This is a genomic window from Symbiobacterium terraclitae, assembly GCF_017874315.1.
Taxonomy (GTDB): Bacteria; Bacillota; Sulfobacillia; order Symbiobacteriales; family Symbiobacteriaceae; genus Symbiobacterium; species Symbiobacterium terraclitae.
Genome location: NZ_JAGGLG010000010.1, coordinates 1 through 56,522, shown reverse-complemented (window position 1 = coordinate 56,522; position 56,522 = coordinate 1). Strand labels below are relative to the sequence as shown.

Genomic DNA, 56,522 nt, shown 5'->3' with positions numbered 1-56,522 from the left:
GCCGGGCGGAAGGTCCGGCGGCCGGACCTGACCCTCGCCACCATGGACCATAACGTGCCCACCACCGACCGGTCGCAGCCGCTGACCGACGAGATCGCGGCGCGGCAGATGGCGGCCCTGGCGCAGAACTGCGCCGAGTTCGGTGTGCGGCTCTTCGACCTGCACAACCCGTACCAGGGCATCGTGCACGTGATCGGCCCGGAACTGGGCCTCACCCAGCCGGGCATGACGATCGTCTGCGGCGACAGCCACACCGCCACCCACGGGGCCTTCGGAGCCCTCGCCTTCGGCATCGGCACCAGCGAGGTGGAGCACGTGCTCGCCACCCAGTGTCTGGTACAGCACAAGCCGAAGGTGATGGAGGTGCGGGTGAAGGGCGCCCTGCCGCCCGGGACGACCGCCAAGGACCTGATCCTCGGCATCATCGGCCAGATCGGCACCGACGGCGCCACCGGATACGTGATCGAGTACACCGGCGAGGCCATCCGCTCGCTCTCGATGGAGGGGCGGATGACCGTCTGCAACATGTCCATCGAGGCAGGCGCCCGGGCGGGGATGATCGCCCCGGATGAGACGACCTTCGCGTACCTGAAGGGCCGGCCGCACGCGCCCCGGGGCGAAGCCTGGGAGGCGGCGGTGGCCGACTGGCGGACCCTGGCCTCCGACCCCGACGCGGTCTACGACCGGGTGGTCGAGTTCGACGCCAGCCAGCTGGTGCCCACCGTGTCGTGGGGCACCAATCCCGGGCAGGTGGTGCCGGTCACCGGCCGGGTGCCCGACCCGAAGGACTTCGCCGACCCCGCCCAGCGCAAGGCGGCCGAGGCGGCCCTGGCCTACATGGGACTCACGCCCGGCACGCCCATCCAGGAGATCCGCATCGACCGGGTCTTCATCGGATCCTGCACCAACGGGCGCATCGAGGACCTGCGGGCCGCCGCCGCGGTGGCCAGGGGCCGGCGGGTGGCGCCGGGGGTCCACGCCATGGTGGTGCCCGGCTCCGGCCAGGTGAAGGCGCAGGCAGAGGCCGAGGGGCTGGACCGGATCTTCCGGGAGGCGGGCTTCGAGTGGCGGGAGGCCGGCTGCTCCATGTGCCTCGGCATGAACCCCGACATCCTCTCGCCCGGCGAGCGGTGCGCCTCCACGTCCAACCGGAACTTCGAGGGCCGGCAGGGCAAGGGCGGACGGACGCACCTGGTCAGCCCGGCCATGGCCGCGGCCGCGGCGATTGCGGGCCACTTCGTCGACGTGCGGGAGCTGGTGGCGGAAGGGAGTGTGGCGCAGTGAGGCCCTTCGTGCGTGAGACCGGGCTGGCGGTGCCCCTGGACCGGGTGAACGTGGACACCGACCAGATCATCCCCAAGCAGTTCCTGAAGCGGATCGAGCGGACGGGCTTCGGCCAGTTCCTCTTTAACGACTGGCGCTACCTGCCGGACGGGTCGCCGAACCCGGACTTCGTGCTGAACAGGCCGCAGTACGCCGGGGCGACGATCCTGATCGCCGGGCGGAACTTCGGATCGGGCTCCTCCCGGGAGCACGCCCCGTGGGCGCTGACCGACTACGGTTTCCGGGCGGTGATCGCCCCGTCGTTCGCCGACATCTTCTACAACAACTGCTTCCAGAACGGGCTGCTGCCGGTGGTGCTGCCGGAGGACGCGGTGGCCGAGCTGATGCGCCGGGCGGAGCAGCCGGGGTACAGGCTGACCGTGGACCTGGAGCGCTGCGTCGTCGAGGATGAGGCGGGGTTCTCGGCGCCCTTCGCCATCGACGAGTTCCGGCGGCACCGGATGCTGCACGGGCTGGACGAGATCGGGCTGACGCTGCAGCACGAGGCGGAGATCGCCGCCTACGAGGCGCGGCGGCCCGCATGGATGCCGAAGACGCCGGTGGTAGGGTAGGGCGGAGGTCGCGTCGAAACCTTCTGCTGATCCGGCAGGCTGAGCAGAGGCTCGCGGTGCCGGCTGCGCTGGATGCGAGTGCGGCCGCGGCACGCACCATGCCGGGCGGGGAGGTCTTCGCGGTGCGCATCACGTATCACGGAACGCCCAGGGCCTGGTACGAGCGTCTGGACCCGGCGCAGCCATACGTACCGGCGGACTTCGAACGGGAAGGCTTCATCCACTGCACGGACGGGCGTGAGGCGGTCTCGATCATCCTGACGCTCCTGTATCGAGACGATCCCGGAGAGTGGGTGGTGCTGTACATCGACAAGGAGAAGGTGCAGGCGCCCATCAAGTATGAAGACCCGGCCGGCATCTATCCCCACATCTACGGCCCGCTCAACCGGGACGCCATCGCGGCCGTCGCGCCGATCGGCCGGTCGCCGGACGGGGTGTTCCTGATGCCGCCGGAGCTCGAGAATCTCCAGGCCATGGGGTAGAACTGTCGCCACACGACGGGTGTGTCTGGGGCGGAGGCGAGCGCCTCCGCCCTTCGGCATCTCACGGGGCGTTGCAATGCTCACACGATGTGCGCGTTTGGCGACTGGCAGCGGCAGATCGCGGGAGACGGGGTGCCGCGCTCCCGACCTCGTCGCGCCGATCACACGACATGCAAGTCTGGGGTGCGAAAGTGGCAGAGCGTGTGAGGCTGGGGCGCAAGACGAGGGGGCGCGGCGCCTCGGTTGCACATGAGCCTCACACAACCTGCCAGGTTGGCGCATGGAACTGGCAAAGCGTGTGAGACTGGGCGCGAGACAGGAGGCGCGGCGCCTCGGTCACGCATGAGCCTCACACAATCTGCCAGGTTGGCGCGTGGAACTGGCAAAGCGTGTGAGACTGGGGCGCGAGACAGGGGGGTGCGTCGCCTCGATCACGCATGAGCCTCACGCGACATACCAGGTTGGCGCGTGGAACTGGCAGAGCGTGTGAGGCTGGGGCGCGAAACGGGGGGCGCGGCGCCACGGTCGCGCATGAGCCTCACACGCCATGCCAGGTTGGCGCGTGGAACTGACAAAGCGTGTGAGGCTGGCCAGGCGGAGGCGACCCGTGTGGCGGGACCAGGACGGTGGAGCACCCGGCCTCCTGCGACGCTCACACGAGATGCAAGCCTGGTCATGAAACTGGCAAGGCTTGTGAGACTGCCGGGGCACACCAGGGCCTGGAGTCATGAGAACAGGCGGTCGTGGGTCGGGGCAACAAGGAGGAGCGCGCCTGGAGTGCCCGCGCGCCTGGCACCGCAGGGGGTCAGGCCCTGAAGCACTGCGACGGGCACAGCAATGCTCACACGACATGCGAGTTTGGTGGCGGTTGGTTGCAAAGCATGTGAGATGGGGGATGCGGGGCGGGACCGGGGAGAGGGAACCTCGCCGTCGAGGGGCGGAGTGGCGCTACTGCACATGACCAGGGTTACGATGCATCGGGGGTTGTCGTGCCCGGGACAGCGGTACGAACCCTGACCCTCATACGGCATGCCCGTCCGGCCCCCGCAGTGGGCAAGGTGTGGGCACCACCTGGAAGGAGGGCCTGAGCGGTTGTGCATGGAGGCCGGAGGGGTGACGCGATGAAACAGCTTCGCGTTCCGGTCCGTCCAAGCGGGTGAAGCGCTGTTGGAGGAGGTAGTTACCATGAAACAGTTACACTCAGCTCTCCTTGCAGTGATCGTTGCACTCTCCCTGTCCGGGTGCGCGGCGACGGGTGCTCCCGCACTGAGCCCGGAAAACGGAGAGACGTCCTCCGCTGCATTGCACCAGGCTGCTGCAGACAAGGAGCAGGCGCGCGGCGCGGAGGATGCAGCTGATCAGGGGATCGGCCCCGCGCGTGCCGCTAACCGGGTGCACGAGACCGACGCGCCGGGCGCATCCGCCCATCGGCAGAAGACCGGCGACGAGGAGGCCGCTCGAGCCGTCGTCGAGGAGTTCGGCCGCAGGCTCAAGATGATCCCGTTGCTCGCCCCTCCCGAGGTGTTGGGCACGAGCATGCGGGAGGAGTACGGCGACCTGGTCTCCCCCGAGCTCCTGGAGCGGTGGCAGCAAGATCCGGCGAACGCCCCCGGGCGAACCGTATCCAGCCCGTGGCCGGACCGGATCGAGATCGTGACGGTGACCCGCAGAGCCGACGACTCCTTTGAGGTGCAGGGCGAGATCATCCTGAAGACGAGCCAGGATACGGAGCAGGGCTTCTCCGCGAAGCGGGCCATTACGCTCGTGGTGACCCGGACCGGTGACCGCTGGCTGATCACCGAGGTCACACTGGGCGACTACGTTGCCCCCGGGCCGGTGACGTACATCAACGGCGAGTACGGCTTCGTCTTCTCGCTTCCGGAGAGCTGGCAGGGCTACACAATCGTCACCGACACCTGGGAGGGCCTCCCCGTCGGCGGCAGCGAGCCCGTGGAGACCGGTCCGCTGCTGCGCATCCGGCACCCCGGGTGGCGTGCCGAGGCCCCCCGGCAGGACATCCCCATCATGGTCTTCACCCTGAGCCAATGGGAGGCCCTGCAGGCGGGGGAGTTCCACATCGGCGCCGCGCCGATCGGGCCGACCGAACTCGGGCGGAACGACGAGTACGTCTTCGCCCTGCCGGCCCGGTACAACTACGCCTTCCCCGAGGGCTACGAGGAAGTGGAGGAGATCCTGGCGGGCAGCCCGCTGCAGCCGCGGAAGCCGGTTCCCGCACCGCGGCCCTGATGAGACGGGCCCAGGGCCTGGACGCCGTCCGATGCGCCGCGACTCGGCCACAGAGGGGCGGGGCACCCGGGCGCACCACGTTCCAGCAGAGCAGAGCACAGGGTCCGCACCCACGGAGGTGCGGACCCTGCTGTGTTCCGGAAGGGCCAGGAGCTGTCCGCCGACCCGGAGCAAGGGCACTGCCACCGCACCGTGAGCCGCCTTGCTCAGGGGCGGCGCCCCCGGTACGTTAGCCGCGAATGCCCCCGGCCCAACCGGCAATCGCCAGGACCGAACGCAAAGCGGCGCGGAAATCGTCTCACTGTTAGCAGAGGCGCGAAGAGACTGCGGGAAGGAGGATGACGGATGCGTCGATGGGGGACGCACCTCACTGCGATCTGCGGCGGGTTGGCCTCGGTTTGGGCGGCGGGGCTGGTCTGGCCGCTGGTCCTCGATGAGCGGACGAACACGTTCTCCTGGGGCTACTTCGCCGTGTCCCGCGCGCTGCTGGCGCTGGCGGGGTTCCTGCTCCTCGCTCCGTTGGTCTGGCAGCGGCCGCGCGGCCATCACCGCGTCGCGCTGCACTGGGGGCTGCTGGCCGTGTATGGAGTCGTAGGGGTCATCCTGGCAGCCGCCCATCCCCTCACGATGCTCCTGGTCACGAACGGTGCCGGCGCGCTGGGCCGCCTGCTGGGCCAGCTGGCACTGGCGCCGTTCCTCAGCGCCTTCGGAGCTGTCCTCGTCGGTGCGGGGACCGCCCACGCCTTCGGCCGGCCGGAGGCGGAGTGACGCACATCTTTGTCCCCCGGCTGCAGGCATCGGTCCCACCCGTGCGGAAACCATACTACCCAGCAACGGATCGGTGCGGGGAACCCGGTAACGGGGCCGCAACGGTCCGGAAGCGAAATGGGGGATGTGCGGTGGCCAAGTTGCAGCGGGTGGTTCCGTGCCTGTGGTTCGATACCGAGGCTGAGGAAGCGGCGACGTTCTACACCTCCATCTTCGACAACGCCAGGATCGTGCGGGTGACCCGGTTCGCGGAGGCGGGGCAGGAGATCCACGGCAGGCCGGCCGGCAGCGTCATGGCCGTGGTGTTCACGCTGGACGGTCAGGAGTTCATGGCCCTGAACGGCGGTCCCCAGTTCAAGTTCACCGAGGCCGTCTCGTTTCAGGTGTTCTGCGAGACCCAGGAGGAGATCGACTACTACTGGTCCCGCCTTACCGCCGACGGCGGTCAGGAAGGGCCCTGCGGCTGGCTCAAGGACCGCTTCGGCCTCTCCTGGCAGGTCGTCCCCCGGGCGATGGAGGAGGAGTGGCTGGTCGACCCCGACCCGGCCAGGGTGCAGCGGGTGCTTGAGGTCCTGTACACGATGGAGGGCAAGCTGGAGATCGAGCCGCTGCGGCGTGCCTACTACGGAGAGTAGAAGACGCGCAGAACCCCCTGCCGTGCTCCGGGCAGGGGGTTCTGCCGCATGACGCCAACCGGCGGGTGCGCCCCGCTACTTCCACAGCATCAGGAACGTGCCGGCGACGATCAGCCCGCCCGCCAGCAGCGTCTGGGGCGTGAACTTCTCGCCGAGGATGATGTACGAGAGGATGAGCGTCAGCGCGATGCTGGACTTGTCGATGGGGGCGACCCGGGAGACGTCGCCCTCGGCGATGGCCTTGTAGTAAAAGAGCCAGGAGAGGCCGGTCGCCAGGCCCGAGAGGATGAGGAAGGTCCAGTTGTGCCGGGTGAGCGCGCGGATGCCGTGGTGGGCGCCGATGGTGAAGACGATGCCCCACGACAGGACGATGATGACCGTGGTGCGGATCGCCGTGGCCAGGTTCGAGTCGACGCCCTTGATGCCGATCTTCGCCAGGATCGCCGTGAGCGCTGCAAACAGTGCTGACAACAGTGCGTAGAGTTTCCACATCGCCCGTTCGCCTCCTGGAGTCCGTCTGGATGCACGACCGCCACGAACTGGATTGTACATCTTTTCCAGGGACACGGGCAACCCGGCCGAGGCGCCCGGGCGTGCGGCACAGGCGCTGCTGCTCCAGAACTGGATCGCCGGCCCGGCCAGCCTCGTCTCCCTGCTGCCCCTCGATCTGGTGCGGGTGCCGCAGGAGGAGCGGAAGATGCTCCGCCACTTCGGCGACGAGGACCGGCGCTACGGCGAGCGGACGGGGCGGATTTTCCCGCGGCCGCGGTAGCGGGCGGCCGCTGCGAGTACCGAAACGTGGGGGGATGTGCCCGACGGGGCACATCCCCCCACACAGTTTCTGTCCGCGAATGGGACGGAAGCGGCAGGGAACGGGACTGAGGCGGGATCCGGGCGGCATAAGGTACTCTGGGTTCCCCGCCCGGCAGGCGGGGGCAGTCCTGCGAGATGGGGGGCAGGTACATGCGCCGGCATGCGGCGGTGCTTCTTCTGTGCGGCAGCGCGTGCCTGATGGCCGGGCTGTCGCTGCAGGGCGCGGTGCGATACGCCGCGCTGACCGGGTGGACCCTGGGGCTCGCGTTCACCCTGGCGGCCGCAACTCTGGCCGTCACCAGCCACCTGAGGGGAGACTGATCCGCCCCGGGGCGGGGCCCTTCAGATCCCGTGGACCCGCCGGGTCTCCCGGATCTGCTCCACGTGGCCGGCCGCGTGGCAGGCCAGCATCCCCACCATCCGGCCGACGGGCATCCGCGCCCCGGCCTCGTTCACGGTGTACCGCTGGAGCGCCCCCGGCACGTACTCGATCAGCTGCACCAGGTGTTCGTGCACGGCCCGGAACAGGGCCACTGACGGCCCCACCGGCCGCCGGTGCGAGTGGAGCCCCTCGTCCCACGTGTCGGGGCTGTACGGGTTCGGGCGGTAGAGGCGCCCGGGCTCGGCGATGGCGTAGCGCAGGCCGGCGATGGCGCCCACGGCGGAGTCGGTCATGTGGTGGACGATCTGCCGGATCGACCACTTGCCCGGCGCCCGGGCCAGGTCCAGCTGGGCCTCGGTGAGGCCGGCCAGCGCGGCCTCGAGGCGGTCGGGCGCCGACCGGAAGAGCGCCAGGGCCTCTTCGGGCGTCAGGTCGTTCTCGGTCCAGAAGCTGACCGTGTAGCCGTTGGGGTCCGGCAGCTCGAGCTTGCGCTCCCCCCAGTCCGTCCGCACCAGGACCGCCTCGGGCAGCCGCCGGGCCGTCGCCTCGATGTCGGGCGTGAAGAAGTAGAGCACCGCCCCCGGCCTGGCCCGCGTCCCCGGCGGCGCCAGGTAGGGCGCCGGGTCGACTGCGGGCCCGGCCAGCAGCACGTGGCCGGACGGCGTCTCGAGGTGAGCGGCGTCCGGGTGGCGCGCGACCAGCCGGAAGCCCAGCCGCTCCGTGTAGAACCGCACGCTCTCTTCCAGGTCGCGCACCGGGATCGCCCGGGTGGGTCGACTGCTCACGATCTACCCCTCCCCCTGGTGGAAGTAGCCCCACGTGCAGGCCGGCACGTTCAGCCTGCCGGCGGCGTACCGGATCAGCTCGGGCGTGAAGTAGTACAGGCGCATCGCCGTGATGCGGTCTCCCGCGGTGGTGAGCCGGACAAGCTGCCCCAGGGCACGCCCGTGCTCCTCGGTCCGGAAGTAGACGAACACGACGGGCTCGCCGTCCAGCTCCCCGTACTCCGCCCACTGTGGCCGGGGATCCCGGGTCCAGTCCTCCAGCGAGTACTTGCGGATGACCTCCCGGCCGTACTCGACGCCGCACTCCACGATATCGCATTCGGCGCCCTCGGTCAGGAGAGCGGCGATGGCGTCGGGGTCCCGGCGGTTGAAGGCATCCAGGTACGCGGCGACCACGGCGCTGGGCACGGGGACGGTCGGACGGGTCGGCCGCCGTTCGCCTGGGGCAGCGGGCTGCGGGTCCCCGCTCGCTGGCAGCCGATTGCCCAGGGCATCGGACCGCAGGTCCCCGCTGGCCGGCGGTCGATCGGCCGGGGGCCTGGTCCGCAGGCCGGCACCGACCGGCGGTCCCTCGCCGGCGGCGGCCGCCCGCAATCCGGCGCGCGCCCGGTGCAGGGCGGCCTTCACCGCACCCTCGGTCGAGTGCAGCATGGCGGCCACCTCCGCAGCCGTGAAGTCGAAGACCTGGGTGAGGAGGAGGACCACCCGCTGGCGCGGCGGCAGGGCGGCGACGAGGTGCTCCATGGCCGCCCACGTCTCCACGGGGTCGGGCTCCTCGCCGGCCGGTTCCGCCGCGTCCAGCTCCACCGGGGTGACACGCCGCCGGCGTACGTCGTCGATCCAGGCGTTGGTGGCGATGCGGAACAGGTAGGGGCGGGCCTCCACCGGCTCCCACCAGGTGAGCCGGGCGAAGGCCCGCATCATCGTCTCCTGCATCAGGTCGTCGGCGTCCCAGGCCGAGCCGGTCAGGCGCAGGCAGTAGCGCCAGAGGTCGGGCCGGTGCGGCTCGATGAGCCGCATGAACGCCCTGCGGGCCTCCCCCACGGGGCGGCCCAGGCGCTGCAGGGTGCCGGGTGAGTCCATCGGCGCATCCCTCCCGGGTACTCCTTCACCCAGTGCCACGGGAAACGCGGCGGAAAGGATACGATCGCCGCTGCGGGTTCGTTTCGGCAGCTGGCTCGGGCGACCCGCACCGCACGAAGAGCCAGATTCCGGCCAGCAGCAGGACGCCTCCGGCGACCGTGGTCCACCCCGGCGCCTCGCGGAAGATGATCCACGCCAGGACGGTCGCGAACACCGGCTCGCCGAGGGTGCTCATGGAGACCGTGGCGGCGCCGACCCAGCGCAGGGCCCAGTTGAACAGCGTGTGGCCGAAGATCGTGGGGATGACCGCCAGGGCCGCGAACAGCACCCACTCCCGCGCCGGGTACGGCGACAGGGGGATCCCCTGCGGCAGCATCAGGAGCCACAGGAAGGCGGCGGAGAGGGCGTAGACGATGCAGGAGTACAGCCCGGCGGACATCTTCTGCCGGGCGAACCGCCCGGCGACGGTGTAGAACGAGATCGTCACCGCGCCCAGGAAGGCCAGCAGGTCGCCGAACAGGGCCGACCCGGACACCCGGAAGTCGCCCCAGCCGACGATGACGCCGCCCACCACGCCGATGACCATGGCGATGACGCCCGTCCGGTTCGTCCGCTCCCCGAGCAGCCAGTAGCCCAGGGCCAGGACGATGAAGGGGTTGGCCGTCACCAGCACGGTGGAGGAGGCCACCGTAGTGAAGCGGAGGCTTTCAATCCAGGTGTAGAAGTGCAGCGCCAGCGCCAGGGCGCTGCCGGTGAGCAGGAGCCAGTCACGCCGGTCCAGGCGGCGCAGGGCCTCCCGCTCCCGCAGCAGCACCGGGCCGGCCAGCAGCAGCACCGACAGGGCCAGCCGGTAGAACGCCAGCACCAGGGCCGGGGCCTCAGAGAGCCGGATGATGATCGACGAGAAACCCACCGCCAGGACGGCGACAACCAGGGCCACGATCGTGAGCAGCGGCACTGCGGCGACTCCCCCACATGAATGTTCTGTCGTGACGGAGGCTTTTGACCTGAAATGCCCATTCTCCTGCACGGCCGCCCTGCGATATCCGGGGGCCGGCCCCCCTGTGCGGGCCGGCCGTTCGCCGCGGGGGCGTGGCCTGTGCGTGCGCAGGGAGACAAGCGTTTGTGTCAAGTATAGTACAAAAGGACTATTCCGAATAGGGTCACTGCCGGAGACTGGCGGTACCCTGTGACGCGCAAGCTACGGGCGGAAGGGAAAGAGCCACAGCAAGCGACCCGACTCGACCCGCGCAGAGGCCAACCAGGAATGCGTCAGGAGGTGTCACGGACCGGTGGGGTGGCTCAGCCTCCCTTCCCGGGTGGCGGCGGCGCCCGGCATCTGGCCAGCCGCCCCCGCACGTGTAAAGCCCTCTTCCGGACTGGGCGGAAGGGGGCCTTCCTGCGCGCGGCGGGACAGCTTTCTCCGTGTTCCTCGGGCCCGCAACAACCCGGCAGGATCGAACCGCGACGACTGCTCGCCAGGGTCGTGCCTCAAGCATGAGCCCGGGTGTGGCCACCCACACCCGGGCTCGCGGATCCGGGGCCGCCTACGCCCCGAGGTAGGCCTTCTTCACGTGCTCGTTCTCCAGCAGTTGCTGCCCGGTTCCCGACAGCGTGATCCGGCCGTTCTCCATCACGTAGCCCCGGTCGGCGATGGCCAGGGACTGGGCGGTGTTCTGCTCCACCAGCAGCACCGTGATCCCCTCGTCCCGCAGCCGGCGGACGATGGCGAAGACCTCCTTCACGACGATCGGCGCCAGGCCCAGCGAGGGCTCGTCCAGCATCAGCACCTTCGGCTGCGCCATCAGCCCCCGGCCGATGGCCACCATCTGCTGCTCGCCGCCGGAAAGGGTGCCGGCCAGCTGGTGCGCCCGCTCCTTCAGCTTCGGGAAGAAGGCGTACACCCGCTCCAGGGCCTCGGCCCGCTTTTGCCGCGCGGCCGGCAGGTGGGAGCCTACCATGAGGTTCTCGAGCACGGTCATCTTGGGGAAGAGCCGGCGGCCCTCGGGCACCTGCACCACCCCGCGGGCCACCACCTGGTGGGAGGCCAGGGTGTGGATCGGCTCGCCCTCGAAGTGGATGGAACCGCCGCTCAGGGGGATGATGCGCGAGATCGCCTTCAGCGTGGTCGACTTGCCGGCGCCGTTGGCGCCGACCAGGGCGACGATCGCGCCCTTCTCCACGGTGAGGGAGGCGCCCCAGAGCGCCCGCACGTCGCCGTAGTCCACCGCCACGTCACGCAGCTCAAGCATGGTGCGCCACCTCCCCGCCCAGGTAGGCCTCGATGACGGCCGGGTTGTTGACGACCTCCTGCGGTGTCCCCGCGGCGATCAGCTCGCCGTGGTTGAGTACCACGACCCGGTCAGACAGGGTCATCACGACCTGCATCACGTGCTCCACGCCGGCCACAGAGCCGATACCCATGTCCGCCAGCCGGCGCAGCAGGGCGATCATCTCCTCCACCTCGGTGGGGTTGAGGCCGGCCGAGACCTCGTCCAGCAGGATCAGATCCGGCTTCGTCGCCAGCGCCCGGGCCACCTCCAGCCGTTTGCGGCCGGCCAGGGTGAGGGTGGAGGCCAGCAGGTGCGCCCTGCCGTGCAGGCCGACGAACTCCAGGATGCGCATGGCCTCGGCGCGGGCCTGGGCCACGGAGTTGGTTCGGGCGAAGGCGCCCACCATCACGTTCTCGAGGATCGAGAGGCCCGGGAAGGGCTTCACGATCTGGAAGGTGCGCCCCAGCCCCCTGAGGGCCCGCTGGTGCGGCTTCAACCGGTTGATGACCTCGCCCTTGAAGCGGATCTCGCCCTCGGTGGGGCTGTGGAAGCCGGAGATCAGGTTGAAGACGGTGGTCTTGCCCGCACCGTTGGGGCCGATGATCGAGAGCACCTCGCCCTTCTGCACCGCGAAGGAGACGCCGCGCACGGCGTAGAGGCCGCCGAACGCCTTGGTCAGGTTGGTGACTTCGAGCAGTGCCTCCACTTAGCTCGCCTCCTTTCGGGCGACGAAGGTGGCGCCCGTCGCTGCGAGCCGGGCCGCCCGCCGGTCCTTCAGCCGCTGCTGGATCGTGCCCAGCACGCCGCCGGGCAGGAAGAGGATCGCGGCCATGAGCAGCAGCCCGTAGATCAGCAGGTGGGCCTGCTTGAACTGCGCCCGGAAGAGCTCGCTGGCCAGGACCAGCAGGGTGGCGCCGACGGTGGGCCCCAAGACGGTGCCCCGCCCGCCGATGATGGCCACGATGGCCATCTGCAGCGAGACCGGCTCCGAGAGCACGATGTCCGGCTCGATGTAGGAGAGGAAGGAGGCGTAGAATGCGCCGGTCACCGCCGAGATCACCGCGCTGATCACCAGGGCCAGGTTCTTGTAGCCGGTGGTGTTGATGCCGATGGACTCGGCGGTCTCCTGGTCCTCGCGGATCGCCGTGAAGTAGTAGCCCACCTTGTTCCGCTCGATCCACCAGGTGAGGCCCACGGCGACGATGGCCACCGCGGCGATGAACCAGTAGAACGGGGCCCGGGAGATGCCCATGAAGAGCCGGGGCACCATGATGCCCACGGCGCCGTTGGTCACCGACCGCCAGGCCAGGGCCACCAGCCGCAGTACCTCGGCGATGGCCAGGGTGCCCAGCACGAAGTAGGGGCCGTGGAGCCGGAAGGTGATGGAGCCGATGAAGAGCGAGAGCGGAACGGCCAGCAGGATGCCCAGCGCGATGCCGAGCCACGGGTTCCAGCCGAAGCGGGTGGCGGTGATGGCCAGCGTGTAGGCGCCGAGACCGAAGAAGGCCGAGTGACCCAGGCTCAGCTGGCCGGCGTAGCCGCCGAGGATGTTCCAGGCGGTGCCCAGGGAGGTCCAGACCAGGATCAGGATCAGGACGTTCAGCCAGTACGGGTTCTTGATCACCAGGGGGACGGCCAGCACGGCGACGGCCAGCAGGACCGGCAGGATCAGCTCCTTGACCTTGCTCATGCCCGTGCCCTCCCGAACAGCCCCTCCGGCTTGAAGAGCAGGACCAGGATGAAGACGAAGAAGCCGATGGCATCCTTGAGCTCGTGGCCGACGAAGATCTGGCCCAGCGATTCGGCCAGGGCGAGGGTGACGCCGCCCAGCGCGGCGCCGACCACGCTGCCCATGCCGCCGAGCACCACCATGGTGAAGGCCTTCAGGCCGAAGTTCTCACCGACGGTGGGGTAGAGGTAGTAGACCGGGGTGAGCAGGGCGCCGGCGGCGCCGGCCAGCGCCATGCCGAGGCCGAAGGCCGTCATCTGGACGTTCTGCACGTTGACGCCCATCAGCTGGGCGGCGTGGATGTCCTGCGACGTGGCCCGGAGCGCCCGCCCGAACTCGGACTTCATGAGGTAGAGGTAGAGGCCGACGGTGATGGCCACCGCGAGGAAGAAGGAGATGATGTAGGCCAGGTTCATGGAGACGCTGCCGATGCGGATGACCGTCTCGGCGTAGCTGGTCCGGATCTGGCGGTAGTCGGCGGTGAAGAGCAGCTGCGCCGTGTTGACGAGCACCATGGAGAGGCCCACGGTGAGCAGGATCTGGTTCATGTGCGACGCGGTGGCGATGCGCTTGATCACCAGCCGCTGGATCAGCATGCCCAGGACGAACAGGATCGGGCCGCTGACCAGGATGCCCAGGTAGGGGTCGAGGCCGAGGTGGTTCACCAGCAGATAGGTGGTGTACATGCCCACCATGAGGAAGGCGCCGTGGGCCAGGTTCACGATGTCCATCACGCCGAAGACCAGGGCGAGCCCCACGCCGATCAGCGCGTACATGCCGCCCAGCAGGAGGCCGCTCACCAGGTTCTGCGGCAGCTGTGCGAGAAGTTCCACGCGTTCAACCCCTTTTCTCCACGGCGCCCGGCTGTGCGCCGGGCGCCGTCGCTCTTCCTTACTTCCGCTCGGACCAGGTCGGGGTGGGCAGGATGGGGGCGGCCGCGGCGTACTCGCTGGGCCAGACGGTGACGTAGTTGCCGTCCTGAACCTGGGTGACCAGCATCGGGTGGGCGTTCTGCCCCTTCTCGTTGAACTTCATCGGCCCGAAGATCGTGGCGTCCGGCCCCATGTCGGTCTCGGCGAGGGCCTGGCGGACCGCCTCACGGTCGAGCGAGCCGGCCCGCTCCAGGACGTCCTTCACGAGGTAGAGGGCGGCGTGGGTCTCGGCCGAGTGGTAGGCGGGCTCGACGCCGTAGCGCTTCTCGAACTCCTCGGCGAACTCCTTGGCGCCCTTCCAGGCGACATCTGTGGTCCAGAGGGTGGCGGAGAACGTATACTCGGCGTCCTTGCCGGCGCCCTCCTCACGCACGAACTCCGGGGTCGAGAAGCCGGCGCCTGCGCCGATGTAGACCTTCGGGTTGAAGTCCAGCTCGCGGGCCTGGCGCATGAGCAGCGTGGCGTCGAGCAGGTAGGAGACGTAGAGGACCACGTCGGGGTTGGCGGCCTTCACCTTGGTGATCAGCGGCTTGAAGTCCGGGGCGCCCTTGGCATAGCCCTCGTAGGCCACGACCTGGATGCCGGCCTTCTCGGCCAGCTCCCTGGCCGGCTGGGCGGTGGAGGTGCCGAAGTTGGTGTTCTCGTAGACGATGGCCATGGTCTTGGGCTTGACCTGGTCCATCAGGAAGTTGACGACTGTGGATGCGTACTCGGATGAGGGCGAGTTGATGCGGAAGACGTACCTGGAGCCGAATTCGGTGATGTTGTCGGCCGCGGCGGTCGGCACGATGAAGGGCACCTGGTAGGTGGTGGCGGTCTGCGCCGCGGGCAGCGTGGCCGCCGAGGAGTAGGAGCCGATGATCAGCGGGACCTTGGTCTGGGTGGCCAGCTTCTCAGCGGCGGAGATGGCGTTCTCGGGCTTGGAGGCGTCGTCCTCGACGATCAGCTTCAGCGGGCGGCCCAACACGCCGCCGGCGGCGTTGATCTCCTCCAGGGCGATCTGGTAGCCCCGCATGTGGGCCTCGCCGAACTTGGCCTCGGAGCCGGTGAGGGCGGTGATGATGCCGATCTCGATCTCATCGGGGAGATTGGCCTGTGAGCTGGACGGGTTGGATGCGCCGGACGAGCCGCTCGAGGTGCCGGATCCGGCAGAGCCCGATGAGCCGGAGGAACTGGATGAGCTGGACGAGCCAGGGCTCTGCGTGGCGGAGCCGCCGCAGCCCGCGAGGAGCAGAACGGCCATCAGGAGCGCAAGGGCACGAACGGGACCTCTCCTCATCACGGTTTCTCCTTTCGGTCGTTGCTTGCTCTATGGGTTACCTGGCACGGGGGAGCCGGCGCGCTTCAACTCCTCCAGTGCCAATTTGAGCTCGGCGTCGTCAACGGTGGTGAGGAACGAGTCGAAGACCGGCCGGAGCGCTTCGGCCCACTCAGCCCGCTCCTCGGGCGTCTGCTCGTGGATCTCCACGTGGCCCGACGCCCGGATCCGCTCCAGGTCCTCCGCGTTGAGCCGGCCGGCGTTCTCCCGGTTCCAGCGGGTAGCCTCCTCCAGCGCCCAGGTAAGGACCTCCCGGACCTCCTCGTCCAGGTTCCGCCACCGGTCGGCGTCCACGATCACCACGTAGCCCAGGTAGCCGTGGTTGGAGAGCGTCATGTACCGCTGGACCTCGTGGAACTTTTTGGAGTAGATGTTGGACGGGGTGTTCTCCTGCCCGTCGACCTGGCCGACCTCCAGCGCCCGGTAGGTCTCGTCGAAGCCGATGGTCAGGCCGGTGGCCCCCAGCAGGCGGAACTGCTCCACCAGCACCCGGGAGGGCTGCACCCGGAACCGCTGCCCGGCGAAGTCCTCGGGGTGGATGAGGGGCCGGACGGCGGAGGTCATCTGCTTGAAGCCGTTGTCCCACATGGTGAGGCCCATCAGCCCCCGCCGCCGGAGCACCTTGAAGAGCCGCTCCCCGATGGCGCCCTCCATCGCCTGGACCACGGCGTCGTGGTCCGCGAAGACGTAGGGGAGGTCGAAGACCTGCCACTCGGGGAAGAGCTCGGCCAGCTTGCCGGTGGAGGGGGCGATCATGTCCACCCGCCCCTCCCGCAGGGCCCTGATCTCCGCCTCGCCGTCGCCCACCAGCTGGCCGTTGGGGAAGACCTGGACCTCCACCCGGCCGCCGGTCCGCTCGTGGACCAGGTCGGCGAACTTCCGGGCCGCCAGCCCCTTTGGGGTGTGCTCGGCCACCACGTGGGAGAACGTCAGGATGATGCGCTCCTCCGGCGCCCACTGCTCGTGGTCGGCCACCCGCCGGGGCAGGCACCCGCCAATCGGGAGGGTTATGGCGAGGATAAGCAGCGGGAGCAGGTGCTGCCCGATCCGCCGGGCCGTGCTCCGCATGAGGCACCGCCTCCCTGTCTGTAGCTTATAACCAGACGTAATGATAAGCATAGATTTGGAACATAACGTAGATTTCGGTCTTATTGTGCGACCAAAACCGGTGGGCCGGCCCCTACCGGAGGAAGTACCGGTAGACGGGCCGGCCCACCGGGGCATACTGCAACTCGACGCCGAGGCGCCCTTCCTGCACCAGGTAGTCCAGGTAGCGCCGCACCGTCACCCGGGCGAGTCCGATGCCGTTGCCCACCTCCGCGGCCGACAGCGGCCGGTTGGCGTTGACGAGGTAGAGCAGCACCTGTCGCAGTGTCCACTCCGTGAGACCCTTGGGCAGGGAGCGCTCCTGCCGGGCGCCGGGCGCAGCGCCCAGTCCCGCCCGCCACCGGTCCAGCTCCGCCTGGCTGAGGTCGGCGGACTCCCGCAGCCGGGCGCGCATCCGGGCATAGGCCAGGAGCGTGGCCTGCAGGCGCTCGAACTTGAAGGGCTTGATGATGTAGTCGACAGCCCCGTTCCGCAGCACCTCCTGCACGGTCTGCACGTCGCGTGCGGCCGTGACGGCCAGCACGTCGCAGGGCAGCTCCCGCCGCCGGATCTCCCGCAGGGCGGCCAGCCCGTCCATGTCGGGCAGGTAGATGTCCAGCAGCACCAGGTCCGGGGCGAGCGCGGCCGCCAGCTCCAGGCCCTCCGCGGCCGTGCGGGCCGTGCCCACCACGGTGAAGGGGCCGGCGCCCTCCACGTAGGCGCGGTTCACCTCAGCCACCATCGGGTCGTCCTCCACAACCAGCACACGGAACGTCTCCACGCTCAGTCCCCCCCTCTGGCTCCGGGCTGGCGCCGCGGCAGCCGCACGGTGAAGCGGGTGCCCCCGGGTCCCGTCTCGAGGTCGATCTGGCCGCCTGCGCTCTCCAGCCGCCGCCGGACCAGGGCCAGCCCGACCCCCCGCCCGGACCCCGCCTTGGTGCTGAAGCCCGGCTGCCAGACCTGCTCCTGCAGTTCAGGCGGAATGCCCGGACCGGAGTCCTGCACCACCGCCGTGATCACGCCCTCGTCGTCATCGTCAACCCACACGTGCACGCGCCGCCGCTCGGGCGGGAGCCCCGCCACGGCCTCCATGGCGTTCTCCACCAGGTTCCCGAGCACTACGACCAGCGCACCGGCGTCGTGGTCGGCCAGGGGCCCCAGGTGGCACCCGGCGTCGAGCTCCAGGTGGACCCCCAGCTCGCGGGCCCGGTGCAGCTTGCCCAGCAGCAGGCCGGCGATCCGGTGGTCCGCAAAGTGGCCCGCCAGGAACCGGGCCTGCTCCTGCTGCTCCTCGCAGCTGGCGAAAATATAGTCGCTGGCCTGCTGGTAGCGGCCCAGTTGGATCAGGCCGGCGATGGTGTGCAGCCGGTTCATGTGCTCGTGGTTCTGGGCCCGCAGCGACTCCACGAATGCCCGCACGCCGGTCAGCTCCTCGGCCAGGCGGTGGACCTCGGTGCGGTCCCGGAAAGTGGCCACAGCCCCGATGATCTCGCCGTTCCGCCAGACCGGCACCCGGTTGGTCAGGACCTCGGTGCTGCCCAGCACCATCTCCTGGTTGAACTCGGGGGAGGCGGTCTCCAGGATCCGCGGCAGCCGGCTGTTGGGGATCACCTCGGAGACGGGCTTCCCCAGCGCGTCCCGGCCGGCGCCCAGCACCCGCTGCGCCACCGCGTTCAGCACCGTCACCCGCTGCTCCCGGTCGATGGCCACGACGCCCTCGCCGATCGCGTCCAGGATCGCCACCCGCTCCTGCAGCTTCCGGGCGATCTCCGCCGGCTCCAGGCCCAGGAGCTGTCGCTTGATGCGGCCGCCCAGGAGCCAGGCACCGGTGAGGCCCACCGCCGACGCCACCAGCAGGGCGAGGGTGAGCTGCGGCAGGAGGTCGTGGAGCACGGCGGCCACCGAGGGCGTGATCACCCCCACCAGAACCACGCCCACCTGCTCCCGCAGGTCCTCGGACATGATGGGCACGAAGGCCCGCACGCTGTTGCCCCGCTCGCCCCGGGCGTAGGAGACGTAGGAGTGCTCGGCGAAGGCCGGCCCGCCGTCCTCGGACTCGAAGCGGGTGCCGATGCGGGCAGTGAGCGGGTGGCTGTACCGGCGCCGGGCCTGGTCGATCACCACCACGTACTCCATGCCGTTGGCAATGCGGATGCGCTCGGCGATCGGCTGGATGACCGCCTCGCCGCCGGGCTGGCCGACATAGCGCTTCACGTCGGTGATCTCCGCCACGGTCCGGGCCACGTGCATCGCCCGCTGGCCGGCCTGCTCCTCCACCGTGCGCAGCGCGTAGAAGGCCACGACGACGGTGCCGGCGCAGACGGAGACCAGCACCAGCGCCGCCGCCAGCAGCGCGATCTGGACCTGCAGCGACAGCTGCGGCCGCCGGAGCGCGGGCCCCAGGGTTGCCACGACGTCTCACCACCGGTCTGCCTTGAGTGGCAATAGGGTAGAATGACTATTTCGTGAGCAGAACGACGATTCCTTGCGGCCATTGATGTTTGGAATGAACTGGCCCTGAGGATCGGGAGGGGCCTGAAACGCACGGGGAAGCGCCTTCGTCAATGGAGCAACGGAGGGTTCTGAAATGAAGAAGATATTGACGGCGCTTCTGCTCGTTCTCTTGGCGGCAGCTGGTTGCAGTGGCGCCGCGGATGATATCGTCATCGGCGACAGGCCGTACCACATCGACCCGTCCACCTGCGACCCCGACTCCCGCCGGGTGATCGACCAGGAGCAACTGAGCCAGATCAACCGCTGCGCCAGTGAGCGGGTGGCGATGGTGGACGGCACGCCCGCCAGCTACGTGGTGATCCGCCACGGGCCCGGCATGGACTGTCCCGCCGGCTGCATCTACGAGGAGAAGGCGGCAATCGTGCTGCCCGACCGCGTGGCCATTCTGCCCGAGCCGTTCCTGACCGACCGGGAGATCCGCGATCGCCTCAACCACGAGCTGTACCTCGCCCTGCCGGGCGATGTTCTGCGCCACGCGGAGCGCCACCTCGTGGAGCGCAACGGGCAGTGGCAGATGGTCCTGACCTTCGACAAGTACCTCGAGGGAACCGTGACCCTCAACCCAGACAGGCGCTGGGAGGAGAGCATGCAGGTCGACGCCGTACCGACCGGCATCCTGACGGCGCCCGAGGCCCAGGAAAGGGTGCTGGAAGCGTACGCGGGGCAGTGCCAGCCTCCGGGGGGCGCGTTGCTCAGCACCGAACTGACCCCGCTGGAGGAGGGCGGCTGGCTCGTCACCGTGGTGTGGGAGATGGGCGATGTGTACCACAAGGTGGCCGCACGGGTGGACAACGCGGGAGCGGTCACCTTCCCCGACGGATGCGGCAACTAGCCCAAAGGCCAGATGGGCGAGTGGCCAACAACCCCGAGCGAACTGCGAGGAGGAGACAACGTGCGAAGATTTTGGCTCTGGGCACTCCTGTTGGTGCTCCTGGCCGCCTCGCCCGCCGCGGCGGCGGGTGTCGGCATGAGCGTAGAACCCGCCTTCCAGGGCCGCGCGAAGGAGGGGGAGTGGGTCACCCTCTTCGTGGATCTGAAGAGCGAGGACCAGGCTGTCGCCGGCGAGGTGACGGTGGAGCTCGTCCCTCCCCCCGGCCTGGGCTACCTGCCTTACGCCCGGTATGCCCTGCCCTACAGCCTGCCCGCCGGCGGCGCCCAGCGGGTGGCGGTGAGCCTGCCCAACGAGCAGAGCTGGCCGCTGCGGGTGGAGCTCCGCGCCGGCGGGGAGCTTGTGGACCAGCGGACGATTGAACTCGACTGGCTGCGGCCCGAGGGGCTGCTGATCGGCGTGCTCGCAGACGGCGGCGGCCTGGCCGGGGCCCTGGGCACGCTGCAGGGGGGCGAGGGCACCGCCCGGGTGGTGCAGCTCAGACCGGACAGCCTGCCCGACAGCCCCACCCTGCTGGGCAGCCTCGACATCATCGCCCTGGCCGGGTTCGACACCGGCGCGCTCACCCCGCGCCAGCTGCAGGCGCTGGAGGCCTGGGTCGCCCGGGGCGGCACGCTCCTGCTCTTCGGCGGCCCCGACTGGCAGCGGACCCTGGGCCCGCTGCCGGAGCGCCTGTTGCCCGTGGAGATCACGGGGACCCAGGAGGTCTCCATGGCTCCGCTCGGCGACGCGGCCGGGGTGGCGCTCGACGTGACCGGCGTCGTGAGTGTCGGCCCGCTCGTCCGGGGCTCCGCCCTCCTGTGGGCGGGAGGGTCGCCTGAGCCCGGGCAGGCTGCGGCCGGCGAGGCTGCCCCTGGCGCGCCGGTGCTGGCTGCCGTCCTGCAGGTGGGCTCGGGGCGGGTGGTCTACCTGGCCTTCGACCCCACGCTGGAGCCCGTGTCCGGCTGGGATGGGCTCGCACCGCTCCTGGGCAGGGTGGTGGCACCGGCTGCCGGCAAGCCCCGGGTGATGCTGATAGACTGGCGGCTGCAGCAGGCCATCCAGCGGATCCCCGACTGGGGGCTTCCCGCCGTCTGGCTGGTGGGCGTCCTCCTGGCGGGCTACCTGGTCGTCGTGGGCCCCGTCAACTTCCTGGTGCTGCGCCGGCTGGACCGGCGGGAGTGGGCCTGGCTCACCGTGCCCGTCCTCTCCCTGGTCTTCCTGGGGGCCGTGTACAGTCTGGGCGCCGGCCGGTTCCAGGCGGGCATCAGCCACCTGATCACGACCACGGAGCTTGTGCCGGGGGCTGACGCCGGCGTGATGACCACCCATGTCGGCATCTACGCCCCAGGGCGGACAAGGCTCACGCTGCCCCTGCCCGGCGGCGCTCCCGTGCGGGTGCTGAGCACCGCCAGCGTGGTGGGCGGCGTGCAGTCGCGGATCGTCGCCGGCGGGGCCGCCGCGGTCGAGTTCACCGGACTGACCAACTACACCATGACCGGATTCTCGCTGGAGGAGCCGGTGGCGGTGTCCGGCGGGCTCGAGCTGGTGGACCTGGTCGTCAGCGGCGGCGAGGTGACCGGGCGGGTCCGCAACAGCCTGCCGGTGGTCGTGACGGGGGTGGAGGTCCTCAGCGACCGGTCCAGGGAGGGCATCGGCACGCTGGGGCCGGGCGAGACCTCGGAGCCCTTCCGGATCAGCCTCGGAGCCCGGCTGGACCCCAAGGACTGGATCCACCCCCTGGCCACGCTGGAGTACGATCCAGACGGTGACCCGCGCATCGAGGAGCTGCGCGCCTTCGTCTGGGAGGCGGGGCAGGGGAGGCTCGGCTCCTCGCTGCTGGTGCTGGGCTGGACCGACGCGCCCCTGGCGCAGCCGAGCGTCGATCCGCCCGGCAAGCGGGCCTCGGGCGTGAACCTGGTCTACTCGTTCCACCCGATCCCCGCCAGTGCGGACGGCGACCTCCCGGCCGGGGTGGTCGTCGGCCGCCCGGTGGACGCCGACCCCGTGCTCCTGGTCGGGCAGTCGGCCTACCTGGCGCGGGCGGGCAGCCACCACTTCGTCATCACCCTGCCGCCGATGGATCCGTCCCGGGTGGCCGAGGTGGCCATCGACCTGCGCGGGCCCGTGCGGGAGGCCGTGATGTCGGTCTACGTCCGCAACCAGCTGAGCGGCGAGTGGGTGCCGCTTGCCGCGCGGCGCACCGTCCTCCCCGACTGGCAGCAGTTCGTGCTGCCCGGCGGGGTGATCGAGCTGCGCTACGACCTCTCCGTCGAGGCCGAGTTCATGGCGCCCACGGTGGAAGTCAAGGGGGTGCGCTGATGCTGCGGGTGGAAGGACTGGTAAAGCGGTACGGCGACGTGGAGGCGGTGCGGGACGTCACCTTCGCCGTGGCACCCGGCTCGATCTACGGCTTCGTCGGACCGAACGGCGCGGGGAAGACGACCACCCTGAAGGTCATCGCCACGCTCCTGCGCCCTGACGCCGGCCGGGTGTTCATCGGGGATGTGGACGTGCTGCAGCACCCGGAGGAGGCCCGGACCCGGCTGGGCTATATGCCGGACTTCTTCGGGGTGTACGACAACCTGCGGGTCGACGAGTATATGCAGTTCTACGCCGACTGCTACGGGGTGCCCACCGCCGGCCGGGACCGACTGATTGGCTCGCTCCTGGAGCTGGTCGACCTGGCAGACAAGCGGGAGGCCTACGTCGACGGGCTCTCCCGGGGCATGAAGCAGCGGCTCTGCCTCGCCCGCTGCCTGGTGCACGACCCCGACCTGCTGATCCTCGACGAGCCCGCCTCCGGCCTGGACCCCCGGGCCCGGGTGGAGATGCGGGAGATCCTGCAGGAGCTGCGGCGCAGGGGCAAGACGATTCTGATCTCGTCGCACATCCTGGCCGAGCTGGCGGAGCTGTGCTCCCACATTGGCATCATCCACGCCGGGCGCATGGTGGTGTCGGGCCCGGTGGAGCAGATCCAGCGGGAGGCCGGCGCCCGGGTGATCGAGGTGCGCCTCGCGGGTGGTCTGGGGACCGGCCCGCATGGCGAGGCGGGTGCAGGGCACGCGCAGGGCGGGGCTGATCAGCCCGGTGCGCAGGGTGCAGTCCACCCGGATACCCTGGCGACCGTCATGGCGGTGCCGGGGGTCCGCAGCGTCGCCGTTGAGGACGGGGCGCTGCGGGTGGCGATGGAGGGGGAGGACGAGGCGGCGGCGGCGCTGCTGGCCCACCTGGTCCGGGCCGGGCTGCCGGTCGTCCACTTCGCCGAGGTCAAGTCGAAGCTCGAGGATGTCTTCATGGCGATCACGGGGGGTGAGGAGCAGTGACCGCATGGTGGGGATTCGTACGCAACCCGGTGTTCCTGCGGGAAGTGCGCGTGCGGATGCGCGGCTGGCGGACCCCGGGGCTGATCGTGCTCTACGTGGGCCTGCTCGGGCTCCTCGCCCTGCTGATCTTCGCCGCCTCCATGAAGGGCAACCGCCCCGCCGGCTTTGCCCCCGAGGTGGGCGGGATCATCTACGCCGCGCTGGCGATGTTCCAGCTTGTGCTTCTCGTGCTGGCGGTACCCGGGCTGGCCGCCGGGGCCATCGCCGGCGAGCGGGAGCGGCAGACGCTGGACCTGCTGCTGATCACACGCCTCTCCGCCGCACAGGTGGTGGTGGGCAAGCTCCTCGCCGCCACGGGCTTCGCCCTGCTCCTGATGTTCGCCTCGCTGCCCGTGTTCGGGCTGATCTTCCTCTTCGGCGGGTTCTCGCTCTACCGGCTGGGCCTCTCCGCCGTGGTCTACGTGGTGACGGTGCTGCTGCTCGGTGCGGTCTCGCTGTACTTCAGCGCGGTCTACCGGCGCACCCAGACGGCGGTGGTGGCGGCCTACGGCGTGGTGACGACCTGGATCCTGCTGTCCCCGCTGTTCGGGGCCCTGACGTACCACGTGTTCTTCGAGCGTGACAACCCGCCCGTCTGGGGCCTGATCTTCGCCTACACCAACCCCGCCTTCGGGCTGGCGGCCGCCGCAGGGCAGCCGCTCTCGGAGATGACCCGGCTCTACACGCCCATCCTCTCCACGGAGGCGTTGCGCGAGGCGATCTGGTGGAAGTACTGCCTGATCGCCCTGCTGATCATCGGCGTACTCCTCTGGCGAACCGTGCAGCGCATCCAGCCGCTGAAGTCCAAGGGGTAGTAAAGGAGATCGGAGCAACACGCCGCCGAGCAGTCGGCGGCGTTTTCGTATGGCGAGGGGCGGGGCTCCAGGGAGTCTGCCATCACTGCGACAGCGCACCGCCACGCGGCCGAGCATGACGGACCGGCACTGCATACCCCGGCGAGACCTTCCAAACAATAACCCAGCACAGGTAGGAGGTGCGTCCGGTCATGTCGCTGGCCGAGGTCATCCAGTACCTGCGCCGGTGGCAGGTGGCAGAGGCAGACCAGCTCGCAGACCAGATCGAGCGGTGCGGCGAGCCGCTGTCCGAGGAACTGATGCTGGCGCTGTCGGGCGCGGCCTCGTCCATGCCCATCAGCCCCTCGCTGACGGAGAACCTGGCGATGATCCGGCTCTTGCTGGGCGGATCTCCCGACCTGGTCATCCGCACGCTGTCCCTGGGCAGCGGCCACCTGCCCGGCGCCATGTGCTATCTGAACGAGATGGCGAACCGGAAACAGGTGATGCTCATCCTCGAGTCCCTGCTGGTCCGCCTGCGGAACGAGCCCATTCCCGGCCCCGGGGGGACGGTCACCCCGCAGTTCCTGGATCAGGCGAACCCCAGCGTGAAGAACGAGCTGGTCTCCACGATGCGGGACGTGCTGATCGCGGTCCTCACCGGCGACTGCGTCCTGCTGGTGGAAGGGATGGACGTCTGCATCCGGATGCTGACGGACAGCCCACCGACCCGGCCCCCCGGGGAGCCCGGCGGCGAGCCGGTCGTGCGCGGGCCCAAGGACGGCTTCACCGAGGTCGCCGCCATCAACCTGGCGCTGATCCGGCGCCGGATCCGGGACGAGCGCCTGCGGGTCGAGTCGTTCACGCTCGGGAAGCGCAGCCGGACCCGCATGTTCCTGCTCTACATGCTCGGGACCTCCCTGCCGGAGCTGGTGGCGGAGGTGCGCAGCCGCCTCCAGCGGATCGACATCGACGCCGTGCTGGAGAGCGGCTACGTGGAGGAGCTGATCGAGGACCAGACTTTCACCCTGTTCCCGCAGGTGAAGGCGACGGAGCGTCCCGACGTGGCGGTCTCCGGCCTCCTGGAGGGAAAGGTGCTCCTGATCACCGACGGCACCCCGCACGTGCTGCTGATGCCGGCCACCTTCGCCGCCGAGATGCAGTCGCCGGAGGACTACTACCACCGCTGGCCGGTTGCCTCGTTCTACCGGTTCCTGCGCTACGTCTACCTGTTCGTCGCCTTCCTGGGCCCGGCGCTGTACATCGCCGTCACCACGTATCACCACGAGCTCATCCCCACGAACCTGCTGCTCAGCCTGGTGGCCGCCCGGGAAGGCGTTCCCTATCCGGCCCTGCTGGAGGCGCTCTTCATGGAGCTGACGCTGGAGGCGCTGCGCGAGGCCGGTGTGCGGCTGCCCAAGACGATCGGCCAGACGATCTCCATCGTGGGGGCGCTGGTGATCGGCGAGTCGGCGGTGCGGGCCAGCCTGGTCTCGCCGGTGATGGTGATTGTCGTCGCCCTCACCGCCATCTCCTCGTTCATCATCCCGCTCTACACCATGTCGCTGGCGATCCGGCTCCTCCGCTTCTCCATGATGATCCTGGCGGGCACTTTCGGGTTCTTCGGCATCGTGGTCGGGATGCTGTGCCTGCTCATCCACCTGGCCAGCCTGCGCTCCTTCGGGGTGCCCTACCTCTCACCCGTGATGCCGATGAACGCCAGCGACCTGAGGGACGTGGTCATCCGCGTTCCCTGGTGGGCGATGCGCAACCGGCCGCAGTTTATGCCGATGGGTGATCACAGCCGAGTCGGTGCGACCAGCCAGCCCAAGCCCCCGCGGGGCGGAAAGTGAGGTGACCCGGTGTGCAGATTCGGATCAGCGGCGGGCTCTATGCCTCCATCCTGCTGATCATGGGTGCCGTCATGCAGGTGATGCTGCTGTCTGCGCCGCTGCTCGACGTGGCCGGACAGGAGGGGTGGCTCTCCGCCCTGCTGGGTGGGGTCTACTGGCTGATCATCACGCTGAGCGTGGTCTGGATCGCCAGCCGCTTCCCCGGCAGGGATCCGCTGGCCGCGCTCAGCCCCTGGGCCTCCGTGCCCATCCGTCTGCTGTTCGCCATCCTCCAGCTCCTGCATTACGCCATTGCCCTGCGCAACATCGGCGACTTCGTCGAGGTCCTCCTGCTGCCGGGCACGCCAGGGATCCTGATCAGCGCCATCATCGTCGCCGTCACGCTGTATGCCGTGCTGGCCGGGCTGGAGCCGCTGGCGCGCATCGCCTTCATCAACACCATCGCGCCGCTCCTTTCGGTGGTGCTGCTGCCCCTGGGCCTGGCCCGGGAGTTCAGCATCCTCCAGGTGGACCCATTCCTCTGGCACGGCATCGGCGGGGTGCTGAGAGGGTCGCTCTACGCCCTCCCCTGGGCGTCGGACGCACTCGTCGTACTCAGCCTGATCCGCCACCTGAACCCGAAGGTCAGCGCCTACCGCTGGACCCTGGTCGGCGTGGGCGGCGCGGCGCTCCTCCTGGCCGCGAACATGTTCCTGATCACCCTGGTCTTCGGTTCGGTCCTGCCCGCCCGCCAGCTCTACCCCGCCTTCGAGTTGATGGCCATCATCAACGTCACCGAGGGCATTGAGCGGTTACAGGCAGCGGTGATCGTGCCCTGGATCGCGTCGAGCATGGTCAAGACGGCCCTGAACCTCTATGCCGCCGTGGAGGAAGGCGGCCTGGCCCTGGGGCTGCGGAACAACCCTCGCTTTGTCGTGGGCGTGGCCCTGGTGGGGTTGGCGATATCCCGGCTCACGAAGGGCCGGCTCGAGGAGATCTCGCTGCTGCGCGGCGGCGGTTGGATCTGGCTCAACGTGGGGCTCCAGTGGGCCATCCTGCTGCTGCTGGCTGCGGCGGCGCTCGTGGCCCTTCGCCGGCGGAGGGATTGTCAGCGTGCGTAAGCTGTGCATACTCCTGCTGGTTGCCCTGGTGGCGCTTTCGGGCTGCTGGAGCCGGACGGAGCTGAACGACCTCGGGATCGTGCTGGGCATGGCGGTGGACGCGGGCGAGGAGGAGCCCGTGCGGATGACGTTCTACATCCCCCGTCCGCAGTTCGGCGGCCAGGGAGGCGGGGGAGCGGCAAAGCCCGCCGCGGTCTGGGCGGTGACCCGCGAGGCGCCATCCATCTCCGAGGCCCTGCAGGAGATGAGAATGGCCTCGTCGCGCCGGATCGTGCTCGACCACCTGCGGGTGCTGCTCATCGGCGAGGAGTACGCGCGCACCCGCGGCGTCGGCGAGCTGCTGGACGCGCTGGCCATGAACGCGGAACTGCGGCTGACGCTGCGACCCTTTGTCGTGGAGGGGCGGGCGGCTGACGTCTTCCAGGCCGTACCGCAGTTGAGGCTGTTCCAGCCCATGAACCTGGTGGGGATGATGCAGGCCAAGGGCGGGGTGGACTGGCGGTTGAAGAACGTGCTGGTCGCGCGTTCGTCGGAGACCCACTCCAGCTGGATGTACGCGCTGAAGGTGATGGAGCGCGAGGCGCTGACGCCCGTGGGGCCGGAGGAGGCGGCCGTCCTGTCGGGGGCGGCTCTCTTCATCGGGGACGAACTGGTGATGATCCTCCACCCGCCGGACTCGCAGTTCTTGCTCTGGTTCCTCGGAAGTTCGAAGGGAACCATCCTTACGGTACCCTGCCCCAAGCCCGAGGAGGGTACCTTCTCAGGGCACGTGCTGAGCGGCAGGGCGTCTGTGCATCCGCACATGGAGGGAGATCAGGTGTCGTTCCTGGTGCGGGTCAAGGCGAGCGTCAACCTGAGCAGGGTCCAGTGCAAACTTCGGATGAACCATCCGGAGGACCGCCGCCTACTGGAGGAGCACATGGCCGCGTACGTGCGCAGGAACGTAGCGGACCTGGTGGAGCGGCTCCAGAAGGGCGGCGTGGACCCCGCGGGCTTCGGCAAGCACCTGCAGCTGGCATACCCCCGCTACTACAAGACCATCGGTGAGCGCTGGAAGGAGGTGTGGCCGAACGCCAAGGTCACCGTGGAAGCCCGTGTGAACATCCCGCGGTCGGGTCTGCTGACCAGCCCGGGCAGCAAGACGGACGAGGAGCTGATGAACTGGTGACAGGGCGGCACGCGCAACTGGCGTTCGCACATGCAGCGGCGGGAGGGGAATCCCGCCAGGAGACAGAATAATAAGACGCATGCACAGACGCGACATGCGGGGGTGAGTGCGGTGCTGTGGCCGCTTTCGGCAGCGATCGGCCTCGCCGGTCTGGGGGACCTGCTGGCGATCTGGCGGGGGAACCGACCCCTGCGCTACCTGTTCAAGCCGGGGACCATGGTGCTGATCATCGCCCTGGCGGCAACTGCCCTGCCGGACGCCGGGGTCAGCGGCGGCCTGGTTCTGGCCGGCCTGCTCTTTTCGCTGGCCGGCGACATCTTCTTGGTGCTTCCGAAGGGCCGCTTCCTGGCCGGGCTCGTATCGTTCTTCGCCGCCCACGTGCTCTACATCGCCGCCTTCGGCTGGCGTGCGTTCAGCCACCGCGCTCCGGCGGAACTACTGCTCTCCGCCTTCAGTTGGCGCGCCGACAGCCGGGGGGCCCAGGCCGCCTCCGTGCCCGCCGCCGTCGACGGCACGGCGTCCCCGCCGCCCACTGTCCCCGGCGGCCTGCCTGCCGCCTCGCCCGGCGGCGTGGCCGCGGCCCTCGAGCCGGTGGTCGGCGTGCCCGACGCTCTGCTGGCGGCGGCGCTGCTGGTGGCGGGGGCGCTCTTCTTCCGCCTGGTGCGGCCCGGGGTGCTGCGGGAGGGGGGAAGCCGTCTCCTGCTGCCCGTCGGCCTCTACATCGGCGCGATCTCGCTGATGGTGCTGGCGGCGGCGGCCACCCGCTCGCCGGCCGTGTTCGCCGGTGCGCTGCTCTTCTACCTGTCGGATGCCATCCTGGCGTGGAACCGGTTCATCCGGCCGCTGCCCCTTGCGGACCTGGGGGTCATGAGCGCCTACTTCGCGGCGCAGTACCTGATCGCCCTCAGTGTGGTGGGAATGGCGTAGCGCCTGGTTCAGCGGAGGGTGCAGGTCGGCAGACAGGTGGACCCCGCAGGGCGCAGACACCTGGGGTGGATGCATACGAAGGCCGGGAGGCCGTGCAGTGCACGGTCTCCCGGCCAGTGCTGTGTCGCGCTCACTTCTTCAGGTGCCGGATCAGGAAGTCGGCCATCGCGCCGTAGCCCTTGAGCTGGTTGGTCCGCTTGGTGAAGCCATGCCCCTCGTCCTCGAAGACCAGGTACTCCACCTCCCGGCCCATCGAGCGGAGGCGCTCCACCATCTGGTCGGACTCGGCCTTCACCACCCGCGGGTCCTTGGCGCCCTGCACGACCATCAGCGGGCACTTGAGCTGGTCCACGTAGGTGATGGGCGAGCGCTCGATGAGGAAGTCCCGGTCCTCCTCGACGTCGCCGAGCCAGGCCTTCATGATCGGCTTCCAGTGCGGCGGCACGGACTGCAGGAACGTGATGAGGTTCGCCGGACCGCAGAAGTCGCAGGCGCACGCCCAGAGGTCGGGCAGGCGGGTGGCGGCGGAGAGGGTGGCGAAGCCGCCGTAGGATCCGCCCCAGATGCCGATGCGGTCGCCGTCGATCCAGTCCAGCGAGCGGAGGTAGCGGTTGCAGGACTCAATGTCCTTCAGGTCGTCGCCGCCCCAGGCGCGGTGGATGCGCTTCTGGTATTCGATGCCGAAGCCTGTCGAGCCCCGGATGTTCGGGGCCAGGACCGCCACGCCCTGGCTGAGCAGGTACTGGTAGAAGCCGCCGTAGTTGTACCCGGGCTGCTCCTGCGCCTCGGGCCCACCGTGGATGGAGACCACCGCAGGCACCTTCGCCCCGGGTTCGATCCCGTGGGGCCGGTAGAGCCAGGCCGGGATGCGCAGGCCGTCGTGGGCGTCGATGTAGACCAGCTCGGGGGCGACGAAGACCTCTTCGGGGATGTTGCCCAGCATCGACTCGGTGACCCGGGTGAGGGTGCCGGCGCTCAGGTCCAGCACGTAGATGGTTGAGGCCTCCTTGTAGGTGGCCATCTGGATGAAGAGCCGGTTCCGGCTGTCCCGCCCGGCGAAGTCAACCTCGGAGATGACGCCGATGGGGAGCTCCGGCAGGGCGAGGCGGCGGCCGGTCTCCCGCTCGATCACGTGCAGCACGGAGCGCCCGGCCTCGTTGACCACGTAGGCCATGAGGCTCTGGTCGGCGTTCAGCACGCCGCCGGAGACGTCCCAGTCTGCGGTGACGACGTAGGACCACTTGTCCGCCTCCAGGTCGTAGAACGCGATGCCGTTGAACTCCCGGCCCTCGTTGGTGACGAAGTAGAAGCCGGAGCCGTCCTTGAGCCACGGACCTGGCTGGTACTTGACCTCCCGCCCCTCGTGGGCCGTGAGGTTCCGGATCTCGCCGCTGGCCACGTCGATCAGGAGGATGTCCTGGTTGGTGTTTCCGTAGAACTGGGCGGCCAGCAGCTTGGAGCCGTCGGGCGAGAAGGAGAAGGCGTACCGCAGGCCCCCGCCCGGGGTGACCTGCCGCGTCTCCTTGGTCTCCAGGTCGCAGATATAGATGTCAACGTCCTGCGGGTTGGCGGCGTTGCCCGAGAAGGCCAGGTACCGGCCGCAGGGCGAGAAGGCCGCCAGCGAGTACTGCACGTCGGGCCGGTCGGTGATCTTCTCCGGCCAGCCGCCCACGGCGTCCATCAGGTAGATCTGGAACTTCTCGTCGCCGTGGTGGTCGGCCATGATGGCGATGCGGGAGCCGTCCCTGGAGAAGATTCCGGCCCGCGCCGCGTTCTCCGTGAACAGGGTCAGCTGCCGGGGCCAGCCGCCCTGGCTGGAGACCTGCCACAGGTTCCACTGTCCGCTGATGTCGCTGACGAACAGGAGCGATTCGCCGTCGGGAGCGGGCTGCAGGGACAGGATTCGCCGGGTCGCAAAGAACTGCTCGAACCGGTACCGGGGGCGTGAGTTCATGTGCGCCGCTACCTCCTCTGTGGGACGTTACCAATTTAAGAGACGGACAGAAATGTGGCACGGTTCGGCGCCGCTCATCGTCCCCTGGTGCGATTTTCCGTCGTACTCAGGTACGATGCAGCCGTTGAACAGGGTGAGCTGCCGGGGCCAGCCGCCGCGGCTCGGGACCTGCCAGAGGTTGTGCTGCCCGCTGATGTCGCTGGCGAACAGCAGCGACTCGCCGTCCGGGGCCGGGTGCATGCCGAGGATCTGCCGGGTCGCGCTGAACTGCTCGAACCGGTACCGGGGGCGCCTGTCCATGGGTGCGCTACCTCCTCACCAGATGCCGGATCAGGAAGTCGGCCATGGCGGCGAAGGCCTTCAGCAGGTTCGCACGCTTGGTGAAGCCGTGGCCCTCGTCCTCGAAGACCAGGTACTCCACCTCCCGGCCCAGGGCGCGGAGCCGCTCGACCATCTGGTCGGACTCGGCCTTGATCACGCGGGGGTCCATGGCCCCCTGCACGATCATCAGCGGCGCCTTGATCTGGTCCACGTAGGTGATGGGGGAGCGCGCGATGAGGAAGTCCCGATCCTCGTCGACGTCGCCGAGCCAGTCCTTCATCGCCGGGCGCCAATGGGCGGGGACCGACTTCAAGAAGGTGATGAGGTTCGCCGGGCCGCACAGGTCGCAGCCGCAGGCCCAGAGGTCCGGCAGCCGGGAGAGGGCGGAGAGGGTGGCGAAGCCGCCGTAGGACCCGCCCCAGACGCCGATGCGCTCGCCGTCGACCCAGTCCAGCGAGCGGAGGTAGCGGTTGCAGGCCTCGATGTCCTTCAGGTCGTCGCCGCCCCAGTCGCGGTGGATGCGCTTCTGGTAGTCGAGTCCGAAGCCGGTGGAGCCACGGATGTTGGGGGCGAGGATGGCCACACCGTGGTGGAGCAGGTACTGGAAGAAGAAGCCGTAGTTGTAGTTGGGCCGCTCCTGCGCCTCCGGCCCGCCGTGGATGGAGAGCACCGCGGGCACCTTCGCATCGGGCCCGGCGCCGTGGGGCCGGTAGAGCCAGGCGGGGATGCGCAGGCCGTCGTGGGCGTCGATGTAGACCAGTTCGGGGGCGACGAAGACCTCTTCGGGGATGTTGCCCAGCATCGACTCGGTGACGCGGGTGAGGGTGCCGGCCTCCAGGTCCAGCACGTAGATGTTGGAGGCCTCCTTGTAGGTGGTGATCTGCAGGAAGAGGCGGTTCCGCCGGTCGTTCTCGGCGAAGCGGGCCCGCAGCACCATCCCCTTGGACAGCTCCGGCAGCGGGAGCGCGCGGCCGCTCTCCCGCTCGACGACGCGGAGGACGGAGTTCCCGGCCTCGTTGACGGTGTAGGCCATCAGGGTCTGGTCCCCGTTCAGGGCTATCAGCTCGATGTCCCAGTCATCCGTCACAGCGTAGGACCAGCGGTCCGCTGCGAGGTCGTAGTACCCGATGCCCTGGAACTCCCGCCCGTCGTTGGTGAGGAAGTAGAAGCCGGAACCATCCTTCAGCCACGGGCCGGGGCGGAAGAACGCCTTCTGCTCCTTGCCGGCGGTGAGGTTGCGGATCTCCCCGCTGGCCACGTCGACCAGCAGCAGATCCTGCTTGGTGTTGTCGTAGAACTGCTGGGCCAGCAGCCGGGACCCATCGGGGGAGAACGAGAAGACGTAGCGGACGCCGCCGCCGCTGGTCAGCTGGCGGGTCTCCCTCGTCTCCAGGTCGTAGATGTAGATGTCCATGTCCTCCGGGTTGGCGGCGTTGCCCGAGAAGGCCAGGTAGCGGCCGCAGGGGGAGAAACACCCAAGCTCGTACTGGACCTCGGGACGGTCGGTGATCTTCTCCGGCCAGCCGCCCACGGCTTCCATCAGGTAGACCTGATACTTCTCGTCGCCCCGGTGATCGGCGACGAAGGCGATGCGGGAGCCGTCACCAGTGAACAGGGCCTCGCGGACCACTTCCTCGGTGAAGAGGGTGAGCTGCCGGGGCCAGCCGCCGCGGCTCGGGACCTGCCAGAGGTTGTGCTGCCCGCTGATGTCGCTGACGAACCGCAGAGACTCGCCGTCCGGGGCCGGGTGCATGCCGAGGATCTGCCGGGTCGCGCTGAACTGCTCGAACCGGTACCGGGGGCGCCTGTCCATGGGTGCGCTACCTCCTTCATTGCGCTTTGCCCATTAGACAGAAGGAGTATTCGAATGGTTCGGAAGCGACCATCGACCTGTGGTACGATTTTTCAGTCTCGCCCAGGTACGACCGGTCGCGACGGACGGCCCCGGGTCAGGAACCCCTCTGCTGTTCCAGCCTGGCCTTCAGGGCGGCCTCCTGCTGAATCAGCTCCTCGTTCTCCGTGAGGTCCTCAGCCTCGGCGAGCTGGCGCAGCTCGATCTCCCCCCAGCCGCTGCCCGAAGGGTTGGGGCACCGCATCGCCCACTCCAGCGCCTCCTCCCGTGACTTCACCTGGAGGAGCCAGAACCCGGAGATCAGGCCGGAGCGGTCGAAGGGGCCTTCGGTGACCTTCTTCCCGCCCCCGTCCCAGGTGATGCGCACCCCGGTCGCGCTGGGCAGGAGACCACCCCCGTCCACCAGCACGCCGGCCTTCACCAGCGCCTCGTTGTACCGCATCATCTCGGCAATCAGCTCATCGCTGGGCAGCATGGCGGCCTCGGAGCCCTCGGTCGCCTTCACGAGCAGCAAGAAACGCATGTTCATCTCTCCCCTGCTGACGATGATGTGGGTCAACCGGCCGGGTCACCCGGCAGCCGAACCCATCGCTTCCGATGCCATGGAACCTGATGCCATCGAACCCGATCCCACTGCCTTCACTCCCGTCGCATCCCATCCCGGCTGGATCAGACCGCGGCCCGGCCCGTCTCATCCGGACGGGGCAGGACGCGGCGCTCCTCCCGGGTGGCCCAGCGGAAGAAGATGACCACCCAGGCGAGGATGAAGATGATCCCGCCGCTCAGGTGCATGATCACGCCGGCCAGCTGCTGGTCAGCCATGGCGTCGAGCCCGAAGATGCGGGGCGCCTCCTCGTAGAACGGGTAGAGCACCACGTCGGAGAAGGTGATCACGGCGAAGGCGGCGATCTGGGCCAGCCCGGCCAGGAAGAGGTAGACCATCTGGCCGGGCTCGGAGAGGCGGGGCAGCTCCGGGGTGGGCGAGCAGACCGGCCACCACATGAGCATGGCGGTCGCGACGAGGATGGCGTGCTGCACCGCGTGGAACCAGTGGTAGAGCAGGATCGCCTGGTAGGCCACCGGCATGTGCCAGAGCGAGTAGATCAGGTTGAAGAGGAGCAGCGCAGGAACGGGGTGGACGAGTGCGCGCAGCACGCCGCGCACCGGCCGGAGCCGCAGGAGGGGGCGCAGGGTCCAGTCCGGCGTGCCCAGCAGGATGAGCGGCGGCATGATCATGGTGAGCAGGGTGTGCTGGAACATGTGGACGCTGAACAGGTAGGTCTCCGAGATCAGGTGGATCGGCGTGCCCTCGCTGAGGTAGACCGTCCAGAGGCCCAGGGAGAACAGCACCTGCTTGTAGGCCGGGACCGGCGGCCCCCAGTTGTACGCCCGGCGCCAGACGCTTACGAGCAGCAGGTAGGCCGCGTTGAGCAGGACGATCCAGGCCAGCAGGTCGGGGTACCAGAGCTCTTCGAAGGGGTAGTCCCAGAGGGAAGGGGTCATGGGAACACCTCGCTTCAGGTTGCACCTCCCCCGGGCCGTTGCCGGCAGCTTGCGGGAGAGTGCGATGCGGGCGGGGCGTCAGGGCCCCGCCCGCCGTCGTCTAGAAGTTGTTGATGATCCTCACGGCGACGGTGATCAGGGTCGCCAGGGTGACGCCGACGGCGAAGATGGCCGTCAGCAGGCGCGCATCGAAGCGCAGGTGCATGAAGTATCCGGCCACCAGGAAGAACTTGGCGGCGGAGAGTGCGGCCAGGACGGTCACCACCAGCGTGGACATGCCCCGGACGTACAGGATGAGGAACTCGGCCGCCGTGATGAACGCCAGCACGACGCCCACCGTGACGAAGGTGCGGGCCGAGGGGTGGGGCCGTGGCAGAGGGGTGACCCGGGCCGGCCGGCCAGCGGGAAGACCGGTGTTCACGCCTTCACCTCCTCACTGTACGAACTCGAGCAAGTAGAGCACGGTGAAGAGCACGATCCAGACGATGTCGACGAAGTGCCAGTAGAGCCCCGCCACCTCGACGTCGTCGGCCTTGTCGGCGGTGAGCCCGGCCCCGCGGCCGTGGTAGAGCAGGGTGAGCAGCCAGATCACGCCCACCGCCACGTGGGCGCCGTGGAAGCCGGTCAGGGTGTAGAACGCCGTGCCGAAGACGCTGGACGAGAGGCTGAGCCCCGCGTGGTAGAAGTGGGTGAACTCGTAGGCCTGGAACCCGAGGAATGCGAGCCCCATCAGGGCGGTGACCAGGACCCAGCGCCTCGCCTTGCGCCCCAGGTTCCGCTGGGCAGCATTCACGCCCAGCACCATCGCCAGCGACGACATGAGCAGGACGAAGGTGGAGACGGTCGTCAGCTCGATGTTGAACAGGTCCCGGGGGCCGGCGCCCGGCTGGTAGCCGTCCTTGTAGACCAGGTAGCCCACCAGCAGGCAGGCGAAGAAGATCGACTCCGAGGCGATGAAGAGCCAGAAGCCCAGCTTGCGGTTGTCGATGCCGGTGTTGGTCTCGTGCGCGTGGTGCGCCATCTCAGCTTCCCTCCCCCGGTTCGATCAGGGTGCCGCCCTCGCCCTCGAAGGCCCAGCCCCAGAGCGCCAGCAAGGCGATCACGAAGCCCGCCACGATCACCGGCACGGCGAAGCTCTCCCGCATGCGCACGAAGAGCACGCCCGTGGCGGCCACCGTGGGCCCCAGCGCCAGGAGCACCGGCATCAGCGACTGGCCGGGCAGGTGGATGGGACCCGGATGGGGCTCGCCGTACTCCAGGGCCTGCTCCTTCCCCTCAGGGTGCTTGTGGAACCAGAAGGCGTCCCGCAGGTGCACCCGGGGCACCACCGCGAAGTTGTATACCGGCGGCGGCGAGGGCAGGGTCCACTCCAGCGTGCGGCCGTCCCAGGGGTCGGCCGGGGCGTCCATGGGCTTGCGCATCGTCACCACGACGTTGGCGATGAAGACCAGGATGCCTGCGGCGAGCACGAAGACGCCGATGGTGGAGAGCAGGTTCCAGAACTCCCAGCCCAGGCCCGGCGCGTAGGTGTAGATGCGCCGGGGCATGCCCAGCAGCCCGAGGAAGTGGAAGGGAAATGCGAAGGTGTGGAACCCGGCGAAGACCAGCCAGAAGTTCCACTGACCGAGCCGCTCATCCAGCAGCCGGCCGAAGACCTTCGGGAACCAGTGGTAGATGCCGCTGAAGATGGCGAAGATCGAGCCGCCGATCAGCACGTAGTGGATGTGGGCCACGACGAAGTAGGTGTCGTGCTGCTGCGCGTCGGACGGGGCCGATGCGTGCATGAAGCCCGAGAGCCCGCCGATGGTGAAGCAGGCGATGAAGCCGATGGCGAAGAGCATCGCCGTGGTGAAGCGGATCTGGCCGCCCCACATCGTGCTGAGCCAGTTGAAGATCTTCACGCCCGTCGGCACCGCGATCGCCATGGTGGTCAGCGAGAAGATGGAGTTGACCACCGGGCCCATGCCCACGGTGAACATGTGGTGGCTCCAGACGGTGAAGCCCATGAACCCGATCAGGGCGGTGGAGAAGACCATCACGGAGTAGCCGAAGAGCATCTTCCGGGCGTGGACGGGCAGCACCTCGGAGACGATGCCCATCGCCGGCAGGATGAGGATGTAGACCTCGGGGTGGCCGAACGTCCAGAACAGGTGCTGGTAGAAGACCACGCTGCCGCCGGCGGCCACCTCGAAGAAGTTGGCGGCGAACGCCCGGTCGAACATCAGCATGATCAGCGCCACCGTCACCGACGGGAAGGCGAAGATGATGATGGCCGAGGTCACCAGGATCGTCCAGACGAAGATCGGCATCTTCATCAGGCTCATGCCGGGCGCCCGCATGTTCAGGATCGTCACGATGAAGTTGAAGCCCGAGACCAGCGTGCCGATGCCCAGCAGCAGGAGGCCGAGGGTCCAGAAGTCAGGGCCGAGTCCGCCCGAGAACTCCACCGAGGTCAGGTTGGCGTAGCCGAACCAGCCGGAGTCGGGCACGTGGCCCGCGGCGGTGCCCATCAGCCAGCCGACGTTGATGAAGATGCCGCCGAACAGGTAGATCCAGTAAGAGAAGGCGTTCAGCCGGGGGAAGGCCACGTCGCGGGCGCCGATGAGCAGCGGCAGCAGGTAGTTCATGAAGGCGGCCAGCAGCGGCATGACCCCGAGGAAGATCATGGTGGTGGCGTGCATGGTGAAGAGGGCGTTGAAGGTCTTGGCCGTCACCAGTTCCAGGCCGGGCCGCGCCAGCTGCAGGCGCATGAGCCAGGCCTCGATGCCGCCCACCAGGAAGAAGAAGAACGCCGTTACGCCGTACAGGATGCCGATCCGCTTGTGGTCCACCGTCGCCACCCACGACCAGAAGCCCGTCGCGGCCGTGGGGCGGGGGAGGATCCCCAGCGTCTTCGCAGCGGTCGCCATGCGGTCAGAACCTCCGTTTCATGCGGGATTGCGCCGTCACTTCAGGCTCTGCAGGTACTGTACGATCGCGTCGAGGTCTTTCTCGGAGAGCCGGGCGTGCGACGGCATGGTCGTGCCGGGCTTGAAGTCTGTGGGGTTCTTCACCCAGGCCTTGAGGCTTTCGTAGTCGTTCTCCAGGATGCCGGCGGCGATGGTGGAGCGCTGGCCGACGTCCGTCAGGTTGGGGCCGACCTTCCCCTGCGCGGGGGTGCCGTCCACGGTGTGGCAGGAGAGGCAGTTCCCGCCGGGCGCCGGCGACTCGAACAGCGCCTTGCCCGCCGCCGCGGCCTCGGCCAGCTGCCCCGGCCCCTGTTTCATGGCCTGCCGGTGCGTTACCCAGGCGTCGAAGTCGGCCTGCGACATGGCGACCACCCGGAAGCGCATGTTGGCGTGGGAGTCGCCGCAGAACTCGGCGCACTGGCCCAGGTAGACGTCCGGCTCGTCGGCCTGCATCCAGGTGACGTTAATGCGGCCGGGGATCATGTCGGTCTTGCCGGCCAGCTTGGGCACCCAGAAGGAGTGGATGACGTCGTTGGACGTGATCTCAAGCCGCACGGGCCGCCCGGCCGGGATGCGGAGCTCGTTGGCGGTGACGATGCCCAGCTCGGGGTACTCGAAGGCGAACCACCAGCGGTAGCCGGTCGCCCGCACGGTGAGGGCCCCGGACGGCGGGGCGGAGGTGGAGATGGCGGCTTCCACCGTGGGGAACGCGACGGAGATCAGGATGAGGATCGGGATGATGGTCCAGATGATTTCCAGGGTGTGGTTGCCGCGGATCTGCAGGGGCACGCCGACCTGTCCCGGCCGTGCCCGGAACCGGAAGACCACGTAGAGCAGCGCGGCCGTCACGCCGACGCCGATGCCCACCGCGACGTACAGGGTGTAGAGCAGGAGCCCGGTCTGCGTCTGCGCGACTGGGCCCTTCGGGTCCAGGGGCGTCTGCGGCAGTGTGCTGCACCCCGCCAGCAGCGCGCCCACCAGCGGGAGCAGCGCCGCGCGCACGGCGCCGCCCAACCTCGTTCGCATACCCACCAGTAACTCGCCCCCCACATACGACTAGGGTTGTATGTCGACATAGGGTGATAACAGTAGGTGCCACCCTCAGCGTAGTACAAAAGTACTAGTCTGACAACCCGGAATTCTCCGGCGCGATGTAGGAAATGTGGCCGGCGGGCAATCCGCCGTGGCGCAATCCAGGGCCGGGGTGCCGGCGTGGTCCGGAGCTAGCGCCCACCCCGTCGCAGCCCCGTCATGGCGTAGAGAATCCCTACCCACGCGCCCTTCATGTTGCGGTAGGTACCCACCAGGAAGGCCGCCCCGAACGTGCACCAGAGCAGCAGCTGCTCCCGGGCGCCGAGGCGGGTCAGGGCCGCGCTGAGGTAGACGCCGGCGACCACCAGGACCGCGGTGACGCTGTAAGCCACCAGCATGGCCCCGATGAAGTCGCCCTCCTCGGGCTCGAACGGCGCCCCGCAGGCGGGGCAGCGGTCGGCCATCCCGAGGGCGCCCCGGGCCATCGAGCCCCTGCGGCAGGCCGGGCAGCGGAGGCGGAACCCGTCCCACGCCGCCCGGGCCATGGGTCCCAGCATGGCCTCACCTCCCGGCCAGCAGGAGGCGGATCTGCGCCATCACGTCGTCGGGGTTCAGCAGATTGCCGTCGTGGTACGCCCGGATCCGCCCCTCGGCGTCCACCAGGGCCAGCCGGCCGCCGTGCTCCACCCGGTAGTCGGGTGCCGCCTCCCGTTCACCATGCTCGCTGTGCCCACCGGCGCCGGCGTCCGCATGACGGTGGCCGGCGTGGACCCGCTCCGAGGTGGGCACCTGTTCCATCCCTACGAGGAAGCCCTTCTCCACCACCGAGCGCACGTGGTTCGGCCGTCCGGTCAGAAACCGCCACGTGCGGGTATCCGCGCCGTAGACCCCGGCGTAGGCCGCCAGCCGCTCGGGCGTGTCGTACTCCGGGTCGACGGTGATGGAGAGGAGGTGAACCCTTTCGCTCAGCCCGGCCCTGGCCAGCTCCGCCTGCATTCCTGCCATCTGCGCCGTGATGGCCGGGCAGATGTCGGGGCAGGACGTATAGATGAAGCCGACCAGGTGGATGCGCCCCCTCAGGTCGGATTCCGTGACCGGCCGGCCGTCCTGGTCCACCATCTGAAAGGCGGGCACCTGGCCGAAGACCGGCAGCGCCGGCCGGCTCATCGACCACCGCAGCGCCAGCAGGCCGGCGAGCGACAGGACAACCAGGCTGGTGGAGAGCACCAGGCCGAGGCGAACGCCGCGCGGGATGGCTGCTCCATGGACCATACGGGCCCTCCTTCCGAGACACATAGGCTCCACAGGGCGCATCTATTATCCACAAACTCAGAGAATTCCTCCAACCCGGGACTGGTTTTGCAAGATAGACAATATTTTTATTGCGTACGGCAGGATTCTGCCCGGGCCGCGTCAAATCCCTCCGCCCACGGCGTAATCGTGCCATGATTGCAACGATTGCAGAAACCAGGGGGTGGCGGTTTTGTTCGCTGCGGTACCGGACCGGCGCCAGGTCGCGCAGGTCCTGCGTGATTACCTGCTGCTCACCAAGCCGCGCATCGTCATCCTGCTGCTGATCACCGGCTTCGCGGCCATGTGGGTGGCAGCCGGCGGCCCGCCGCCGCTGGGGCTGAGCATCGTCACGATGGCCGGGCTGGCCATGTCGTGCGGGGCGGCCAACGCCATCAACATGTGGTACGACCGGGACATCGATGCGGTCATGAAGCGCACCCAGCGGAGGCCGCTGCCGGCCGGGCGCCTGACGCCTGAACAGGCCCTGCGGTTCGGCGTGGTGATGGGCATCCTCAGCTTCCTGGTCCTGCTGACCGTGAACCTGCTCACCGCCCTGCTGGCCACAGCGGGCCTGCTGTTCTACGTGCTGGTCTACACGATGTGGCTGAAGCGCTCCACCGTGCACAACATCGTCATCGGGGGCGCGGCCGGTGCCGCACCGCCGCTGGTGGGCTGGGCAGCGGTGACGGGCACGGTGGACTGGGCTGCCGTGATCATGTTCCTCGTGGTCTTCATCTGGACGCCGCCCCACTTCTGGGCGCTGGCGCTCTTCCGCGGCGAGGACTACGCCCGGGCGGGCGTGCCCATGCTGCCCGTGGTCCGGGGGGAGCGGGTCACCAAGTGGCAGATCCTGCTCTACTCGCTGCTGCTGATCCCGTCCGGCGCGCTGCTCTACTTCACGGGCGCCGTGGGACCGGTCTACCTGGCGACTGCCGTGGGGCTCGGCTGCGCGATGGTCCTGGCGTCCATCGGGCTCCTGCGGGAGCGGCTTCCCCGCATGGACTGGGCGCACCGGACCTACGGCTGGTCGCTGCTCTACCTGGCGGTGATCTTCCTGGCGATGATGCTGGACGTCACCCCGGCGTGACTTCGGGGCGCGCAGGGGCCGCCCCGTCCATGGTCTCGGGGACGGAGCACAGCGGGGCGGGTCTGTCCCGCGACGATGGCCGAAGGGGGAAGGGGTAGTGGAGGCGCTTCTTGCCGTGCTCCCCACGGTCAACGCCATCCTGATCTCGGTGAGCGGGGTGCTCATCCTGCTGGGGATCCGTGCGATCCGGCGGGGCGAGCAGGACCGGCACCGGCGGGCGATGCTGACGGCCACTGGCCTGGCGGCGCTCTTTTTCGTACTCTATCTCACCAGGGTGGCGCTGGGGGGACTCACGAGCTTCAACGGACCCGCTGCCCTGCGGCCGGTCTACCTGGCCGTTCTGTTCAGCCACCTGACGCTGGCGATCGTCCAGGTGCCGCTGGTGCTGGTCACGCTCTACCAGGGCCTCCGGGGCCTCTTCCCGCGGCACCGGCGCTTGGGCCGGGTGACCTGGCCGATCTGGGTCTACGTCTCGGCGACAGGGGTGCTGGTGTACGGTCTGCTGCGGTTTCCCTACGCTTCGTGAGCTGGCGGTTGGCGAGCTGCGGTTGTTGCGGGGAATGGTGCGGTCTGGTGTGCAGTGCGCAGGCGCAAGTGGGGGGCGTGCGCATGGAGTGCAGACGATCGGTGGCGACGGGCGCCGCGGTGGGGCTCGCCCTGGGAATGCCGGTGTTTGAGGTGTTCCTTCTGACCATCCTCGCGATCGACGGCGGCCTGTTCGACGCGCTGGTCGCCATCCGCTACTTCTCCCGGCCGCTGAACCTGATCTTCCTGCTGGTTGCCCTGCACGCGGCGGGAGGGCTGATCGGCGCTGGGGCAGGCTACATGGCGTACCGCGCCCGCCTGCGGCCCCGGCCCCGCCTGCGGGTGATCCCGGGGGGACGGCGCTGAGCGGGCTGCGGGATGGAGAGGATGTCTGCGGGTATCCGGCGAATCCTGAGGAGCGGACGCGACATGCGTGGCAGGAGGGCTCGCAGTGCACAACGTCGTCGACATCCTGGTGGAGATCCCGCGCGGCAGTCAGAACAAGTACACCTGGGATCCGGTGCGGCGTCGGATCCGCCTGGACAGGGTGCTCCACTCCTCGATCCACTACCCGTCGGACTACGGGATCGTCATGAACACCCACGCCGAGGACGGCCGGCCGCTGGACGCGCTGGTGATCGTCACGATCCCGACCTTCCCCGGATGCGTTCTGCAGGGCAAGGTGATCGGGTGCCTGAAGACGCGCGACGAGAAGGGCGAGGACATCAAGATCATCGCCGTGCCGGTGAACGATCCGCGGCTGGCGCAGTACGAATCGCTGAGCGACATCGCCCCGCACCGGCTGAAGGAGATCGAGTACTTCTTCCACGCCTATAAGGAGCTGGAGGGAAAGCCGGTGGAGATTCAGGGGTGGGGCAGCGCAGAGGAGGCGCTGGCGGCCATCGAGGCGCACAGGGTGCAGGCCGAGTAAAGCGAAGCGGCCCCCGCTCCCCATCCGTGGGAGCGGGGGCCGGCGCGTGTCGGGCGCCCAGCGTCCTCGATCTCGACCGGCCACGACCGCCGGTGCCGCTAGTCCACGATCTGGAGAACCACGTGGCCGATGCCTCCGGTGACCACGAGGTCGATGGCCTCCTGACCCGCGCGGAAGTCCTCCGTGATGAAGTAGCCATCCTCGCGGCGGAAGCCGCCGCCGACATCGGTACCGCCCAGACCGGTCTCCACCTTGATGCGGGCCGGCCGGCCCTTGGGTACCCGCAGGAAGATCTGGCCGACCCCGGCGTCAATCCTTCCCGTCACGGCACCCTGTGCGGGCAGCGTCAGCCGCACGTCGCCCACGCCTGTGCTCACGTCCAGGTCCGTCACCCGCAGGCCGGAGAGGTCGATGTCGCTCTCGGCCACGCCCGTGTCAAGCTGCAGGCTGATGGGGACGGCCGGGCTGAGGAACAGGTCCCAGGTGCCCTGCCCGCGCCGCGCATCGACCGGGATGCTCACCGTCGACCGCAGCCGGTAGTAGGCGGTTCCGTCCACCACTTCGTACTGCTCATCAATCCGTTCGTTGGAGAGGGGGATCACGGAACCGTGCACCAGCTCGTCGCCCAACTCGCTCGCCTTGATCCTGAGCCGCGAGACAGACGACTCCACCGCGATCTGTGCTGACGTGGCGCTCCCCAGCGGGCGGCTGATGACGAGCGCCTCATCGACCGGTGCCGGTCGGGCGATGGGGGGCGGGGTGTCAACCTGCGGCCAGCTGCGGAAGAGGATCCCACCCACCAGGGCCAGGGCGAGCAGCACCGCGACGGCGCGCCCCCAGGGTCCTCGCCGGCCGAGGAGCATGTCGAGGCCGGCCACGATCAGGAGGACCGGCCACAGCCGCGACAGCGCATCCCAGACCGACCAGCTGATCAGGCCGAGGCTCTGGCCCAGGAAGAAGAGTCCCAGCAGGATCAGGACGAAGGGGCCGATGATGGAGGGGCCCTTCGGCGACCGGGGCGGCGGGTTGTATGTCGGGGGACGTTGCGGGCCGTGGGCCCGGGGCGGCTGCGGGGGGCGCCGCTCCGACTCCCTGTCCTTGTCGTCGGTCTCCGCATCGCGCTCCGGGCCGTTGGGCGCCTGCCCGGGCTCAGGACCCGCTGCCGCGGTGCGGAAGGGGGTGGTCCGCGGCGGGCGGTAGGCCTGCACCGGCGGGACCGGCGACTCCGGCGTCGATGGCTCGTGCGCGGACAGGATATCCTCCTCCAGCTCGCTCAGCCATGCGTCGTCGCGGCCGGGGCGGCCGGCCTGGTCGCGGCTGCGGTCATCGCTAGCGTCGCGCCCCTGCGGGACGTCGCGGCCGGATCCGTTGGCGGGAGACTGTCCGAAGTCGTTCTGTTGGCGCTGATCGGCTCTCTCTTCGCGCTCCATCGAGGCCCTCCCCCTCTGGTTCGAAGCTTGGTTGACCCTTTCTCCAAGATTGACGCCGGCGGGCGTTCCAACCCTTCATCCGCCGCGAAAATCCGCGGGGGACCGGAGGCCGGGCAGTGCCAACGTGCCATGGGATCTTGCCCGAGAAGGCGGTAGACTGAAGTGCAAGGGGGGGTGACGGCGATGCGTTCCTGGCGTAACGGGAGGTCCTGGACCGCTGCTCTGGCCGCTGCGCTGATCGTCGCGCAGGTGGTGGTGGCCGCCGGACTCTTCTCGGGCTGCGGTCGCCAGGGCGTCCGGCGCGCCGCAATTGCCGTCCTGCTGGCGGACGACGTCCGCATGGAGAAGGTGGACGGACTGCGTGAGGGGTTGGCTGAGATGGGCCTCCCACCCGACCGGGTGAACATCACGGTTTACTCGGCTGGGGGAGACCGGTCTCGCCTGCCCGCGCTGGCGCACGACGCCATCGCCTCCCGCCCCGATGTGCTGGTGGCCGGCGGTGGCATCGAGGCGGACACGCTGCACCGGAGCGACAACCCGGGCATCCCGGTGGTGATGGCAGGGGTGGCCTCGCCGGTCCGCTGGGGCTGGATCGAGTCCTACTCCCGCCCCGGCGGCCTGCTGACCGGGCTGGACAACCAGCACGCCGAGTTGACCGGCAAGCGGCTGGAGTTGCTGACCAAGCTGCTGCCCGAGGTCAGGCGGGTCCTCGTGGTGTACGACCCCCAGGTGGTGCCGGGCATCCACGCCCTCGAGGTGGCGGAGGAGGCCGCTGACCGCCTGGGAATCGCCCTCGGCGTCCTCGAGGCCCGCACGCTGACCCAGGCCCGGGAGGGGCTGGGTCAGGTCGAACCCGGCGAGTACGACGCCGCGCTCCTGCTCCCCGCCTTCGTGCTGGAATCGGGGGCCGGGGTGATCGCCGCCGAACTCGAGCGGCTCGGCCTGCCGACGATGGGCGCCCTCGACCTGGGGGAAGGCGCCGGGATGATGGCAGCCTACGGCATCTCCAACCGGGCTCAGGGACGTCAGGCGGCACGGTTCGTGGTCAAGGTGCTGAACGGTGCCGACCCCGCGACGCTGCCCATCGAGGCGATCGACAACCCGGAGCTCGTGGTGGACCTTGACGTGGCGCACCGGCTCGGGTTGGACCTGCGTCCCGAGGGCATGGCCTTCGCCCGCCTGCGCGGCGGGGCGGGGGAGGTGGGGCCGTGAGGCCTTGGTTCGGCCACCTCCGGCTGAAGGTGCTGGCCTTCGGCATCGCCATGTCTGTTCTGCCTGTTGCGCTCTACGGCTGGTACGGCCTGGCCGCCGCACGCGCGTCGCAGGTGGAGATCGTGCAGGCGCAGAACCAGGCCGCTGCCCACACCGTGGCCGAGGAACTGGCCCGTTTCGTGGGCAGCGTCACGGCCCGCCTGGAACTGCTGGCCCGGCTCGAGGGCGGCCGGCTGCTGGAAGCCCCTGCAGCCGAGCAGGAGAGAGTGCTGTACACCCTGCTGCGGGACACGCCCTATCTAGAGGAGGTCTCCCTGGTAGGCGCCGACGGCGTGGAGGTGGCTCGCGCCTCCCGGCGCGAGGTGGTGGCCGGGCAGCCGCCGGCTGCGCACGGGCACGAACCCTACTGGGCGGCCCTGCGGCGCGGGGAGGCCACCGTGGGTCCTGTGACGTTCGATCTGCAGGGGCGGCCGCTCTTTACCGTCGGCGTGCCGCTGCCGGCCCGCGCCGGCGCGCTCGTGGCCCGCCCGACGCTGCGGGGGCTGGTGGACAACCTGGCCGCGGTCCAGGCAGACGGTAGGGTGACGACGCACGTCCTGGACGGCGACGGGCGCCTCATCGGCGACTCTGACTACAGCCTGGTGCTGGCCGGTTTCCGCTGGGACAGGCAGGTTCCCGTCGACACGCCGTATCGCTCGCTGACCGGAGACGAGGCTTTCGGCTATCTGGTTGAGGTGCCTGGCCTCGACTGGCGGGTACTCGCCGAGACCACGGTGGACCAGGCGATGGCGCCGGTGCGCCGGCTTGCATGGGAGTTCGCCGGCGGCGCCCTGCTTCTGGTGTCGGTGGTGGTGGGCCTGTCCATCGTCTTCGGCCTGCAGCTCACCGTACCGCTGGAACGGCTGGAGGCCGGCGCCGTTCGGGTGGGAGCCGGCGATCTGACGGTGCGCATCCCCCCGGGCGGCCGGGACGAGATTGGGCGGCTGGTCGATGCGTTCAACCAGATGACTGAGAAGCTGCGGATCCAGGATGCCAACCTGCGGGCGGAGCGCGACCGGCTGGACACCGCCGTATCGGCCATGGGCGCGGGCCTTGCCCTGATCGACGCCCGGGGACGGATCCTGTGGGCCAACCGACACCTGCTGGAGTGGTTCCCGGCTGCCGTGGTGGGCGGCCCCTGCCGGGGCGTGCTCGGCCGCAACTGCGATGGGGACGCCGGCTGCGCCCCCGACGGAGAGTACCGGGTTCGGGTTGGCGGGCACGACCGGGTCTTCCGTTACCGCACGTACCGCATCGCCGGGGCGGGGCCCGACGACCCGGCGCGGCTGGAAGTCGTGGAAGACGTCACCGAGCGCCGGGCGATGGAGCAGATGGTGCTGCAGTCGGAGAAGCTGGCCGCCGTGGGTCAACTCGCCGCCGGCGTCGCCCACGAGATCAACAACCCGCTGGCGATCATCTCAGCCTACGCAGAGGATCTGGCCGACCGACTGCGGGACGAGGGCGCGGCGGCCCTGGAACGGGACGGCGAGCTTTCCGCTTACCTGACCCAACTTCAGGTGCAGGTGCAGCGCTGCAAGGGAATCACGGCGAACCTGCTGGACTTCGCCCGGCGCGGGCCGGCCGAGCCGGAACCGGTGGACGTCATCGGGGTAGCCCGGGCCACCGCCGCCCTGGTGGCCCCCCGCGCCCGCAAGGCGGGGGTTGCGCTGTCGGTGGAGGCGCGAGACGGGCTCCCGGCTGTGCGGGCGAGCCGGGACCAGCTGCAGCAGGTCTTCCTGAACCTGGTCTCCAACGCCCTCGACGCCATCGAGGAGGGCGGAGGCTCGCAGGTCTCAATCACGGCGGTGGCCGTGCCGGCAGCCCAGGCCACGGCTGGTGCCGCAGGTGCCGTCCTGCGGGTGGGGGTTCGCGACGATGGCCCCGGAATGAGCGAGGCTGTGGCAGGCAGGGCGCTGGAGCCCTTCTTCACCACGAAACCGCCAGGGAGAGGCACCGGACTCGGGCTCTCCACCTGCTATGGGATCGTCACGGCGCTAGGCGGACGGCTGTGGCTGGAGAGCAGGCCCGGGCTCGGTACGACAGTCTGGTTCGAGCTTCCGGTCTGGGAGGGGGAGTGACGGATGCGCAGCTACGCCCTTCTGCTCGCGGAAGACGAAGAGTCGTTCCGGGAGTTGCTAAAGCGGCGTCTGAGCCGCAAGGGGTACCTTGTCACCGCGGTAGCCTCCGGGACGGAGGCGCTGGACGCGCTGGCGGAAGAGGAGTTTGATGCGGCCATCTTTGACATGAAGATGCCGGGTTTGGACGGCATCGCCACGCTGAAGCGGGCCCGTGAGATCCAGCCCGGGCTACCGGTGCTGATCTTGACCGGGCACGGTTCCATCGAGACTGCGGTTGAGGCGATCAGGGCCGGCGCTTACGACTACCTGACCAAGCCCTGCAACCTGGCCGAACTCGAGGTCATCCTGGAGCGGGCCCTGGAGCGGCGCGCCCTGGAGGTGGAGAACCGCGGCCTGCGGGAGGCCCTTCGCCGCCTGGGCGACGGGCTGGAGATCGTCGGCCGCAGCGAGCCGCTGCGACGGCTGTTGGAGCTGACCGAGCGGGTGGCGCAGGGGGCGATGCCGGTCCTGATCGAGGGCGAGAGCGGCACGGGCAAGGAGCTGATCGCCCGCGCAGTCCACCAGTGGAGCCCCCGGGCGGCCGGGCCTTTCATCCCCGTCAACGCCGGGGCGCTGCCGGCGCAGCTCCTCGAGAGTGAGCTGTTCGGTCACGCGCGCGGTGCCTTCACCGGTGCGGTGGCGGCGAAGCCCGGCCTCGTGGAACTGGCCGGGGGTGGTACGCTCTTCCTGGACGAGATCGGCGAGATGCCCCTGGAGGTACAGGCGAAGCTGCTGCGCTTCCTGGAAACCCACGAAGTGCGGCGGGTCGGGGAGACCCGCATCCGGCGGGTGGACGTCCGCATCGTCGCCGCCACCAACCGCCGCCTGGCCGATGAGGTGCGGGCGGGCCGCTTCCGGGAGGACCTGTACTATCGGCTGAACGTGGTCGCCCTGCACGTGCCGCCGCTGCGCGAGCGGCGTGAGGACATCCCGTTGCTGGTGGAGCACTTCCTGGCCCGGCTGGGGTCGGCGAAGGAGATGACCCCCGAAGCCCTGGAGGCGCTGATGCGGCAGGAGTTCAGGGGGAATGTGCGAGAATTGTACAACTTGGTGCAGCGCGGCGTCATCCTGAGCCCGGACCGGTTCATCGCGCCGGAGGATCTGGGGCTGACGGTGCCACCTGCTCGGCAGGGGGCGCCCACGCGCCGTGGCGCGGGGCCATCGGCCGAGGCCTCCCCGGGGGATGGGGGTGACGCCGGCGAGGAGTTCGCCTCGCTGGAGCAGGTCGAGCGGGCGCACATCGCAAGGGCCCTGGAGCGCACCGGGTGGAACCGCGCCCAGGCGGCGCAGTTGCTCGGGGTTAGCGTGCGCACGCTGTACCGGAAAATCGAGGGCTATGGTCTCAGGCCAGGGCAGTAGGGGGGACGTGCGTGTCGCCCGAGCAGACCACGCTGTATGGAATCCTGGCGGTTGTGGTGATCACCCTTGTGATCATGCTGGTGGGGGCCCCGGAAGTGGTCGTGGTCGTCGACTGGCTGGTGACCCGGGGGGCGCTTGTCGCGGGGGTCTATCTGTTCTGGCGGCTTGTCAGGGCGCTGGAGAACCGGGGAAGGTCGAAAGACGGCCGGACCGACTCGAATGGGTAGCGCGACGCCGCCGGCGGGATTGGTCCTGCCGGCGGCGTTCTGCATCCGGTCATTGGGGCTGCTCGCGCTCAAGCTCTGCCCGGATGGATGCTGCCCACGCGCGCACCCGGTCAGCCGCGCCCTCGGGCTTGTCGGGCAGGTACACGTCGGCAATGGTCATCGGCCAGTGGAGCAGCACCGGCTTGCGCTCGGCCTCGGGGCGTCTGACCCGGGTATTGCCCGCGAACAGGTTGCCTACTCTCTTGCGAATCTCGGACCAGGGCAGGCCGTGGTCCAGGTGAGCGATGAGCGCTTTCCGCAGCTCGCTCAGCACCTCTGGGTAGAACTGGGCGGGATGTTGGAGGTTGTATGATGCGACCGTAACGAAGTGCAGCGCCGCCAGTTCGGGATCCCACTGCTCCCAGCCGATCAGCCAGCCCAACTGCTCGAAGCAGTCCATCCCGTCCACCGCCGGGGCGCCGCACTCGGGGCACCGGCGATCAGGCCGCTGGCACCCCTGGGTCCCTGAGTTCGAACCCTTGCTCTCGGCCAAGCTGGGATGCCTCCTTACCGGAACCTACCGACTCCATGAGCCCATTTTGGCTGATCCGTCCTGAAACGTAAAGCCTCGACAGGTTGCTGCCCAGGCGCCATGGCCAAGCCGCGCGAAGGCATGGCCACAGCCGTCACGTGGACCGACCGGCCGATGCCACCGTAACGCGGGGCGAGCTTCGCACGTTGTACGGGGCAGGAGAAGCGCGCCAGGGAACGGGTGGCCAGGCTCGCGCACAGTGAGTGGCGAAATGGCCGCGGCGTGCGGAGACGGAGGTGTGTTGGGTGGACATCCACGGTTTAGACGGGCTACAGGTAACAGCTCAGTTCGACCCTGTTGCCGTGGAGTACGACTTCGAGGCCTCGCTTAGGCCTGATCACGACTTCTTCCTGCGCCACCTGCCCGCAGTGCGCGGGGCGGCCCTGGACGTCGGGTGCGGGTCGGGCATCCTGACCCTCGAACTGGCGAGGTGGTTTGACGAGGTCGTCGGTGTGGACATTTCCTCCGAAATGCTGGCCATCGCCCGCGTAAGACGCAGTGCGGCCAATCTCACCTACCTGCGCATGGACGCCAACGACCTGCGGCTGGATGCCACCTTCGACTACATCGTCAGCCGGACAACCTTCCACCACCTGACCGACGTGCCCGCCGTCCTGCGCAGGCTTAAGGCGATGCTCCGTCTGACGTGCCTACGCCAGCCCGTTGGATATACGTGGTCGGGGCCTGGCAGGAGTTCCTGCCGGACGTGTTTCGGTATGGATGGCGGACGGCCCGGCGGCTCTTGCGGTTTCGCACATCCGGCGAGTGGCTCGATCACCTGGCCGCAGACCGGTACCTCTCACCGAGCGGGTTTCAGGAGGTGTACGGCGGCGAGCTGCCCGGCTGTACGTTCACCCGTCTCGGACCGTTCATGGGCGTCGTGTGGGAAAAGCCTCAGGCTTAACCAAGCCTTGTCGCCACGTGAACGGCGACACCACATCGCGCGGGCGACGCCCCCAGTCCGAGAGACCGGGGGCGTCGCTGCACGTGGTTCGGCCCGCCTCGCACGCCGGGCTTCGGTTGGTCCGCCACGTTCGCCTAATCGGCCGCGGCGGCCTGGCGCTTCTCGTCCAGGTACCGGTGGATCGCCCGGGCGGCGCGCTGCCCGGCGCCCATCGCCAGGATCACCGTGGCGGCGCCGGTGACGACGTCGCCGCCGGCGAAGACGCCCGGGCGGGACGTGGCGCCGGTCTCCTCGTCGGCGACCACGCAGCCCCGGCGGTTGGTCTCGAGACCTGGCGTGGCGTTGATCAGGATCGGGTTCGGTGTGGTCCCCAGGGCCAGGATCACCGTATCGCAGGGCAGCACGAACTCGGACCCGGGCACGGGTACGGGACGGCGCCGGCCGGACTCGTCCGGCTCGCCCAGCTCCATCCGGACGCACTCCAGCCCCTTCACCCAGCCCTCGCTGTTGCCCAGCACCTTCACCGGGTTGGTGAGCCAGTAGAACTCGACGCCCTCCTCCAGGGCGTGCTCGTACTCTTCGGCCCGGGCGGTCATCTCCGCCTCGGTGCGCCGGTAGACGATCATCGCCCGCTCGGCGCCGGAGCGCAGGGCGGTGCGGACGGCGTCCATGGCCGTGTTGCCGGCGCCGATGACCGCGACCCGCTTGCCCACCTTCACCGGGGTGTCGTACTCGGGGAAGCGGTAGGCCCGCATCAGGTTGATCCGGGTGAGGAACTCGTTGGCCGAGTAGACGCCGGCCAGGTTCTCGCCGGGGATGCCCAGGAACTTGGGCAGCCCCGCACCGGTGCCGATGAAGACCGCGTCGTAGCCCAGCTCGTCCAGCAGGGCGTCCACCGTGACCGTGCGGCCCACGACCACGTTGTAGCGGAACTCGACGCCCATAGCCTCGAGGCGGGCCACGTCGGCGTAGACGATGTCCTTGGGCAGGCGGAACTCGGGGATGCCGTAGGTCAGCACGCCGCCGGGGGCGTGCAGGGCCTCGAAGACCGTCACCTGGTAGCCCATGGCCGCCAGGTCCCCGGCACAGGTGAGCCCGGCGGGACCGGCACCGATCACCGCCACCCGTTCGGGGCGGCGCTCGGGCGGATCGGCCGCCACCCACCCGTGTTCCCGTTCCCAGTCGGCGATGAAGCGCTCCAGCCGGCCGATGGCCACGGGCTGGCGGCCGCTGCGGTTCAGCACGCAGCGGGCCTCGCACTGCTCCTCCTGGGGGCAGACCCGGCCGCAGATCGCCGGCAGCCGGTTGACCGCCTTCATCGTCCGGATCGACTCCTCCAGCCGCCCCTGGGCCAGGAGCCCGATGAAGTCACGCACCGGCACCGATACCGGGCAGCCCTTCTCGCACTGGGGGTCCTGGCACTGCAGGCAGCGGGTCGCCTCATGCACCGCCATCTCCAGCGTGTAGCCCAGGGGGACCTCCGCGAAGTTGGTGGCCCGCACCTTCGGCTCCTGCTGGGGCATGGGCTGCTTCTTCAGGCTGATCATCGCCATGGGGATCGGGCCTCCTTCCGGGCGTGGCTGGATATGCTGACCGACAGGGGGCTCGGGCCGCATCCGGCGCTGGCGAAGCGGGACCGCGTGCTCAGACCGCTCGTCGACACGGGGTTCGGGCCGCCGCCGGCGCTGGCGCAGCAAGGCAACTTGCTCAGTCTGCTCATCGCCATGCTGCCCGCCCCCCTTATCCGACCGTGGCGCAGCTGCCCTGGTGCTGGTGCCAGCGCTCCAGGGCCAGGCGCTCCTCGTGCCGGTACATCTTGTTGCGGCGGGTGACCTCGTCGAAGTCCACCTGGTGGGCGTCGAAGAAGGGGCCGTCCACGCAGGCGAACCGGTTCTGCCCGCCGACCCGCACCCGGCAGGCGCCGCACATGCCGGTGCCGTCGAGCATGATCGGGTCCATCGAGGCGTAGGTGGGGATGCCGTGGGGCCGGGTGACCTCGGCCACCGCCCGCATCATCGGCATCGGGCCGATGGCCATCACCAGGTCGTAGCCCACCGCCGCGATCTCCTGCTCCAGCAGGCCCGTCACCAGTCCGTGGTAGCCCCGGGAGCCGTCGTCGGTGCAGGGCAGGAACCGGTCGACCACGGCGCCGACCTCATCGGACAGGATCAGGAGCGAAGCGGTACGGGCGCCGACGATGGCGTCCACCGTCACCTCGGGCCGCTTCGCCAGCTCTTTGGCGATGGTCAGGATCGCCGCCGCGCCGAAGCCCCCGCCCACGAGGGCCACCCGCCCCCGGTCCGGCAGCGCCACGGGCGTGCCCAGGGGCCCGGCGAAGTCCGCCAGGGTGTCGCCCTCGCCGTGCTGCGCCAGCCAGTGGGTGGTCTTGCCCACCTGCTGCACCACGATGGTGACGGTGCCGGCCTCGGGGTCAAAGTCGGTGATGGTGACGGGGATCCGCTCGCCGCCCTCGTCGACCCGCAGGATCACGAACTGCCCCGGCCGGGCGGTGCGCGCCACCAGCGGCGCATCGATGACGTAGAGGGCTGTAACCGGGGTGAGCTGGCGCTTCTTCAGGATGCGGTACATGCCGGTTCCTCCCTCCTACAGCAGCGGGTGCTCGTGCATCGCCTTCAGGCGCTGCCAGCGGCGGTCGACCTCCGCCTCGATCTCGGCCAACAGCTCCGGGTCCTTCAGCAGGTGGCGGGTCTTGCCCATGAGGGCGGCCCACTCCCGCACCGGGACCCGCTTGCCCAGGGCCTCCGGATCGTAGGTGATGCGAGTCTTGCCCTTCTCGATTTCGTACAGCGGGAAGAAGCAGGAGTTGACGGCGGCCTGCAGGATCTCCGTCGTCATCGACTCCTCCGACCGCCAGTTGAGCGGGCAGGCGATGAGGATCTTGCCGTAGACCGGCCCCGCGTTCTGGGCGTACCACTGGGCCTTGGCGGCCTTGCGGATCAGGTCCTCGGGGTAGGACTGGGCGGCGGTGAAGACGTAGGGGATGTGGCAGGCGGCCATGATCTGCGGCGTGTCCTTGTGGTGGAACCACTTGCCCGCCTGGTGCGACCCGACGTGGCTGGTGCTGGTCATGTGGCCCAGGGGGGTGGAATAGGAGAGCTGGGACCCGGTGTTCATGTAGCCCTCGTTGTCGTACTCCAGGATGATCAGCCGGTGTCCCCGCAGGGCGGTGCCGATGGCCGGGCCCATGCCGATGTCCATGCCGCCGTCACCGGTGACCATGACGAAGGTGAAGTCGTCCCGTACCTGGATCTCGCCCCGGCGCTTCCGCTCGTGGAACATCTCCACCAGGCCGGACAGGGTCGCGGCGCCGTTCTGGAAGAGGTTGTGAATGTACGTCACCCGATGCGCCGTGTAGGGGTAGCCCGTGGTCACCACCATGGCACAGCCCGTCTGGAAGAGGACCACCACGTCCCCCGAGATGGCCCGGAAGAACTGGTCGAGGGAGGGGAAGATCCCGCAGCCGGGGCAGGCGCCGTGGCCGGGGGCGATGCGCCCGGGGCGGTTCCGGAACGCCCAGAGCGGGGCGTGCTCCACCTGGAGCGGGCCGCCGGTGGGGTCCTCCTTCACCTGGACCAGCGGCAGCCGCAGCGCCTCGGGGTCCAGTGGCGGGAGTCCCGGGGGCAGCCCCTGCCCGCTACCGGCGGGGGAGGCGCCGTGGTAGTCGAAGGGCACGGCGACCCGGCCGGTCTCGGCGGCCTCCAGCGCCGCTTCGAAGAACGTCCGGGCGTCCGCAGGGTCGAACTCCAGGCCGCCCAGGCCGTAGACCCGGGAGAGGACCAGGGTCCGGTTCTCGGGGTCGTCCTTCAGGGCCGCCTTCACCTCGTGGGTGAGGTTGCCGCCGCAGGAACCGTACGAGTCTGCCCGGTCGCCCACGAGCACCGCCTTCACGCTCCGCAGCGCCCGGCGGATCTCCTCCGCCGGGAAGGGGCGCAGGACGTTGAGGCTGATCACGCCCACCTTCCGGCCCTCGGCCCGCAGCTGGTCGGCCACCTCCTTGGCGGTCTCGGCGGCGGAGTTGAGCAGGAAGACGGCCGCCTCGGCGTCCTCCATGCGGTAGAGGTCCACCGTGCGGTACTCCCGGCCGGTGAGCTCCGCCCACTCGGCGTAAAGCTCAGGCAGCACCCGCCGGGCCGCTTCCATCGCCAGGTGGAGCTGGTACTTGTTGTTGATGAGGTCCGGGTCGTTCATGTAAGGGCCGAAGGTGATGGGACGCTGGGGATCCAGGGCGTGGGGGAAGTCCGGCCGTGGCCCCAGGAAGGCCTGCACCGGCTCCCGGTCCGGGAAGAACGAGACCCGCCGCTTCTGGTGGCTGGTGAAGAAGCCGTCGAAGGCGACGATCACCGGCAGCCGCACGTCGGGGTGCTCGCTGAGGCGCACGGCGATGATGTTCATGTCGTAGACCGCCTGGGGGTCCCGGGCGAGCAGCACGATCCAACCTGTGTTGAGGGCGAAGTAGAGGTCGGAGTGGTCGCCCCGGATGTCCAGCGGCCCCGAGACGGTGCGGGTGACCAGGTCCAGCACCGCGGGCATGCGGGTGCCGGCCTGCACCGGCATCTGCTCCAGGGCGTAGAGGTAGCCGTTGGCCGAGGTGGCGTTGAAGACCCGCCCGCCGCCCACCGAGGCGCCGTAGCAGATGCCGGCGGCGCCGTGTTCGCCGTCCGCGGGCACCATCGCGATGTCGTGCAGCCCCTCGGCCTTCATCTCGTCGAGCAGCTCGGCGATCTCGGTGGAGGGGGTGATGGGGTAATAGCCCATCAGGTGGAAGTTGATCTGGCTCGCCGCCAGGGCCGCCATCTCGTTGCCGGACTTGAAGCCGGCCACCTGGGCGGGCCGGCGCCGTGCGGTGCCTTGCGCTGCACCCCGGGCGAGATCACGCGCGCGAATGGCCATGGCGTCGCTACCTCCCTTCCGCTGCCACTGCCACGGGTCGGGACCCGAACAGGGGAACCCGCAGGCGTCCGGCGATGTCGCCGATCTCCCGCTCCTTGGTGAGCGCCCCGGTGGGGCACTCCTGGACGCAGTGGAGGCAGCCCTTGCAGTACTGGTAGTCGATGCCGACCAGCCTCACGCCGGGGTAGCCGTTCACCGTCCGTCCGGTGGGCTCCCAGACCAGGCAGAAGTCCGGGCAGACCAGGTCGCAGATGCCGCAGTCGGCGCAGAGCTCCCGGTGGAGCACGGGCAGGAAGCCCTGGCGGGAGATGCCCATGTTCTTGGCGATGGTGTTGCCCGGGGTGGGCAGGATCCCGCCCGCCGGGGCGGTGCGGTAGCCGACGACGGGTCCGGACGCGGGACGGCTGCCGGCGTCGGCCGGCTCGGGCGAGAGGCACTCGTCGAAGTGGTGGAAACAGCGGTCGAAGGTGCGCAGGTTGGCCTCCACCAGGTGCGGGTACTTGCGCTGGAAGGTGTCGCGGATGGCCTGCCGCACGGCGCCGGCCTCGAGGACGGGCGCCGCCTGGGCGACGGCGCCGAGCATGGCGGTGTTGACGCGGGTCTTCTCGGCCACCGCGGCGCCGGTGGCGTCCACGGCAATCACCCTGACCCCGCCCACCGGCACCCGGGCGGCAATCTCGGCGGCCGGGGCGGTGGTGTTGACGATGAGGGTGGCGCCGGGCCTCAGGCCCGCGGTGACGCCGGGGTCGGCCAGGAGGGCCTCGTGGAAGACCGCCACCAGGTCCGGCTCGCGGACGGGGCTGGTGGTGCGGATCTCCCTGTCCCCGGGGCAGAGGCGCACATAAGACTTGACCGGGGTGCCTTTCTTCTCGGATCCGTAGGAGGAGAAGTGGGCGCCGTTCAGGCCCATGCCCAACACTGCGGCCTCCGCGAGGATCTGGCCGGCCAGGTGGGCACCGAGCCCGCCGATGGACTCCAGGCGCATCTCGTAACTGCCGTTCACTCGATCCCCACCTTTCGCTTGGTACGGGGTTCATTTTAGGCGAGGGGACCAATTCCGACAGATTGCCCGCTGTGAGTTGTTGAAAGTTGGTGATAAGCGTAACGAACTGGCCGACGGCCGTCGGTACGTGGCGCGTGGAAGAGGTTGGAGAACCGTTCATCAGCCTTTCTTGTCATTTTGCCGGTACAAAAGGGCTAGGAGCCTGTCTGAGTAAGCCAGTTCTGTAGGAGCAAAAGGGTTCGGTGTCCAATGTCTTCAGCATGAGCAAGAAGACGTATCGACCGTA

54 protein-coding genes (1 of these 54 running past the window's edge) are annotated in these 56,522 nt (G+C 69.3%); 25 read left to right on the top strand and 29 right to left on the bottom strand.

What is annotated here, in order from left to right:
• From leuC to J2Z79_RS07625, 6 genes are all read left to right on the top strand, one after another.
• A protein-coding gene (gene leuC / locus J2Z79_RS07650; RefSeq protein WP_209466283.1) for a 3-isopropylmalate dehydratase large subunit crosses the window boundary here: on the top strand, positions 1-1,284 show its 3' portion. Its footprint begins 141 nt before the window's first position; the window shows 1,284 of its 1,425 coding nt (coding positions 142-1,425); its start codon lies beyond the left edge, outside the window; it ends in the stop codon at positions 1,282-1,284.
• The gene (gene leuD / locus J2Z79_RS07645; RefSeq protein ID WP_209466282.1) at positions 1,281-1,895 is read left to right on the top strand and encodes a 3-isopropylmalate dehydratase small subunit; all 615 of its coding nucleotides are present in this window, start codon (positions 1,281-1,283) and stop codon (positions 1,893-1,895) included. The genes leuC and leuD overlap by 4 nt, the downstream gene beginning before the upstream one ends.
• 122 nt (positions 1,896-2,017) lie before the next feature.
• Positions 2,018-2,377 carry a DUF952 domain-containing protein gene (locus J2Z79_RS07640; RefSeq protein WP_209466281.1) on the top strand — a complete coding sequence of 120 codons (360 nt, stop codon included), beginning with the start codon at positions 2,018-2,020 and terminating at the stop codon, positions 2,375-2,377.
• Positions 2,378-3,679: 1,302 nt separating this feature from the next.
• Entirely contained in the window at positions 3,680-4,624 is a 945-nt protein-coding gene (locus J2Z79_RS07635) for a hypothetical protein (protein WP_209466280.1), read from the top strand.
• A gap of 345 nt (positions 4,625-4,969) precedes the next feature.
• A complete protein-coding gene (locus J2Z79_RS07630) occupies positions 4,970-5,392 on the top strand; it encodes a hypothetical protein (RefSeq protein ID WP_209466279.1) in 423 nt (140 codons plus the stop codon).
• 131 nt (positions 5,393-5,523) lie between these two features.
• Positions 5,524-6,027: a VOC family protein gene (locus J2Z79_RS07625; RefSeq protein WP_342589441.1), complete on the top strand. Its 504-nt coding sequence runs from the start codon at positions 5,524-5,526 to the stop codon at positions 6,025-6,027.
• Between the two features lie 75 nt (positions 6,028-6,102).
• On the opposite strand, the gene J2Z79_RS07620 is transcribed toward J2Z79_RS07625, so the two are convergent.
• Positions 6,103-6,519, bottom strand: a complete 417-nt coding sequence (locus J2Z79_RS07620; RefSeq protein ID WP_209466278.1) for an EamA family transporter — start codon at positions 6,517-6,519, stop codon at positions 6,103-6,105.
• Between the two features lie 52 nt (positions 6,520-6,571).
• On the opposite strand from J2Z79_RS07620, the gene J2Z79_RS07615 reads away from it, so the two are divergent.
• Both J2Z79_RS07615 and J2Z79_RS07610 read left to right on the top strand, forming a co-directional pair.
• Positions 6,572-6,799 (top strand): hypothetical protein, encoded by a 228-nt coding sequence (locus J2Z79_RS07615; protein ID WP_209466277.1) that lies wholly within the window; start codon positions 6,572-6,574, stop codon positions 6,797-6,799.
• 191 nt (positions 6,800-6,990) lie between these two features.
• A complete protein-coding gene (locus J2Z79_RS07610) occupies positions 6,991-7,161 on the top strand; it encodes a hypothetical protein (RefSeq protein WP_209466276.1) in 171 nt (56 codons plus the stop codon).
• Positions 7,162-7,182: 21 nt separating this feature from the next.
• Here J2Z79_RS07610 and J2Z79_RS19140 read toward each other — a convergent pair whose 3' ends face one another.
• The 11 genes from J2Z79_RS19140 to J2Z79_RS07555 all read right to left on the bottom strand — a co-directional run bounded on the left by J2Z79_RS19140 (position 7,183) and on the right by J2Z79_RS07555 (position 18,840).
• Positions 7,183-8,007, bottom strand: coding sequence for a DinB family protein (locus tag J2Z79_RS19140; RefSeq protein WP_209466275.1), 825 nt, complete (start codon positions 8,005-8,007; stop codon positions 7,183-7,185).
• A 3-nt stretch (positions 8,008-8,010) separates the two neighbouring features.
• The gene (locus J2Z79_RS07600) at positions 8,011-9,090 is read right to left on the bottom strand and encodes a sigma-70 family RNA polymerase sigma factor (RefSeq protein WP_209466274.1); all 1,080 of its coding nucleotides are present in this window, start codon (positions 9,088-9,090) and stop codon (positions 8,011-8,013) included.
• A 25-nt stretch (positions 9,091-9,115) separates the two neighbouring features.
• Entirely contained in the window at positions 9,116-10,048 is a 933-nt protein-coding gene (locus J2Z79_RS07595) for a DMT family transporter (protein ID WP_209466273.1), read from the bottom strand.
• Between the two features lie 589 nt (positions 10,049-10,637).
• Positions 10,638-11,342 (bottom strand): ABC transporter ATP-binding protein, encoded by a 705-nt coding sequence (locus J2Z79_RS07590; RefSeq protein WP_209466272.1) that lies wholly within the window; start codon positions 11,340-11,342, stop codon positions 10,638-10,640.
• Positions 11,335-12,069 carry an ABC transporter ATP-binding protein gene (locus J2Z79_RS07585; RefSeq protein ID WP_209466271.1) on the bottom strand — a complete coding sequence of 245 codons (735 nt, stop codon included), beginning with the start codon at positions 12,067-12,069 and terminating at the stop codon, positions 11,335-11,337. The genes J2Z79_RS07590 and J2Z79_RS07585 overlap by 8 nt, the downstream gene beginning before the upstream one ends.
• On the bottom strand, positions 12,070-13,053 hold the full coding sequence (locus tag J2Z79_RS07580) for a branched-chain amino acid ABC transporter permease (RefSeq protein ID WP_209466270.1): 984 nt from the start codon (positions 13,051-13,053) through the stop codon (positions 12,070-12,072).
• The gene (locus J2Z79_RS07575) at positions 13,050-13,925 is read right to left on the bottom strand and encodes a branched-chain amino acid ABC transporter permease (RefSeq protein ID WP_209466269.1); all 876 of its coding nucleotides are present in this window, start codon (positions 13,923-13,925) and stop codon (positions 13,050-13,052) included. Before J2Z79_RS07575 ends, J2Z79_RS07580 begins: the two co-directional genes overlap by 4 nt.
• A gap of 58 nt (positions 13,926-13,983) precedes the next feature.
• Entirely contained in the window at positions 13,984-15,303 is a 1,320-nt protein-coding gene (locus tag J2Z79_RS07570; RefSeq protein ID WP_209466268.1) for an ABC transporter substrate-binding protein, read from the bottom strand.
• Between the two features lie 30 nt (positions 15,304-15,333).
• Positions 15,334-16,410: a TRAP transporter substrate-binding protein gene (locus tag J2Z79_RS07565; protein ID WP_209466267.1), complete on the bottom strand. Its 1,077-nt coding sequence runs from the start codon at positions 16,408-16,410 to the stop codon at positions 15,334-15,336.
• A 112-nt stretch (positions 16,411-16,522) separates the two neighbouring features.
• Complete coding sequence (locus J2Z79_RS07560; protein ID WP_209466266.1) at positions 16,523-17,209, bottom strand: response regulator; 687 nt, start codon at positions 17,207-17,209, stop codon at positions 16,523-16,525.
• Between the two features lie 2 nt (positions 17,210-17,211).
• A complete protein-coding gene (locus J2Z79_RS07555) occupies positions 17,212-18,840 on the bottom strand; it encodes an ATP-binding protein (RefSeq protein WP_342589440.1) in 1,629 nt (542 codons plus the stop codon).
• Positions 18,841-19,015: 175 nt separating this feature from the next.
• On the opposite strand from J2Z79_RS07555, the gene J2Z79_RS07550 reads away from it, so the two are divergent.
• The 8 genes from J2Z79_RS07550 to J2Z79_RS07515 all read left to right on the top strand — a co-directional run bounded on the left by J2Z79_RS07550 (position 19,016) and on the right by J2Z79_RS07515 (position 29,017).
• Positions 19,016-19,774 (top strand): hypothetical protein, encoded by a 759-nt coding sequence (locus J2Z79_RS07550; protein WP_209466265.1) that lies wholly within the window; start codon positions 19,016-19,018, stop codon positions 19,772-19,774.
• Between the two features lie 60 nt (positions 19,775-19,834).
• A complete protein-coding gene (locus tag J2Z79_RS07545) occupies positions 19,835-22,132 on the top strand; it encodes a hypothetical protein (protein ID WP_209466264.1) in 2,298 nt (765 codons plus the stop codon).
• Positions 22,132-23,136, top strand: coding sequence for an ABC transporter ATP-binding protein (locus tag J2Z79_RS07540; protein ID WP_209466263.1), 1,005 nt, complete (start codon positions 22,132-22,134; stop codon positions 23,134-23,136). Before J2Z79_RS07545 ends, J2Z79_RS07540 begins: the two co-directional genes overlap by 1 nt.
• A complete protein-coding gene (locus J2Z79_RS07535) occupies positions 23,133-23,990 on the top strand; it encodes an ABC transporter permease (RefSeq protein WP_209466262.1) in 858 nt (285 codons plus the stop codon). Before J2Z79_RS07540 ends, J2Z79_RS07535 begins: the two co-directional genes overlap by 4 nt.
• Before the next feature lie 191 nt (positions 23,991-24,181).
• On the top strand, positions 24,182-25,822 hold the full coding sequence (locus J2Z79_RS07530) for a spore germination protein (protein ID WP_209466261.1): 1,641 nt from the start codon (positions 24,182-24,184) through the stop codon (positions 25,820-25,822).
• Positions 25,823-25,833: 11 nt separating this feature from the next.
• A complete protein-coding gene (locus J2Z79_RS07525; RefSeq protein WP_209466260.1) occupies positions 25,834-26,922 on the top strand; it encodes a GerAB/ArcD/ProY family transporter in 1,089 nt (362 codons plus the stop codon).
• The gene (locus J2Z79_RS07520) at positions 26,915-28,090 is read left to right on the top strand and encodes a Ger(x)C family spore germination protein (RefSeq protein WP_209466259.1); all 1,176 of its coding nucleotides are present in this window, start codon (positions 26,915-26,917) and stop codon (positions 28,088-28,090) included. The genes J2Z79_RS07525 and J2Z79_RS07520 overlap by 8 nt, the downstream gene beginning before the upstream one ends.
• Positions 28,091-28,201: 111 nt before the next feature.
• The gene (locus J2Z79_RS07515; protein ID WP_209466258.1) at positions 28,202-29,017 is read left to right on the top strand and encodes a lysoplasmalogenase; all 816 of its coding nucleotides are present in this window, start codon (positions 28,202-28,204) and stop codon (positions 29,015-29,017) included.
• Between the two features lie 130 nt (positions 29,018-29,147).
• On the opposite strand, the gene J2Z79_RS07510 is transcribed toward J2Z79_RS07515, so the two are convergent.
• The 11 genes from J2Z79_RS07510 to J2Z79_RS07460 all read right to left on the bottom strand — a co-directional run bounded on the left by J2Z79_RS07510 (position 29,148) and on the right by J2Z79_RS07460 (position 39,899).
• Entirely contained in the window at positions 29,148-30,971 is a 1,824-nt protein-coding gene (locus tag J2Z79_RS07510) for a S9 family peptidase (RefSeq protein WP_209466257.1), read from the bottom strand.
• A 27-nt stretch (positions 30,972-30,998) separates the two neighbouring features.
• On the bottom strand, positions 30,999-31,271 hold the full coding sequence (locus J2Z79_RS07505) for a hypothetical protein (protein ID WP_209466256.1): 273 nt from the start codon (positions 31,269-31,271) through the stop codon (positions 30,999-31,001).
• A gap of 7 nt (positions 31,272-31,278) precedes the next feature.
• Complete coding sequence (locus J2Z79_RS07500) at positions 31,279-33,105, bottom strand: S9 family peptidase (RefSeq protein ID WP_209466255.1); 1,827 nt, start codon at positions 33,103-33,105, stop codon at positions 31,279-31,281.
• A gap of 136 nt (positions 33,106-33,241) precedes the next feature.
• Positions 33,242-33,667: a YciI family protein gene (locus tag J2Z79_RS07495; RefSeq protein ID WP_209466254.1), complete on the bottom strand. Its 426-nt coding sequence runs from the start codon at positions 33,665-33,667 to the stop codon at positions 33,242-33,244.
• Between the two features lie 146 nt (positions 33,668-33,813).
• Entirely contained in the window at positions 33,814-34,647 is an 834-nt protein-coding gene (locus J2Z79_RS07490) for a cytochrome c oxidase assembly protein (protein ID WP_209466253.1), read from the bottom strand.
• Positions 34,648-34,747: 100 nt separating this feature from the next.
• On the bottom strand, positions 34,748-35,068 hold the full coding sequence (locus tag J2Z79_RS18370; protein ID WP_209466252.1) for a cytochrome C oxidase subunit IV family protein: 321 nt from the start codon (positions 35,066-35,068) through the stop codon (positions 34,748-34,750).
• Positions 35,069-35,080: 12 nt separating this feature from the next.
• Positions 35,081-35,668, bottom strand: coding sequence for a cytochrome (ubi)quinol oxidase subunit III (locus J2Z79_RS07480; RefSeq protein WP_209466251.1), 588 nt, complete (start codon positions 35,666-35,668; stop codon positions 35,081-35,083).
• Position 35,669: 1 nt separating this feature from the next.
• Positions 35,670-37,556, bottom strand: coding sequence for a cytochrome c oxidase subunit I (gene ctaD, locus J2Z79_RS07475; RefSeq protein ID WP_209466250.1), 1,887 nt, complete (start codon positions 37,554-37,556; stop codon positions 35,670-35,672).
• Positions 37,557-37,592: 36 nt separating this feature from the next.
• On the bottom strand, positions 37,593-38,621 hold the full coding sequence (gene coxB / locus J2Z79_RS07470; RefSeq protein ID WP_209466249.1) for a cytochrome c oxidase subunit II: 1,029 nt from the start codon (positions 38,619-38,621) through the stop codon (positions 37,593-37,595).
• A gap of 197 nt (positions 38,622-38,818) precedes the next feature.
• Complete coding sequence (locus J2Z79_RS07465) at positions 38,819-39,184, bottom strand: DUF983 domain-containing protein (RefSeq protein WP_209466248.1); 366 nt, start codon at positions 39,182-39,184, stop codon at positions 38,819-38,821.
• A 4-nt stretch (positions 39,185-39,188) separates the two neighbouring features.
• Positions 39,189-39,899 (bottom strand): SCO family protein, encoded by a 711-nt coding sequence (locus J2Z79_RS07460; RefSeq protein WP_209466247.1) that lies wholly within the window; start codon positions 39,897-39,899, stop codon positions 39,189-39,191.
• A 202-nt stretch (positions 39,900-40,101) separates the two neighbouring features.
• Between J2Z79_RS07460 and J2Z79_RS07455 the strand changes: the two genes are divergently transcribed.
• From J2Z79_RS07455 to J2Z79_RS07440, 4 genes are all read left to right on the top strand, one after another.
• Positions 40,102-41,007, top strand: a complete 906-nt coding sequence (locus J2Z79_RS07455) for a heme o synthase (protein WP_374712569.1) — start codon at positions 40,102-40,104, stop codon at positions 41,005-41,007.
• A gap of 97 nt (positions 41,008-41,104) precedes the next feature.
• A complete protein-coding gene (locus tag J2Z79_RS07450) occupies positions 41,105-41,533 on the top strand; it encodes a DUF420 domain-containing protein (RefSeq protein ID WP_209466245.1) in 429 nt (142 codons plus the stop codon).
• Positions 41,534-41,616: 83 nt separating this feature from the next.
• Positions 41,617-41,898, top strand: a complete 282-nt coding sequence (locus tag J2Z79_RS07445) for a hypothetical protein (RefSeq protein ID WP_209466244.1) — start codon at positions 41,617-41,619, stop codon at positions 41,896-41,898.
• An 85-nt stretch (positions 41,899-41,983) separates the two neighbouring features.
• On the top strand, positions 41,984-42,463 hold the full coding sequence (locus J2Z79_RS07440; RefSeq protein ID WP_209466243.1) for an inorganic diphosphatase: 480 nt from the start codon (positions 41,984-41,986) through the stop codon (positions 42,461-42,463).
• A 98-nt stretch (positions 42,464-42,561) separates the two neighbouring features.
• On the opposite strand, the gene J2Z79_RS07435 is transcribed toward J2Z79_RS07440, so the two are convergent.
• Positions 42,562-43,893 (bottom strand): LiaI-LiaF-like domain-containing protein, encoded by a 1,332-nt coding sequence (locus J2Z79_RS07435; protein ID WP_209466242.1) that lies wholly within the window; start codon positions 43,891-43,893, stop codon positions 42,562-42,564.
• A gap of 183 nt (positions 43,894-44,076) precedes the next feature.
• On the opposite strand from J2Z79_RS07435, the gene J2Z79_RS07430 reads away from it, so the two are divergent.
• Genes J2Z79_RS07430 through J2Z79_RS07415 form a run of 4 tightly spaced genes read left to right on the top strand, consistent with a single transcriptional unit; the run spans position 44,077 to position 48,847 of the window.
• The gene (locus J2Z79_RS07430; RefSeq protein WP_209466241.1) at positions 44,077-45,105 is read left to right on the top strand and encodes an ABC transporter substrate-binding protein; all 1,029 of its coding nucleotides are present in this window, start codon (positions 44,077-44,079) and stop codon (positions 45,103-45,105) included.
• Positions 45,102-47,222, top strand: a complete 2,121-nt coding sequence (locus J2Z79_RS19135) for an ATP-binding protein (protein ID WP_209466240.1) — start codon at positions 45,102-45,104, stop codon at positions 47,220-47,222. The genes J2Z79_RS07430 and J2Z79_RS19135 overlap by 4 nt, the downstream gene beginning before the upstream one ends.
• A gap of 3 nt (positions 47,223-47,225) precedes the next feature.
• The gene (locus J2Z79_RS07420; RefSeq protein ID WP_209466239.1) at positions 47,226-48,620 is read left to right on the top strand and encodes a sigma-54-dependent transcriptional regulator; all 1,395 of its coding nucleotides are present in this window, start codon (positions 47,226-47,228) and stop codon (positions 48,618-48,620) included.
• An 11-nt stretch (positions 48,621-48,631) separates the two neighbouring features.
• Complete coding sequence (locus J2Z79_RS07415; RefSeq protein ID WP_209466238.1) at positions 48,632-48,847, top strand: hypothetical protein; 216 nt, start codon at positions 48,632-48,634, stop codon at positions 48,845-48,847.
• Between the two features lie 49 nt (positions 48,848-48,896).
• On the opposite strand, the gene J2Z79_RS07410 is transcribed toward J2Z79_RS07415, so the two are convergent.
• On the bottom strand, positions 48,897-49,379 hold the full coding sequence (locus tag J2Z79_RS07410; RefSeq protein WP_209466237.1) for a DUF5946 family protein: 483 nt from the start codon (positions 49,377-49,379) through the stop codon (positions 48,897-48,899).
• A 242-nt stretch (positions 49,380-49,621) separates the two neighbouring features.
• Here J2Z79_RS07410 and J2Z79_RS07405 point away from each other — a divergent pair, with 242 nt between their 5' ends.
• Positions 49,622-50,563, top strand: a complete 942-nt coding sequence (locus J2Z79_RS07405; protein WP_342589439.1) for a class I SAM-dependent methyltransferase — start codon at positions 49,622-49,624, stop codon at positions 50,561-50,563.
• On the opposite strand, the gene gltA is transcribed toward J2Z79_RS07405, so the two are convergent.
• From gltA to J2Z79_RS07385, 4 genes are all read right to left on the bottom strand, one after another.
• Entirely contained in the window at positions 50,457-51,875 is a 1,419-nt protein-coding gene (gene gltA / locus J2Z79_RS07400; RefSeq protein WP_209466236.1) for an NADPH-dependent glutamate synthase, read from the bottom strand. The two genes, J2Z79_RS07405 and gltA, sit on opposite strands and share 107 nt — an antisense overlap.
• A 187-nt stretch (positions 51,876-52,062) precedes the next feature.
• Entirely contained in the window at positions 52,063-52,911 is an 849-nt protein-coding gene (locus J2Z79_RS07395; RefSeq protein ID WP_209466235.1) for a sulfide/dihydroorotate dehydrogenase-like FAD/NAD-binding protein, read from the bottom strand.
• A gap of 15 nt (positions 52,912-52,926) precedes the next feature.
• Positions 52,927-55,233 (bottom strand): thiamine pyrophosphate-dependent enzyme, encoded by a 2,307-nt coding sequence (locus tag J2Z79_RS07390; RefSeq protein WP_209466234.1) that lies wholly within the window; start codon positions 55,231-55,233, stop codon positions 52,927-52,929.
• A 7-nt stretch (positions 55,234-55,240) separates the two neighbouring features.
• Positions 55,241-56,236 (bottom strand): 2-oxoacid:acceptor oxidoreductase family protein, encoded by a 996-nt coding sequence (locus tag J2Z79_RS07385; RefSeq protein ID WP_209466233.1) that lies wholly within the window; start codon positions 56,234-56,236, stop codon positions 55,241-55,243.
• Positions 56,237-56,522: the final 286 nt, after the last annotated feature.

What these genes read in the sequence shown, in the direction of transcription:
- J2Z79_RS07505 (WP_209466256.1), bottom strand. Translation starts at nt 31,271, where the DNA reads ATGGACAGGCGCCCCCGGTACCGGTTCGAGCAGTTCAGCGCGACCCGG.
- J2Z79_RS07580 (WP_209466270.1), bottom strand. Translation starts at nt 13,053, where the DNA reads ATGAGCAAGGTCAAGGAGCTGATCCTGCCGGTCCTGCTGGCCGTCGCC.
- J2Z79_RS07630 (WP_209466279.1), top strand. Translation starts at nt 4,970, where the DNA reads ATGCGTCGATGGGGGACGCACCTCACTGCGATCTGCGGCGGGTTGGCC.
- J2Z79_RS07620 (WP_209466278.1), bottom strand. Translation starts at nt 6,519, where the DNA reads ATGTGGAAACTCTACGCACTGTTGTCAGCACTGTTTGCAGCGCTCACG.
- J2Z79_RS07430 (WP_209466241.1), top strand. Translation starts at nt 44,077, where the DNA reads ATGCGTTCCTGGCGTAACGGGAGGTCCTGGACCGCTGCTCTGGCCGCT.
- J2Z79_RS07540 (WP_209466263.1), top strand. Translation starts at nt 22,132, where the DNA reads ATGCTGCGGGTGGAAGGACTGGTAAAGCGGTACGGCGACGTGGAGGCG.
- J2Z79_RS07490 (WP_209466253.1), bottom strand. Translation starts at nt 34,647, where the DNA reads ATGACCCCTTCCCTCTGGGACTACCCCTTCGAAGAGCTCTGGTACCCC.
- J2Z79_RS07600 (WP_209466274.1), bottom strand. Translation starts at nt 9,090, where the DNA reads ATGGACTCACCCGGCACCCTGCAGCGCCTGGGCCGCCCCGTGGGGGAG.
- J2Z79_RS07510 (WP_209466257.1), bottom strand. Translation starts at nt 30,971, where the DNA reads ATGAACTCACGCCCCCGGTACCGGTTCGAGCAGTTCTTTGCGACCCGG.
- J2Z79_RS07500 (WP_209466255.1), bottom strand. Translation starts at nt 33,105, where the DNA reads ATGGACAGGCGCCCCCGGTACCGGTTCGAGCAGTTCAGCGCGACCCGG.
- J2Z79_RS07465 (WP_209466248.1), bottom strand. Translation starts at nt 39,184, where the DNA reads ATGCTGGGACCCATGGCCCGGGCGGCGTGGGACGGGTTCCGCCTCCGC.
- coxB (WP_209466249.1), bottom strand. Translation starts at nt 38,621, where the DNA reads ATGCGAACGAGGTTGGGCGGCGCCGTGCGCGCGGCGCTGCTCCCGCTG.
- J2Z79_RS07495 (WP_209466254.1), bottom strand. Translation starts at nt 33,667, where the DNA reads ATGCGTTTCTTGCTGCTCGTGAAGGCGACCGAGGGCTCCGAGGCCGCC.
- J2Z79_RS07435 (WP_209466242.1), bottom strand. Translation starts at nt 43,893, where the DNA reads ATGGAGCGCGAAGAGAGAGCCGATCAGCGCCAACAGAACGACTTCGGA.
- J2Z79_RS07460 (WP_209466247.1), bottom strand. Translation starts at nt 39,899, where the DNA reads ATGGTCCATGGAGCAGCCATCCCGCGCGGCGTTCGCCTCGGCCTGGTG.
- J2Z79_RS07570 (WP_209466268.1), bottom strand. Translation starts at nt 15,303, where the DNA reads ATGAGGAGAGGTCCCGTTCGTGCCCTTGCGCTCCTGATGGCCGTTCTG.
- J2Z79_RS07565 (WP_209466267.1), bottom strand. Translation starts at nt 16,410, where the DNA reads ATGCGGAGCACGGCCCGGCGGATCGGGCAGCACCTGCTCCCGCTGCTT.
- ctaD (WP_209466250.1), bottom strand. Translation starts at nt 37,556, where the DNA reads ATGGCGACCGCTGCGAAGACGCTGGGGATCCTCCCCCGCCCCACGGCC.
- J2Z79_RS07530 (WP_209466261.1), top strand. Translation starts at nt 24,182, where the DNA reads ATGTCGCTGGCCGAGGTCATCCAGTACCTGCGCCGGTGGCAGGTGGCA.
- J2Z79_RS07590 (WP_209466272.1), bottom strand. Translation starts at nt 11,342, where the DNA reads ATGCTTGAGCTGCGTGACGTGGCGGTGGACTACGGCGACGTGCGGGCG.
- J2Z79_RS07445 (WP_209466244.1), top strand. Translation starts at nt 41,617, where the DNA reads ATGGAGTGCAGACGATCGGTGGCGACGGGCGCCGCGGTGGGGCTCGCC.
- gltA (WP_209466236.1), bottom strand. Translation starts at nt 51,875, where the DNA reads ATGGCGATGATCAGCCTGAAGAAGCAGCCCATGCCCCAGCAGGAGCCG.
- J2Z79_RS07550 (WP_209466265.1), top strand. Translation starts at nt 19,016, where the DNA reads ATGAAGAAGATATTGACGGCGCTTCTGCTCGTTCTCTTGGCGGCAGCT.
- J2Z79_RS07420 (WP_209466239.1), top strand. Translation starts at nt 47,226, where the DNA reads ATGCGCAGCTACGCCCTTCTGCTCGCGGAAGACGAAGAGTCGTTCCGG.
- J2Z79_RS07395 (WP_209466235.1), bottom strand. Translation starts at nt 52,911, where the DNA reads ATGTACCGCATCCTGAAGAAGCGCCAGCTCACCCCGGTTACAGCCCTC.
- J2Z79_RS07390 (WP_209466234.1), bottom strand. Translation starts at nt 55,233, where the DNA reads ATGGCCATTCGCGCGCGTGATCTCGCCCGGGGTGCAGCGCAAGGCACC.
- J2Z79_RS07610 (WP_209466276.1), top strand. Translation starts at nt 6,991, where the DNA reads ATGCGCCGGCATGCGGCGGTGCTTCTTCTGTGCGGCAGCGCGTGCCTG.
- J2Z79_RS07480 (WP_209466251.1), bottom strand. Translation starts at nt 35,668, where the DNA reads ATGGCGCACCACGCGCACGAGACCAACACCGGCATCGACAACCGCAAG.